The 55858-nt window shown below is 67.7% G+C and carries 56 protein-coding genes and 1 other RNA gene (2 of these 57 only partly in view); 21 read left to right on the top strand and 36 right to left on the bottom strand.

Features of this window, described 5'->3' with window-relative positions:
• Nucleotides 1-109: the 3' end of a phosphoribosylaminoimidazolesuccinocarboxamide synthase gene (locus BSZ36_RS07150; RefSeq protein ID WP_179271248.1), read on the top strand. It extends 830 nt beyond the left edge of the window; the window shows 109 of its 939 coding nt (coding positions 831-939); its start codon lies off the left edge, out of view; it ends in the stop codon at nt 107-109.
• On the opposite strand, the gene BSZ36_RS07145 is transcribed toward BSZ36_RS07150, so the two are convergent.
• The 5 genes from BSZ36_RS07145 to BSZ36_RS07125 all read right to left on the bottom strand — a co-directional run bounded on the left by BSZ36_RS07145 (nt 97) and on the right by BSZ36_RS07125 (nt 4282).
• Complete coding sequence (locus BSZ36_RS07145) at nt 97-909, bottom strand: nitrilase-related carbon-nitrogen hydrolase (protein WP_094547363.1); 813 nt, start codon at nt 907-909, stop codon at nt 97-99. The genes BSZ36_RS07150 and BSZ36_RS07145 overlap by 13 nt on opposite strands.
• 42 nt (nt 910-951) lie before the next feature.
• A complete protein-coding gene (gene pta, locus BSZ36_RS07140) occupies nt 952-1941 on the bottom strand; it encodes a phosphate acetyltransferase (protein WP_094547361.1) in 990 nt (329 codons plus the stop codon).
• A complete protein-coding gene (locus BSZ36_RS07135) occupies nt 1938-2426 on the bottom strand; it encodes a molybdopterin synthase catalytic subunit (RefSeq protein ID WP_094547359.1) in 489 nt (162 codons plus the stop codon). Before BSZ36_RS07135 ends, pta begins: the two co-directional genes overlap by 4 nt.
• A complete protein-coding gene (locus BSZ36_RS07130) occupies nt 2423-2899 on the bottom strand; it encodes a redoxin domain-containing protein (RefSeq protein ID WP_094547357.1) in 477 nt (158 codons plus the stop codon). The genes BSZ36_RS07135 and BSZ36_RS07130 overlap by 4 nt, the downstream gene beginning before the upstream one ends.
• A 105-nt stretch (nt 2900-3004) precedes the next feature.
• Entirely contained in the window at nt 3005-4282 is a 1278-nt protein-coding gene (locus BSZ36_RS07125; RefSeq protein ID WP_094547355.1) for an ABC transporter permease, read from the bottom strand.
• A 209-nt stretch (nt 4283-4491) separates the two neighbouring features.
• On the opposite strand from BSZ36_RS07125, the gene pruA reads away from it, so the two are divergent.
• From pruA to BSZ36_RS18875, 3 genes are read left to right on the top strand one after another with little or no spacing between them, the layout of a single operon-like run.
• Nucleotides 4492-6132 (top strand): L-glutamate gamma-semialdehyde dehydrogenase, encoded by a 1641-nt coding sequence (gene pruA / locus BSZ36_RS07120; protein WP_094547353.1) that lies wholly within the window; start codon nt 4492-4494, stop codon nt 6130-6132.
• Between the two features lie 45 nt (nt 6133-6177).
• Nucleotides 6178-6648, top strand: coding sequence for a hypothetical protein (locus BSZ36_RS07115; RefSeq protein ID WP_143536798.1), 471 nt, complete (start codon nt 6178-6180; stop codon nt 6646-6648).
• Nucleotides 6645-6866: a hypothetical protein gene (locus BSZ36_RS18875; RefSeq protein WP_143536797.1), complete on the top strand. Its 222-nt coding sequence runs from the start codon at nt 6645-6647 to the stop codon at nt 6864-6866. The genes BSZ36_RS07115 and BSZ36_RS18875 overlap by 4 nt, the downstream gene beginning before the upstream one ends.
• Here the strand turns inward: BSZ36_RS18875 and BSZ36_RS07110 are convergent.
• Nucleotides 6863-7678 carry a TatD family hydrolase gene (locus tag BSZ36_RS07110; protein WP_094547348.1) on the bottom strand — a complete coding sequence of 272 codons (816 nt, stop codon included), beginning with the start codon at nt 7676-7678 and terminating at the stop codon, nt 6863-6865. The genes BSZ36_RS18875 and BSZ36_RS07110 overlap by 4 nt on opposite strands.
• A 128-nt stretch (nt 7679-7806) precedes the next feature.
• Between BSZ36_RS07110 and BSZ36_RS07105 the strand changes: the two genes are divergently transcribed.
• From BSZ36_RS07105 to BSZ36_RS07095, 3 genes are all read left to right on the top strand, one after another.
• Entirely contained in the window at nt 7807-10242 is a 2436-nt protein-coding gene (locus BSZ36_RS07105; RefSeq protein ID WP_143536796.1) for a histidine kinase, read from the top strand.
• Complete coding sequence (locus tag BSZ36_RS07100; protein WP_094547344.1) at nt 10242-11039, top strand: LytR/AlgR family response regulator transcription factor; 798 nt, start codon at nt 10242-10244, stop codon at nt 11037-11039. Before BSZ36_RS07105 ends, BSZ36_RS07100 begins: the two co-directional genes overlap by 1 nt.
• A 93-nt stretch (nt 11040-11132) precedes the next feature.
• Nucleotides 11133-12536 carry a SpoIID/LytB domain-containing protein gene (locus BSZ36_RS07095; RefSeq protein ID WP_179271065.1) on the top strand — a complete coding sequence of 468 codons (1404 nt, stop codon included), beginning with the start codon at nt 11133-11135 and terminating at the stop codon, nt 12534-12536.
• A gap of 38 nt (nt 12537-12574) precedes the next feature.
• Here BSZ36_RS07095 and BSZ36_RS07090 read toward each other — a convergent pair whose 3' ends face one another.
• From BSZ36_RS07090 to BSZ36_RS07080, 3 genes are read right to left on the bottom strand one after another with little or no spacing between them, the layout of a single operon-like run.
• Entirely contained in the window at nt 12575-13597 is a 1023-nt protein-coding gene (locus BSZ36_RS07090; protein ID WP_094547340.1) for an isoaspartyl peptidase/L-asparaginase family protein, read from the bottom strand.
• Nucleotides 13597-13977 (bottom strand): YraN family protein, encoded by a 381-nt coding sequence (locus BSZ36_RS07085; protein WP_094547338.1) that lies wholly within the window; start codon nt 13975-13977, stop codon nt 13597-13599. The genes BSZ36_RS07090 and BSZ36_RS07085 overlap by 1 nt, the downstream gene beginning before the upstream one ends.
• Nucleotides 13974-14558 (bottom strand): GbsR/MarR family transcriptional regulator, encoded by a 585-nt coding sequence (locus tag BSZ36_RS07080; RefSeq protein ID WP_094547336.1) that lies wholly within the window; start codon nt 14556-14558, stop codon nt 13974-13976. Before BSZ36_RS07080 ends, BSZ36_RS07085 begins: the two co-directional genes overlap by 4 nt.
• A gap of 75 nt (nt 14559-14633) precedes the next feature.
• Here BSZ36_RS07080 and BSZ36_RS07075 point away from each other — a divergent pair, with 75 nt between their 5' ends.
• Together BSZ36_RS07075 and BSZ36_RS07070 are read left to right on the top strand one after the other, a co-directional pair.
• Nucleotides 14634-15473: an SAM hydrolase/SAM-dependent halogenase family protein gene (locus BSZ36_RS07075; RefSeq protein ID WP_218827598.1), complete on the top strand. Its 840-nt coding sequence runs from the start codon at nt 14634-14636 to the stop codon at nt 15471-15473.
• Nucleotides 15470-16156: a hypothetical protein gene (locus tag BSZ36_RS07070; protein ID WP_094547332.1), complete on the top strand. Its 687-nt coding sequence runs from the start codon at nt 15470-15472 to the stop codon at nt 16154-16156. Before BSZ36_RS07075 ends, BSZ36_RS07070 begins: the two co-directional genes overlap by 4 nt.
• On the opposite strand, the gene BSZ36_RS07065 is transcribed toward BSZ36_RS07070, so the two are convergent.
• The 6 genes from BSZ36_RS07065 to BSZ36_RS07040 all read right to left on the bottom strand — a co-directional run bounded on the left by BSZ36_RS07065 (nt 16153) and on the right by BSZ36_RS07040 (nt 22995).
• Entirely contained in the window at nt 16153-17526 is a 1374-nt protein-coding gene (locus BSZ36_RS07065; RefSeq protein ID WP_094547330.1) for a sensor histidine kinase, read from the bottom strand. The two genes, BSZ36_RS07070 and BSZ36_RS07065, sit on opposite strands and share 4 nt — an antisense overlap.
• 141 nt (nt 17527-17667) lie before the next feature.
• Complete coding sequence (locus tag BSZ36_RS07060; protein WP_094547328.1) at nt 17668-18939, bottom strand: adenylosuccinate synthase; 1272 nt, start codon at nt 18937-18939, stop codon at nt 17668-17670.
• Nucleotides 18940-19049: 110 nt separating this feature from the next.
• Nucleotides 19050-19391, bottom strand: coding sequence for an STAS domain-containing protein (locus BSZ36_RS07055; RefSeq protein WP_094547325.1), 342 nt, complete (start codon nt 19389-19391; stop codon nt 19050-19052).
• Nucleotides 19392-19475: 84 nt separating this feature from the next.
• Nucleotides 19476-20411: a protein translocase subunit SecF gene (gene secF, locus BSZ36_RS07050; RefSeq protein ID WP_094547323.1), complete on the bottom strand. Its 936-nt coding sequence runs from the start codon at nt 20409-20411 to the stop codon at nt 19476-19478.
• Between the two features lie 89 nt (nt 20412-20500).
• The gene (gene secD / locus BSZ36_RS07045; RefSeq protein ID WP_094547321.1) at nt 20501-22411 is read right to left on the bottom strand and encodes a protein translocase subunit SecD; all 1911 of its coding nucleotides are present in this window, start codon (nt 22409-22411) and stop codon (nt 20501-20503) included.
• A 107-nt stretch (nt 22412-22518) separates the two neighbouring features.
• Complete coding sequence (locus BSZ36_RS07040) at nt 22519-22995, bottom strand: hypothetical protein (RefSeq protein WP_245837471.1); 477 nt, start codon at nt 22993-22995, stop codon at nt 22519-22521.
• An 84-nt stretch (nt 22996-23079) separates the two neighbouring features.
• Between BSZ36_RS07040 and glpK the strand changes: the two genes are divergently transcribed.
• A complete protein-coding gene (gene glpK, locus BSZ36_RS07035; RefSeq protein ID WP_245837470.1) occupies nt 23080-24549 on the top strand; it encodes a glycerol kinase GlpK in 1470 nt (489 codons plus the stop codon).
• Nucleotides 24550-24598: 49 nt separating this feature from the next.
• Here the strand turns inward: glpK and BSZ36_RS07030 are convergent, their stop codons facing one another.
• The 4 genes from BSZ36_RS07030 to BSZ36_RS07015 all read right to left on the bottom strand — a co-directional run bounded on the left by BSZ36_RS07030 (nt 24599) and on the right by BSZ36_RS07015 (nt 30082).
• Entirely contained in the window at nt 24599-26590 is a 1992-nt protein-coding gene (locus tag BSZ36_RS07030; protein ID WP_094547315.1) for a transglutaminase-like domain-containing protein, read from the bottom strand.
• Nucleotides 26587-28401, bottom strand: a complete 1815-nt coding sequence (locus tag BSZ36_RS07025) for a transglutaminase-like domain-containing protein (RefSeq protein ID WP_094547313.1) — start codon at nt 28399-28401, stop codon at nt 26587-26589. Before BSZ36_RS07025 ends, BSZ36_RS07030 begins: the two co-directional genes overlap by 4 nt.
• A 109-nt stretch (nt 28402-28510) precedes the next feature.
• Nucleotides 28511-29707 (bottom strand): DNA polymerase III subunit, encoded by a 1197-nt coding sequence (locus tag BSZ36_RS07020; protein WP_094547311.1) that lies wholly within the window; start codon nt 29705-29707, stop codon nt 28511-28513.
• 102 nt (nt 29708-29809) lie between these two features.
• Nucleotides 29810-30082 carry a hypothetical protein gene (locus BSZ36_RS07015; RefSeq protein WP_094547309.1) on the bottom strand — a complete coding sequence of 91 codons (273 nt, stop codon included), beginning with the start codon at nt 30080-30082 and terminating at the stop codon, nt 29810-29812.
• An 87-nt stretch (nt 30083-30169) separates the two neighbouring features.
• Between BSZ36_RS07015 and BSZ36_RS07010 the strand changes: the two genes are divergently transcribed.
• Complete coding sequence (locus BSZ36_RS07010) at nt 30170-30484, top strand: hypothetical protein (RefSeq protein ID WP_143536794.1); 315 nt, start codon at nt 30170-30172, stop codon at nt 30482-30484.
• Nucleotides 30485-30751: 267 nt separating this feature from the next.
• Nucleotides 30752-31393 (top strand): hypothetical protein, encoded by a 642-nt coding sequence (locus BSZ36_RS07005; protein ID WP_094547305.1) that lies wholly within the window; start codon nt 30752-30754, stop codon nt 31391-31393.
• Between the two features lie 112 nt (nt 31394-31505).
• On the opposite strand, the gene BSZ36_RS07000 is transcribed toward BSZ36_RS07005, so the two are convergent.
• On the bottom strand, nt 31506-32126 hold the full coding sequence (locus tag BSZ36_RS07000; RefSeq protein ID WP_094547303.1) for an IMPACT family protein: 621 nt from the start codon (nt 32124-32126) through the stop codon (nt 31506-31508).
• Nucleotides 32127-32263: 137 nt separating this feature from the next.
• Between BSZ36_RS07000 and BSZ36_RS06995 the strand changes: the two genes are divergently transcribed.
• A complete protein-coding gene (locus tag BSZ36_RS06995; RefSeq protein WP_094547301.1) occupies nt 32264-34768 on the top strand; it encodes a DUF5916 domain-containing protein in 2505 nt (834 codons plus the stop codon).
• 99 nt (nt 34769-34867) lie between these two features.
• Here the strand turns inward: BSZ36_RS06995 and BSZ36_RS06990 are convergent, their stop codons facing one another.
• From BSZ36_RS06990 to pssA, 3 genes are read right to left on the bottom strand one after another with little or no spacing between them, the layout of a single operon-like run.
• A complete protein-coding gene (locus tag BSZ36_RS06990) occupies nt 34868-35155 on the bottom strand; it encodes an ATP-dependent Clp protease adaptor ClpS (RefSeq protein ID WP_094547299.1) in 288 nt (95 codons plus the stop codon).
• 2 nt (nt 35156-35157) lie between these two features.
• A complete protein-coding gene (gene purS, locus BSZ36_RS06985; RefSeq protein ID WP_094547297.1) occupies nt 35158-35421 on the bottom strand; it encodes a phosphoribosylformylglycinamidine synthase subunit PurS in 264 nt (87 codons plus the stop codon).
• 28 nt (nt 35422-35449) lie between these two features.
• Nucleotides 35450-36280 (bottom strand): CDP-diacylglycerol--serine O-phosphatidyltransferase, encoded by an 831-nt coding sequence (pssA, locus tag BSZ36_RS06980; protein ID WP_094547295.1) that lies wholly within the window; start codon nt 36278-36280, stop codon nt 35450-35452.
• Between the two features lie 1007 nt (nt 36281-37287).
• On the opposite strand from pssA, the gene BSZ36_RS06975 reads away from it, so the two are divergent.
• Nucleotides 37288-38052: a hypothetical protein gene (locus BSZ36_RS06975; RefSeq protein WP_094547293.1), complete on the top strand. Its 765-nt coding sequence runs from the start codon at nt 37288-37290 to the stop codon at nt 38050-38052.
• Entirely contained in the window at nt 38049-38399 is a 351-nt protein-coding gene (locus BSZ36_RS06970; protein ID WP_094547291.1) for a hypothetical protein, read from the top strand. The genes BSZ36_RS06975 and BSZ36_RS06970 overlap by 4 nt, the downstream gene beginning before the upstream one ends.
• Nucleotides 38400-38440: 41 nt before the next feature.
• Here the strand turns inward: BSZ36_RS06970 and BSZ36_RS06965 are convergent, their stop codons facing one another.
• From BSZ36_RS06965 to pyrE, 8 genes are all read right to left on the bottom strand, one after another.
• The gene (locus BSZ36_RS06965) at nt 38441-39439 is read right to left on the bottom strand and encodes a M28 family peptidase (RefSeq protein ID WP_094547289.1); all 999 of its coding nucleotides are present in this window, start codon (nt 39437-39439) and stop codon (nt 38441-38443) included.
• The gene (locus BSZ36_RS06960) at nt 39436-41136 is read right to left on the bottom strand and encodes an aminotransferase class V-fold PLP-dependent enzyme (protein ID WP_218827597.1); all 1701 of its coding nucleotides are present in this window, start codon (nt 41134-41136) and stop codon (nt 39436-39438) included. The genes BSZ36_RS06965 and BSZ36_RS06960 overlap by 4 nt, the downstream gene beginning before the upstream one ends.
• A gap of 160 nt (nt 41137-41296) precedes the next feature.
• On the bottom strand, nt 41297-41878 hold the full coding sequence (locus BSZ36_RS06955; RefSeq protein ID WP_094551220.1) for a macro domain-containing protein: 582 nt from the start codon (nt 41876-41878) through the stop codon (nt 41297-41299).
• 268 nt (nt 41879-42146) lie between these two features.
• Nucleotides 42147-43385 carry a hypothetical protein gene (locus BSZ36_RS06950; protein WP_094547287.1) on the bottom strand — a complete coding sequence of 413 codons (1239 nt, stop codon included), beginning with the start codon at nt 43383-43385 and terminating at the stop codon, nt 42147-42149.
• A 37-nt stretch (nt 43386-43422) separates the two neighbouring features.
• Nucleotides 43423-44709, bottom strand: a complete 1287-nt coding sequence (locus tag BSZ36_RS06945) for a dihydroorotase (RefSeq protein ID WP_094547285.1) — start codon at nt 44707-44709, stop codon at nt 43423-43425.
• 38 nt (nt 44710-44747) lie between these two features.
• Nucleotides 44748-45101: a hypothetical protein gene (locus BSZ36_RS06940; protein WP_094547283.1), complete on the bottom strand. Its 354-nt coding sequence runs from the start codon at nt 45099-45101 to the stop codon at nt 44748-44750.
• A gap of 2 nt (nt 45102-45103) precedes the next feature.
• Entirely contained in the window at nt 45104-46390 is a 1287-nt protein-coding gene (locus BSZ36_RS06935) for a competence/damage-inducible protein A (protein WP_094547281.1), read from the bottom strand.
• A gap of 62 nt (nt 46391-46452) precedes the next feature.
• Nucleotides 46453-47094 (bottom strand): orotate phosphoribosyltransferase, encoded by a 642-nt coding sequence (gene pyrE, locus BSZ36_RS06930; protein WP_094547279.1) that lies wholly within the window; start codon nt 47092-47094, stop codon nt 46453-46455.
• Nucleotides 47095-47229: 135 nt separating this feature from the next.
• Here pyrE and eno point away from each other — a divergent pair, with 135 nt between their 5' ends.
• Together eno and rnpB are read left to right on the top strand one after the other, a co-directional pair.
• Complete coding sequence (eno, locus tag BSZ36_RS06925; RefSeq protein ID WP_094547277.1) at nt 47230-48525, top strand: phosphopyruvate hydratase; 1296 nt, start codon at nt 47230-47232, stop codon at nt 48523-48525.
• Between the two features lie 170 nt (nt 48526-48695).
• An RNA gene (gene rnpB, locus BSZ36_RS06920) (RNase P RNA component class A) lies at nt 48696-49085 on the top strand.
• Nucleotides 49086-49234: 149 nt separating this feature from the next.
• On the opposite strand, the gene secG is transcribed toward rnpB, so the two are convergent.
• The 3 genes from secG to BSZ36_RS06905 all read right to left on the bottom strand — a co-directional run bounded on the left by secG (nt 49235) and on the right by BSZ36_RS06905 (nt 52134).
• The gene (gene secG / locus BSZ36_RS19685; protein WP_094547275.1) at nt 49235-49657 is read right to left on the bottom strand and encodes a preprotein translocase subunit SecG; all 423 of its coding nucleotides are present in this window, start codon (nt 49655-49657) and stop codon (nt 49235-49237) included.
• Nucleotides 49658-49815: 158 nt separating this feature from the next.
• Complete coding sequence (locus BSZ36_RS06910) at nt 49816-50367, bottom strand: NUDIX domain-containing protein (protein WP_094547273.1); 552 nt, start codon at nt 50365-50367, stop codon at nt 49816-49818.
• A 189-nt stretch (nt 50368-50556) separates the two neighbouring features.
• Nucleotides 50557-52134: a POTRA domain-containing protein gene (locus tag BSZ36_RS06905; RefSeq protein WP_179271064.1), complete on the bottom strand. Its 1578-nt coding sequence runs from the start codon at nt 52132-52134 to the stop codon at nt 50557-50559.
• A gap of 133 nt (nt 52135-52267) precedes the next feature.
• On the opposite strand from BSZ36_RS06905, the gene BSZ36_RS06900 reads away from it, so the two are divergent.
• The 3 genes from BSZ36_RS06900 to BSZ36_RS06890 are packed head-to-tail and all read left to right on the top strand — an operon-like array spanning nt 52268 to nt 54508.
• Nucleotides 52268-52627 (top strand): hypothetical protein, encoded by a 360-nt coding sequence (locus tag BSZ36_RS06900; RefSeq protein WP_094547269.1) that lies wholly within the window; start codon nt 52268-52270, stop codon nt 52625-52627.
• On the top strand, nt 52624-53814 hold the full coding sequence (gene mutY, locus BSZ36_RS06895; protein WP_218827595.1) for an A/G-specific adenine glycosylase: 1191 nt from the start codon (nt 52624-52626) through the stop codon (nt 53812-53814). Before BSZ36_RS06900 ends, mutY begins: the two co-directional genes overlap by 4 nt.
• A 52-nt stretch (nt 53815-53866) precedes the next feature.
• Nucleotides 53867-54508: a hypothetical protein gene (locus BSZ36_RS06890; RefSeq protein WP_094547268.1), complete on the top strand. Its 642-nt coding sequence runs from the start codon at nt 53867-53869 to the stop codon at nt 54506-54508.
• A 51-nt stretch (nt 54509-54559) separates the two neighbouring features.
• On the opposite strand, the gene BSZ36_RS06885 is transcribed toward BSZ36_RS06890, so the two are convergent.
• On the bottom strand, nt 54560-55066 hold the full coding sequence (locus tag BSZ36_RS06885; RefSeq protein WP_094547266.1) for a DUF4199 family protein: 507 nt from the start codon (nt 55064-55066) through the stop codon (nt 54560-54562).
• 2 nt (nt 55067-55068) lie between these two features.
• Entirely contained in the window at nt 55069-55593 is a 525-nt protein-coding gene (locus BSZ36_RS06880; RefSeq protein ID WP_094547263.1) for a DUF2085 domain-containing protein, read from the bottom strand.
• A 222-nt stretch (nt 55594-55815) separates the two neighbouring features.
• Here BSZ36_RS06880 and groES point away from each other — a divergent pair, with 222 nt between their 5' ends.
• Nucleotides 55816-55858, top strand: partial view of a co-chaperone GroES gene (gene groES / locus BSZ36_RS06875; protein ID WP_094547261.1) — the beginning only. The gene runs 248 nt beyond the window's last position; 43 of the gene's 291 nt are visible here — the first part of the coding sequence; it begins with the start codon at nt 55816-55818; the stop codon falls past the right edge of the window.

Below are 55858 nucleotides of genomic sequence, written 5' to 3'. Positions count from 1 at the left end.
GGGCCGATACATCGAGCTGTACGAGACCGTTACAGGTCGTCCGTTCGAGCCGGACACCAGTCCGACGCCAGAGGCCCGCATTGCAGCCGCGGTCTCTCAGCTGGCGTAAAGCTCTGGCCTCCGGTCCACGTGGAGGTCATTGTATGGGTTGATCTGCCTCTGGCGAGCCTGGCGGGGATCGATACGAACAGTAAAGACGCCTTCTTCCTGGCCGCTGGCGGACGCGAGTGTTTCAGCACTGGGAGAGCAGATTAGGCTCTGGCCGATAAACTCCAACGTTTCGCGTCCGTTGGACTCTCGGCCCGTTCGGTTCGCCGTCGCAGTGAACACGTGGTTTTCGAGCGCTCGAATGGGCATTGAGCGCGGGCAGTGCGCGAGTACCAGATTCGAAGGGTGCGCGATCACGTCAGCTCCCTTCAGCGCAAGCGCACGAGCCGATTCTGGGAAGAACCAATCGAAGCATACCATCGCGCCCAATCGGTAGCTCCTGTTGTTCCGATCCGTGACGGTCCACACCTGGAACCCTGTATCACCGGGTGTGAAGTGAAGCGTTTCCTCGTAGAAGAGGTGCGTCTTCCGGTACGTGCCCAGCCACCCGCGTGGCGTCACCACCACAGCGCTGTTGTAGAACAGGTCGCCGTCTCGCTCGGGAAGTCCTCCTACGATCGTGGCGCCAGTCGCAGCAGCCCACTCGCACATGCGTGACACGGTGGGGCCGTCCGTCGCGGACTCCGACAAGTTGTGGGCTTGCTCGGTGGAGTTAAAAAAGTAGCCCGATGCAAACAGCTCTGGAAGCACGACAAGGTCCGCGTTGAGTCCATCGAGCATCTCCCCTACTCGGTCGAGATTAGACTGAACCTCACCCTTCTCAGGGGCGAACTGGAGAACGGCGATTTGAGTTGGGATCATTGCAGCTTTTAGTCTCGGTAATTGACAAATTGCAATAACGGCTTATTGATTGGACTGAGCCTGGAGCGCTGTAATCGCCGCGACGTTGACGATGTCGTCCGCGTCAGCCCCTCTCGACAAGTCGTTCGCTGCCTTCGCGACGCCCTGTAGGATCGGCCCAAAGGCCTCAGCCCCTCCCAACCGTTGCGTGATCTTGTACGCGATGTTGCCTGCGTCAAGGTCGGGAAACACAAACACGTTGGCATCTCCCTGTATCGAGCTGTCGGGCGCCTTCCGTTGTGCCACACTCGGGACGAACGCTGCGTCGAACTGGAACTCCCCGTCCATCGCAATGTCTGGCGCGAGGCCTCTGGCGATAGACACCGCCTCCCTCACCTTGTCCACGTCTGGGTGGTCCGCCGACCCCTTGGTCGAGAACGAGAGGAACGCGACTCTCGGCTCTTGCCCCGTCAGGAAGCGGTGGTTGCGAGCAGCGTCGACGCCGATTCCGGCGAGTTGGGCCGCGTCGGGTTGCGGGACGACGCCACAATCCGCATACGTGAGGGGGCGCCCGTCGGGCAGCACCATCAAAAACAGAGACGACACCAGCGCAGACCCTTCGGCCACTCCGAGCGCCTGAATCGCCGTACGCACTACGTCAGCGGAAGACGTGTCCGCACCTGCAACGCAGCCATCCGCGTCCCCCGCGAGCACCATGAGGTCGCCCCAGAGCAGAGGATCGAGTACGTCCTCGCGCGCTTGCTCGTACGTGAGCCCTTTGTGCTTGCGGCGCTGAAACCACATCTGCGCATACGCTTGCACGTTGGGGCTGTCAGACGGATCGAGCGTCGCGAACGTCGCCAAAGGCACACCCGCCTCTTGCGCAGCGGCTTCGACCTCCCCCCTCTTCCCGAGAACGACAGGACGGCACAGGCCCGTGTTGACCATTTCCGCCGCAGCGCGGATGGTGCGGACATCGTGGCCCTCAGGGAGCGCAATCTTAGTGTTCAGCTTTGCAGCGCGGGCGCGGAGGTCGGCGATAAACGGGATCATGTCTCTAATGGGTTGACCCAAGCGGTCGAGCCGCTGGCGTCGGATTCTTGTTTCCAGATGGGGACGTCCTCCTTGAGCGTGTCGATCAGCCACCGGCAGGCTGCGAATGCGGCGTCGCGGTGAGCGGCGGAGGCCGCGCAGAGAACGCTGGCCTCTGGCGAGGGCACGTCTCCTAAGCGGTGGAGAACGACGACTCGCGCCAAGGCCCACTGGTCCATCGCGCGCAAAGCCAGGCGGTCGAGTTCGCGCGCGGCCATCTCGGTGTACGCCTGATAGCTCAGGAGCGGAGTTTCAACGTTGCCCGTCCACCGACGGGTCGTGCCCAGGAAGAGGCACGTGCCGCCAACCGTTCCGGCTTCTGGCGCCCCGCCCGCAGGGACGAGGAAGTCTAGGGCGCGTTGAACGGGCAACACGCCAGAGGCCAGTCCGTCGGCCTCTGGCGTGATCAGACCCGTCCAGATGGGCGTGTCTGTCGGCGGTGTCATGCAGCGACCTCGCCGACGGTTTTCTTGACCGCGTCGAGGTTGGGCATCTCACCCGCGTTGTCCAAGACCTCGGCGTAGCGGATGTTCTGATCCCGATCGATCACGAACGCGGAGCGCTTGGCGATGCGGTCCAGCTTCATCGGCGTGAAGTCGTTGTCGTACTTCGTGCCGTAGTCCGCCGAGACGCTGCCGTCGTGGTCCGAAAGAAGGCGGAAGGGGAAGTCGTGGACCTTTTTGAACTCCGCGAGCGCGAACGGCGAGTCCGTCGAGACGCCGACCACCTGGGCGCCTGCGTACTCCCCGAGGTCGTTGCCGACCGTGTCGAGTTCGTTGGTGCACACGCTGGTGAACGCTCCGGGGAAGAAGAGCAGCACTACAGGGCCGTCGGAGAGTTCGTCGCTCAGGTTGAACGGCTGGGTGTCGCTGTCGTAGAGCGTGAAGTCGGGGGCGGTATCGCCAGAAGAGAGAGGCATCGGGTTGGGATGGGGATGAGCGCTCGGTACGCCCCGCCCTCGCACGGGTTCGCCCTCGACCACGCGCCGCGCGCTGACCCTCCACCTCTCTCCAGCGCCAGAGGCCTATCCGCCGAACCGGATGGTGCGGATGGGCTCGATGCGCGAGGCCGCGCGCGCCGGGAGGTACGCCGCGAGCGTGCACAGAACGATGGCGGCAACGGTAACCCACACGAAGTCGAACACGCGGAGCTCGATGGGCGCCGCGCTGAGGTAGTAGGCCTCTTGCGGGAGCGGGATGAACTCCCACCGCTTCTCGGCGAGGCCGAACAAGAGCGCCAGTCCGGCGCCTATGAACGCGCCGGAGGCGCCGACAAGCGCGCCTAGGATGAGGAACAGCCGTCGCACGGAGGCTCGGCTGGCGCCCATCGCGAGAACGGTCCCGATCTCCCGCGTCTTCTCCAACACCACCATCAGCAGCGTGCCGATGATGTTGAACGCGGCCACGATCACCAGCGTCGAGATCACTAGCGGCACGATGCTCGCCTGGAGGTCCACCCACGCGAAAAGGCCCCGGTACACGTCGTACACCGAACGGGCATACACGGGTGGGCCGATCTCGGCCGCAATACGGTTCGCCATCTCCGGGCTGCTCTCCAGGTCGTCCAGTGTCACGTCGATCCGCGTGACCTGATCGCGGGTGTACCCCAGGAGGTCCCGTGCGCGGTCGATGTCTGTGTAGACGAACCGCTCGTCGAAGTCCGCCAGGCCCGTCTCGTAGATGCCTGCGACGTAGAAGCTCTTCACCTTGGGGCGCGAGCCGAACGCTCCCGTTTGCCGCGCCGTCCGCGTCGCAAACACCGTCACGCCGTCACCGACCTGGACACCCAGGAGTTCAGAAAGGCGCATCCCGATCACGACCCCCTCACGGCCTCTGGCGTCGAGCGAGAAGTCGAACGCGCCGCGCTCCATCTTGTCCGCGATAAACGGCTGTCCGTCGGGCGGCGTCCCCCACAGTAGTACGCCCTCAATGGCGGGCTTGGTCGTCTGGCCGTCCACTTGTGCCGGCTTGGCGCGAAGCAACGAGAAGTCCAGGACCACCGGCGTGACCCGTTCCACGCCCTCCATCTCGCCCAAACGGGCCTGGAGCGTCTCGGAGTCCTCCAGCGGCTCTCCCAGGTAGCTGTCCACCTGCACGTGCTGCCCGAACCCCACGATCTTGGACTCGATCTCACGCTCGAACCCCCGCACGATCATCATCGCGAGCAGGAGCGCCCCTACGCCAACGGCCACGCCGCCGACCGCCGCGATGGTCACGAAGCGCAAAAACGCGCGCCGCTCGTTGCGGCCTCTGGCGCCACGGAAGTAGCGGAAGGCGAGGGTGCGCTCGAAAGGGCCGATCAATGCAGCGTGGTGTGGGCGAGGGCGCAAGATCGCCCCGCCAGAGGCCCGGCGTGTGAGCGCCGCCCGATCCGGCCCAGGACGGCCTCTGGCGCCAGAGGCGCACGAACAGACTCCGACGAACTCGGGGTCCAGAATCGCGATCGCAGCCGCCGCCAGAGGCGAGCCTGGTATCTTGCCGGAAGCCCTTTCTGAACCTGCACTCCCGCCCGATGAACAACGCCATCGCCAGGCCGCCCGCCCCCGTCAACGAGCCCGTCAAGTCCTACGCGCCCGGCTCTCCCGAGCGCGCGTCGCTCCGCGCCGAGGTGGCGCGCATGGGCGCCGAGCACCGGGAGATCCTGCCGTACATCAACGGCAAAACCGTGGAGACCGGCCGGACCGTCTCGGTCGTGGAGCCGCACGATCACCAGCACGAGCTCGCAACGGTCCACAACGCGCGCAAGGAGGACGTCGAAGCCGCCATCCAGGGCGCTCTGGACGCCCGGCACGATTGGAGCCGAATGGCATGGACCGACCGCGCCGCGGTTTTCCTCAAGGCGGCCGAACTCTTGGCCGGTCCCTTCCGCGACCGCATGAACGCGTCCACGATGCTGGGCCAGTCCAAAAACGTCTTCCAGGCGGAGATCGACGCCGCGGCGGAGATGGTGGACTTTTTCCGCTTCAACGTCCACTTCATGCGTGGGCTCTATGAGGACCAGCCCGTAAGCGACCCCGGAATTTGGAACCGCACCGAGTACCGCGGCCTGGAAGGCTTCGTGTTCGCGGTCTCGCCGTTCAACTTCACCTCCATCGCGGCCAACCTGTGCGCGGCTCCCGCGATGATGGGCAACACGGTCGTGTGGAAGCCCGCGCCGACCCAGATGCTCTCGGCGCAGGTGATCGTCGAGTTGTTCGAAGAGGCCGGGTTGCCGCCAGGCGTGATCCAGATGCTTCCCGGTGAGGGCGCCGACGTGGGCGATCCGGTGATAGCGAGCGAGCACCTCGCGGGGCTCCACTTCACGGGCTCGACGAAGACGTTTCAGCACCTCTGGCACACGGTCGGCTCCAATCTCGATCACTACCGCACGTACCCGCGCATCGTGGGCGAAACCGGCGGCAAGGACTTTATCGTGGCGCACGAGAGCGCGAACGCGGACGCCGTCGCGACGGCCATCGTGCGCGGGTCGTTCGAGTACCAGGGCCAGAAGTGCTCAGCGGCCAGCCGCGTGTACCTGCCGGAAAGCCTGTGGCCGGCCGTCAAGGAGTCGCTGCTGTCGCAATTGGATGAGATCACGGTTGGTGCGCCGCAGGACTTCTCCAACTTCGTCAACGCCGTGATCGACGATCGGGCCTTCGCCAAGATCACCGGTTACATCGACCGCGCCCAGAAGGCCTCTGGCGTCGACGTCATCGCAGGCGGCACGTACAGCGACGAAACGGGCTACTTCGTGGACCCGACCGTTCTTGTGGCCGAGGACCCGCGTTACCAGACGATGGAGGAAGAGATCTTCGGCCCCGTCGCCTCGGTCTACGTCGCTCCCAAGAGCCAGTCCTTTGACGAGGTGCTGGAGCTCGTGGATAGCACGAGCCCGTACGCGCTCACGGGCGCCGTCTTCGCCCAGGATCGCCGCGTGATCGCGCACGCCGCCGACAAGCTCGCAGAAGCCGCCGGCAACTTCTACATCAACGACAAGCCGACCGGCGCGGTCGTGGGCCAGCAGCCGTTTGGTGGCGCCAGAGGCTCCGGCACGAACGACAAGGCCGGAAGCATGTTGAACCTGCTCCGGTGGACCAGCCTGCGCTCGATCAAGGAGAACTTCGTCTCGCCGAAGCACTTTGCCTACCCGTTCCATCAGAACGACGAGGCCTAACCTCTCCGCCTCTGGCGGGGACGACTCGCCAGAGGCGCACCCTACGTGACGTATCGGAGCATCCATCATCCCGGCGACGCGTCACGCGCGCTCGTCGCGGCCCGAGCGCAATCTGGGCCGGTCGCCATCGGATTCCTGATCCTGATGGTGGCGTCGCTCTCGGCTGTTCTGCAGGGCGTGAGCGTGCTGCGCCCGCTGCTCATCATCGTGCCGGTCGTCTACGCGGTGGCTGCGTCGGCCGGGCTGTACACGGTTCAAAAGCGCCCCGCCGAAGCCATCATCGAGGGCGGCCGTGCCGCGCTGCCCTCGGTCTGGGAGGCCTCTGGCGACGGCCCCGTTGTCCTCATGCCGGTGCATTCCGTTCTCCCGCGGCGCGAAGGCCTCGTCGTCGGCATCGGGGACGACGTGACCACGTTGCGCCCGGAGGACTGGCCGGACTTCGAGCACGTCCACCGCGCGCTGGCAGACGCCGCGCGCATCGCCGAGATTGAGGGGCAGACCATCTCCTGGGCATGAACCCACGCTCCCGCCCCGCCGACCTCGCCACGCTCCCGCTGGAGTTTCCCGATCCCACGCCAGAGGCCTCTGGCGCACCGCCCGAGCCCACACCGGCGGCGGGGACAGCGAATCCGTGGGACCACTGTCCCAACTGTGGGGGCACGTTACACAACGAACGCTGCAAACGGCGGTGCTCGCGGTGCCACTACTTCATGTCCTGCTCGGACTTCGACTAGGACTCTGACGCCAGAGGCGCGCCGCTGAGCCCGAACAGTTCGATGGCGTTCTGCGTCGTGATGGCCTCGATCTCCGCAAGAGGCAAACCGCGTAGGTCCGCGAGCTTTTCAGCGACCCAACGCGTCCATGCAGGCTCGTTCCGCTTGCCCCGGTTGGGCGAAGGCGCGAGGTAGGGCGCATCGGTTTCGAGCACGATCCAGTCGAGCGGCACGTCTGCGATGGACTCCGGGACGCCGCCGTTTTTGAACGTGAGCGTTCCGCCCAGACCGATGTGGAAGCCGAGGTCGAGGACCTCTGGCGCCAACCACGCCGGGCCGGAGAAGCAGTGGAACACGCCGCGGAGCGTCCCCTCATTTTCGCCCTTTGCCTGTCGGAGGATGTGGAGCAAGTCTCTGGAGCAGTCGTCCGATCCTTGCTTGTCGCGGTTGTGGAGCACGAGGGGTTTGCCTGTCTCCATCGCGATGAGCGCGTGCTCCCGGAGGCTGGCGTGCTGCGCATCGACGTGATCGCGCGACCAGTAGTAGTCCAGTCCGGTCTCGCCTACGGCAATGATCTCGTCTTCGTGCGCGAGGCTTTGGATAGCCTCGAGATCGCCAGAGGCCATCTCGTGCACGTAGCTCGGGTGGACGCCAGCCATCGCGCGCAACCGGCGGTCGCCTCTGGCGAGTGCCAACGCCTCACGCGAGGATGCCGCATCAACCGCTGGCATCAAGACCAAGCCGACGCCGAGTTTCTCGGCGCGGTCGAGCACGTCGTCACGGTCGGCGTCGAACTGGGACAGGTAGAGGTGAGCGTGGGTATCGATCAGCATAGCCCGAACCTACCGCGCCTCTGGCGCCAGCGGCGAGCACGAGGCAGGCGCAAGTGGTTCTACCTTGGGTGGTGACGCGAAAAGACCCACCCCTTCGGCCGCGATGGCGCGTCCGGCTCCTGGTAGCCGTGGCGTCCGTTCTCGCCCTGCTGCCTCTGGCGCAGCTTGGAGCGTCGTGGTGGGAGTACTCCCGAACGTTGGGCATCCAGCTGGACGAAACGCCGCCGCGTGGCTCGGTAGGCGTGCGGTGGGTGGATACGGAGGAAGGGATCGTCTCGGCTTACGTGTTCCCCTCGGGATCGGCTTACGCAGCGGGGTTGCGCGACGGCGACCGGCTGATCGAACTCGATTTCCAGACCTATTTCCAGGCCGTCGACGTTGAGAGATCGATCGAACGAGCGACAGGAGTTGTACTTGCAATAACGGCACTTCGTGAGAATGAGACGCTCCTCTTGGAGATTCCCGTCGCCAGAGACCCCACGTTCCTCTACGCGCTCAGCCCCGCGCTTTGGAGCGCCACGGGCTGGGGCTTCGCCCTCGCCACCCTTCTCCACGTTCTCGCCCTCCTCAGCGTCCTGCCGCTGGCGAGGCGCGCGCAACGCGCCAGAGGCGCGGCCACGCTGATCAGCGCCGCCATCGTTTGGGTGGGCGGCAACCTCGCGCGGCACCTCTGGGTGACGCTTTTCGGCCCCCCCTCCCTCTCAGGAAGCCTGGCCTCTGGCGCTTTTGACGCGCTCACCCTCCTCGCGCTCGCCGGCTGGATCGCTTTCCCGGCTCTGCTCTTTCGCCGGACGCTCCTCGACGATCGGTTTTCGTCTTTGGCCAGCCGCGGCGTCCGCTGGCTCGTCTGGGTGCCGCCGGCGGTTTTGAGCGCCGGCGTGCTTACCGCCACCCTCGCGGGCCACATCGGTCCTCTTCCTCCAGACGCGTTTGTCGGCCCCATCCTGTTCTACGTGTGCGTGTACGTCGCCACGTCGACCGCGTTTTCTCTGTGGCGGCAGTGGCGCGTGGCCTCAGGCGAGGTGACAACCGCGCCGATGTGGATTCGCGTTGCGACCGCGTTCGTGATGACGCTCGCTCTTGTTGGCGCGCTGCTGGTGTACAACACGCTGCCAGCCTTTCAAGACGAAGTCGCGGTCGGGTGGTTTGTGGTGGCGCTTCAGCTGTTCTCGCTGCTTCCGGTCCTGCTAGTCTCGGCCGGCACACTTCAGTACGGCCGGTTTCGGACTCTCCTCACGCGCAGCGTCACAACCGGCGTGGCGCTCTCTGCTGTGTTCGTGCTGGTCGTGGTCGGCTCGGTCCTCGTGCGCACGCTCGGCCTCGACGTGCGCGGCGCCGGACCGGTCTCTCTCGGGCTCTGGACCGTCGTCCTGCTGCTCCTGGCGGACTGGCTGGCTCCACCGGTCCGCAGGCTGATCGGACGCGTGGTGAGGTCGGAACGACAGCGAGGACGGCTTCTCCTGGACCGGCTCGGCGAACGCGTGCGGCGGCTGCCCGACGTGGAATCGATGGCGACGGCCACGGCTGAAACCGTCGGCCCCGCGCTGCTCGCGCGGTCGGCTGTGGTCTTTCTCCGTGAGACCGATGGCGAGAGGTGGGTGCGTTCGGCGTTCCGGCCTGAGCCGCCCCACTTCACTGTTGTGGAGTTGGACCGCGCGTGGGCGGATTTCCGCGACGCCAGAGGCGTGTGGGCGCGAAACGAGGAGTTGGACGAAACCCAACTCCCGGAGCCTCTGGCGGGACGCCTCCGTCAGATCGGCGTCGCACTTGCGGTGCCGATCGTCGGAAGCGCGGGTGAGCCCGTAGGACTTATCGCGTTGGGGCGCAAGGAGAGACGGTTTTCCGTGTACAACATAGAAGAGGTAGAAGCTCTCAAATCGTTGGGAGCACAGCTCGCGCTAGCATCCGAGCGGTTGGCGCTGTTGGAGCGCGAACGCGCGCTCGTCCGCCGTACGGCCGAAGCCGAGTTGGCGGCCCTCCGCGCGCAGATCAACCCGCACTTTCTCTTCAACGCGCTCAACACCATCGCCGCACTGATCGCTGAATCCCCAGACCAGGCCGAGTCCACCGTCGAGACGCTCGCCGGCTTGTTCCGCGACGTGCTCACCTCTTCGGGCAAACGCTTTGTGCCTCTGGCGACCGAACTGCGGCTCGTTGAGCGGTACCTCTCCATCGAGCAGGCGCGGTTCGGCGACCGGCTGGAGGTTCAGGTCGACATCGACGATGCGACGCTGGACACCCCTGTCCCAGCCTTCGCGGTGCAGACCCTCGTCGAGAACGCGGTCAAGCACGGCATCGAGTCCAAGCGCGGCGGCGGGACGGTACGCTTGCACGCTCGCCAGAGGCAGGGGCAGACCGAGATCACCGTCGCAGATACGGGCGTCGGCATCCCCGCGTTGTTCGGACCCGAGAAAGCAGACCGCGAGCCGTTCTACGGTGTGGGTCTGACCAACGTGGCCGACCGTCTGCTCCAGATCTACGGCACGTCGGATCGCCTTGTCATCCGGAGCGGTCCGGATGGAACCTCGGCCTCGCTGCACCTCCCCTCTTCCCCTCTCGACTAATGCTCCGCGTACTCATCGCCGACGACGAAGCCCCCGCTCGATCCCGCCTCCGTCGCATGCTGGAGCCTCTGGCGGAGAGCGGGCGCATCGGGCCCATCGAAGAGGCCGAGGACGGCGTGGCAGCCCTTGAGACGCTTCAGACCGGCGCGTTCGACCTCGCGTTTCTCGACGTGCGGATGCCGGGCTTGGACGGGTTCGACGTGATCGACCGCCTCACGCCAGAGGCCCGCCCGGCCATCGTGTTCACGACCGCCTACGACGAGTACGCCATCCGAGCGTTCGAGGCCAACGCGATCGACTACCTCCTCAAGCCCATCGGCGCCGAACGCCTCGAAGGCGCCATCGGCCGCGCCGAGCGCGCGACGGACGACGCCGACGAACGGCTCGCGACCCTTCTCGACACGCTCGATGGCGACGCAAGAGGTGCGGCGCCCCTGCCCCCAACGGAGCCCATCCGCCAGCTTTCCGTCCCCGCGCGTGATCGCCTTATCGTGGTCTCGGCCGAGTCCATTCTCGCGGCCGAGGTCAACGACGGGATCACGAACCTCTACGTCCGGGCCTCTGGCGAGACGGTCACCGACCGCCACATCGTGCCGTTCACGTTGGACGCGCTCGAAAGCCGACTGGATCGGCGCCACTTTATGCGCATCCACCGGAGCGCGATCGTGCAGATCGATCGGATCCGGGAGATGATTCCGTGGTTCTCCGGGCGTTACAAATTGGTGCTGGACGGCGGCCAGGAAGTCATCGCCAGCCGGGCCCGGTCGCGCGAACTCAAAGAGCGTCTCGCCCTATAGGGATTTGGGATGTAACATGGGTGCGACAATGTCGGGCACCACCTGTGGGCCTCGCGCGCGATGCCGATGCCGTACGGACTCCCTTCTACCCCGATGACGCGTCTCTGCCTCGCCCTCCTGCTCTTCTCGACCGCCTCGGTGGCGACGGCGCAAGAGGTCCGCGTTCGACTCTTTGAAGGGCGCAACGGCTCCTCGGCTCGCTTTACGGCGGTTGACGCGCCCCTTTCTGTACGGCTAGACGGGCGCGAGATCGCGCAGGCCTATCCCGGCGATGTGGTCCACGTGGAGCGCGACGCCTCTGGCGTGAAGGTGGCAGCCGAAAACATCCGCGAGCGGGGCTCAACGGTCGAACTCGCGTCCTCTGGCGAGACGCGCGTTCGAGCCGGCAGCAACGACCGGACGTACCTGGGCGGCTTTACGGTCACGGCCTCCGGCCAATCGTTACGCATCGTCAACGCGGCCCCGATGGAGCCGTACGTCGCGAGCGTCGTCGCGGTGGAGTACCCGTTCTCTGAGATTGAGGGCGCCAAGGCCCAGGCCGTTTTAGCTCGGACTTACGCCATCCGCCACAAGGGAGACCACGCCGGGTACGACGTCGAAGACAGCCAGCGCTCGCAGGTGTACCGCGGGACCCAATCCGTCACCGACGTCTCGCGCCGCGCGGCCGAGGAGACGGCAGGCCAGATCCTCAAGTACGGTACCGAAGTCGTCGAAGCGGTCTACAGTTCGTCCTCTGGCGGACACACCGCCAACAACGAGGCGGTGTGGAACACCGCCCCCGTCCCCTATCTCCGCGGGCGCCCCGACCCGTACGACGCCGACGCGCCCGACCACCGCTGGACCGCCACCGCCGACGCCTCTCGCGTCCACGGCGCGCTCTCGCGCTACGCCAGAGGCACAACCGGCATCACCGTCGTGGAGCGCTCGCCATCCGGCCGGGCCGTACAGGTGGAGCTTCGCCCCTCCGGCCGCACCATTACGGGCTCGCAGTTCCGCGCCGCGGTAAACGCGTCGCTGGGCTGGAGAACGATCAAGAGCACGCATCTGGACATCCAGCTCTCGGGTGGACGCTACACGTTTACAGGACGCGGCTTCGGGCACGGTGTGGGGATGAGCCAGTACGGCGCCAGAGGCCACTCCCGGGCGGGCGCGAGCTACCAGGACATCCTTGCGTTCTACTTCGTCGGCACGCACCTCGAAACCCAGGAGGGCGCAATCAGCGGGCCTTTGGCGTCGCGCCCGGACGATCTTCGTCGGATGCCGACCCGCCGTGCCGTCGCGTGGGGGCTCGAAACGTCCGAGGCAGAAACCCGCATCGAGCCCCAGCTTCCTCCGGCGCCGACGCCGGTTACGGTTCCGCGCGAGGTCGACACGCGTCCCGCGTGGGTCGTCCGGGACGCGCTACCCAACGGCTCCCGCGTTCGCTCGCGCCCGACGCCTCGCGCCCAGGCCCGTCAGGAGGCATCACCGGACTCCACGGTCCGAACGGGCTGGTAAGCGACGGTCCGACAGAGTCGCGTCGACTCAGGTACCTGCTACTCGCGCTCGACACATGCCCACGCACCGCCTTCGGGCGTCCAGCCGCCGCGAGCCATGCGCGGGGTCGTAAACGCCCACCCGCCCACGCCAGAGGCGCTTAGCGAGATCAGTCCGCCTGTAGCGGGCGACGCGCCAGGCCACCGGATCTGCTCCCGCATCTGAGTGAGGCGCGCGCCAGAGGCCTCCGCCGGTGCAGCGCCGCTTGCGATGGCGTCGGCCGTTCGGGCACACAGTTGGACCGTCGAGATGGCCTCGCCCCAGCCTGTGGCCGACAGCGCAGCCGAGGTGTCGGCCCAGAACCCCGAGCCTACGATGGGGCTGTCTCCCACGCGGCCTGGGCGCGTGTAGGGCGCTCCGCCCGTCGACGTTGCAGCGGCCAACTGGCCTCTAGCGTCGAGCGCAACACAGCCGACCGTTCCGCGCGGTGCGGAATCCACACCACTCGCGCCAGAGGCCGAACGACCGCCCGAAGCGCCCGAAAACGCATCGCTGGTGTGGAAGGAATTGCTCGCGCGGAGCGCTTCGAATCGCTCGCGCTCCCGCGCCACGATGAGTCGCTCAGGCTCGACGTGCGGCATCCCGGCCTCAGCCGCGAACCGCTCGGCGCCTTCGCCCACCATGAACCGCGCCTGGCCGCTGGAGTGGACCAGATGGGAAGCGAGCTGAACCGGGTTTGCGACGGTCCGAACGCCCGCTACGGCGCCCCACGCGAGCGAACTGCCGTCCATTACCCCAGCGTCCAGCTGCGGCCGTCCGTCGCGGTCCAGCACGGCGCCCACCCCCGCATCGAACGCGGGGTGCGATTCCAAGACGGTCACGACACCCACCACCACACGCAATGCCGATTCGCCGCGCTCCAACAACTGACGGCCTCTGGCGAGCGCGCGGTTCAGTCCGTCGAGGTGCGCCGGAATCTCGTCATCGGGAATGGCCCACGCGCCTCCGTGGATGAGGAGAGACGGTCCCGCCAGAGGCGTCGAACCCGAGCAGACCGGAAGGTGCGCGTCGCCCCAGTCCATCAGCCGAAATAACCGAAGGCGTTCTCGAAGTGCTCGACGGTAGGCTCACCCTTGTCGAAGAGCACCGCGATCACGTCGAAGCGGACGGGCGAGGGGAACAGCTTGCGCTCGTGCAGCCACGCCTCGGCCACGCGGCGAATCGCCTTCTGCTTGGCCTCGCCCACAGCATCCTCCGGACGCCCGAAGCCGGTCCCGCGTCGGGCCTTGACCTCGACGAACACGATCTCGCCGCCGTCGTCGGCCGGCGTCGGCTCAAAGCTCACGATGTCGATCTCCTCGCGACCGAACCGGTAGTTCTGGTCCATGATGCGATGGCCTCTAGCGGTGAGGAAGTCCGCGGCGATGCGTTCGCCTTCTCGTCCAAGTTCTGAGGATGTCACGAGTCTTTCGAGCTACGGAGGCGCATGGCGAACTTGATGATCTTCTGGACTTCGTCGGCGCGTCGGCCGCGGAGAAGGGGGAGCAGGGCGCGAGTAAACCCGTCGAACACCTCCATCACGTCCACGAGGCCGTCGATGCGATCAGCAAACGAGGACTCCCCTTCGGAGACCTCGCCAGAGGCCCGGAGGTCGGCGGCGACGTCGGCGAGGGCGCGCTGCACCGGCGCGATTTCGCGCCTCTGGCGCTCCTCGATGATCTTGGTGGTGAACTTCCAGACGTCCTGCTCGGCCTCGTAGTAGTCCTTCCGGCTGCCGGACTTGTGCGTCTTGCGCACCAGCTCCCAATCCAGAAGCGCGCGGAGGTTCATGTTCGCGTTGCCGCGGCTGATGCCGAGGCGCTCCATGATCTCGTCGGTGTCCAGCGGATCGCTGGAGGCGAAGAGAAGCGCGTGGATGAGGGCCATCGTGCGGTTGATTCCCCACTGAGAGGCCATCTCGCCCCAGAGGCGCACGAACTCGTCCACCGCCTCCGCGTGGCGGGAGTCGGTGGGGTTGGCGGCGGTCGTTGGGGTTTCACTCATGGTTGAAACCAAGATACTCCTGCCCGGTCGGCCGATTCCGAGACGTGTATCTTCGCACATCTGACCTCGCATGACGTGATCGTCACCCTTACGACGGATTTCGGCACTCAGGACGGCTACGTGGCTGCAATCAAAGGCGCGATGCTCAGCGTCGCGCCAGAGGTCCGGTTTGTCGACGTGACGCACGAGGTCCCGCCCCAAGATGTGATGGGGGCGGCGTTCGTGATGCGGCAAGCCATCGGGCACTTCCCGGAAGGCACGATCCACCTCGGCGTGGTCGATCCCGGCACGGGAGGCTCCCGGCGGCCTCTGGCGGCGCGCTTCCACCCGCCTGGCTCCGACCGCGAGCACATCTTCGTAGGGCCAGACAACGGTTTGCTCTCGCTGATCACCGACGACCCGCCCGTGCGAACCGTTGTACTGGACCAGCCGAACCGCTGGCGGAGCACGCGAGCGAGCGAGACGTTCCACGGCCGGGACATCTTTGCGCCTGTCGCCTCGCACCTCGCCTCTGGCGTACCGCTCCGCGACGTGGGCACGCCGACGGAGGAAATCGCCACGCTGCGGTGGGCCCTGCCTCGCGCCGACGAGCAAGGCGTCGAGGGGTGGGTAGTGCACGTGGACCGCTACGGCAACTGCATCACGAACATCCCTCGCGAGACGGTGGACGCGCACCGCGCCGGTAGGGACGTGAGCGTCTACGCCGGGAGCACCATCATCCGCGGCATGAACGCGTCCTACGGGGACGTGACCGATACCGAGCCCGTGGCCGTTTTCGGGAGCAGCGGCTCTCTAGAGGTGGGTGTCAACCGCGGCAACGCCTCTACGCTTCTCTCGCTCAACCGAGGCACCGCCGTCCGCCTCGTCTTTGATTCCCAGCCCACGCGCGCTCGCCGCCTCACCGAGATCGGATGAACGTCCCCCCTGCCGACGATACGCCCCCCGTGGACACCGATCCAACACCCGACGAGCCGATTGCACCCCAACCCGTTTCCGCGTTCGACCGGGTTCAGGAGCGGAGCACCGCGCCAGAGGCTTCCGAAGGCGTTTCGTGGTCTTGGCTCGCTGGGCTGGTGTTCCTCATCCTCGGCGTTGTCAGCGTGTGGTTCTGGGTCAACCGCGAGCCCGCCGCCGAGGAGCCGGACCTCTACCGCTTAGCCGTGCAGGTAGCGCCGGAGTTCCGACCCATGGAGATCACGGACGACCCGGACCAGGCGTCGACCTTCCTGCTAGAGCAGTTCGGGTTGTCTCTGTTCCCGCCCGAGCTGGATGGCTTCGACCTAATCGGCGTCGGCCCGGCCGAACTGGGCTCTGGCGTCGAGGTCCCGGCGTTTCGCTACGACGGGGCGAACAACTCAACCGTCGTCGTCTTCATGTACGACTACATCCTGCTGGACGAGGCCGCCGAGCTAGGCGTTCTTCGCCTCGCGCCAGAGGCGTACGCGCGCCTCGCCGAGCCGGAGCCGGTCGATAGCCGGCGCGTGGACGGCTCATACGTCGTGTCGTGGCGCCGCCGCTCCACCATCTTCTCGGCTGTCGCTCCCGGTGAAGCCGCCGTCGAGCAACTGCTGCAGAGCGTCCGTCGCGCCGAGCTTTAACCGCGCAAGGCGGACTCCTCGGCCTGCTCGCCAGAGGCCTCTGGCGAGCGCTGTGTGCCCGTGGGGGCGTTCATCGTGATCCGGAACGTGGTCCCCACGCCCGGACGCGAGGAGGCGACTTCCAGCCGACCTCCGTGGTACGCCTCGACGATCCGACGCGAGAGGCTAAGTCCGAGCCCCCAGCCCCGCCTCTTGGTAGAGAACCCTGGACGGAATACGTGCCGGGCCGTCGCGCGGTCCATGCCTTTGCCTGTGTCGCGCACGTAAACCGCGACAAGAGGCCCCTCGCGCGTCGCCGTCACGACGATCTCACCGCCGCCTTCCATCGCGTCCAGCGCGTTCTTGAGGAGGTTCTCGACAACCCACTCGAACAGCTCCGGGTTGAGCCGCGCCTCTAAGGCTGGATCGACCTCAACGCGCAGGTCGATGGCGGCGCCAGAGCGCGGCAGGCGCCTCCGCATGTAGTCCCCCACGCGGTGCAGAACGGGTCCCAATGCAACGGTATCCAGCGCAGGCATCGAGCCGATTTTCTCGAACCGGTCCGCGACGCGCTTCAGGCGGTCGACGTCCTCTTCCAACTCGTCCGCGATGGTATCGGTCGGCGCGGCATCGCCCAGCCTGAGCAGTTCAATCCAGCCGATCATGCTCGATAGCGGCGTGCCCAGTTGGTGCGCGGCCTCCTTTGCCATGCCCACCCACAGCATGGACTGCTCGCTACGGCGCACGTAGCTGAACCCCAGGTAGCCGACGAGCACGAACAGGCCTACGACCGCGAGTTGAACGGCCGGGAACGCGCGGATCAGCCGCGCGAGGTCGCTTTCCTCGTAGTGGACGAACTGGACCTGGCCGGGCAGGTACTCGAACCGGATGGGTTCGTGGTCCGCGTCCATTTCGCCAACTCGCGCCAGAAGCTCGGCCTGCACCGCCTCGGGACCGCGCGAGGAATCGACCTCCACGTTGCGTGAGAGCGTGGCGACGCCGAGCAACGAGTCGGTGATAATCGCCGGCACGGAGAACCGTCCGGGCTGAATGATCTCGCCGAACACGAAGTCCAGTCCTTCGCCTCCTGGTTGCGCTTCGGCCCACGCCAGCGCCTGCCGCAACGCCTCGGCGCGCTCGGGGTCCACGCGTAGCGCGCCAGAGGCCACGGCGCTGTCCAGCGCGGCAAGCTCCTCCGCGACCGGGTTGCCCTGGAAGGAGATCCGCGCCTGGAACTCGATCGCGCGCGCCCACAGCTCAACCGCTGCCTCGTCCTGCGCCTGCAGCCGATCCGCCAGCCGCCACGTGAACAGCAGCGAGACCGCCGCGATGGCGACCGCCGCCACGATCAGCCCGAGCTTGAGCTTGGTTCCCGTCCGGTACGCCTGCACGTGCACTGAGGTGGAGAAGGCCCAAGGTCGCACCTCTGGCGTCCGGTCGCCGCACCAAGCCTCTGGCGGGATGCCAGCGCCAGAGGCCTACTTCCGCGCGAGACGGCCGGCCGTGATGACGAGCCTCTCGCGCCAGAGGCGTTACACCTCGATCGTCTCCGAGCGCTTCGGGCCCGTGCCGACGGTGGAGATGCGGACGCCGAGGCGGTCCTCGATGAACTGGAGGTAGTCGCGGGCCTCTTGCGGGAGCGCGTCCATGGTCGAGGCCGCGTCAATGGAGCCGAAGCCGGGGAGCGTTTCGTAGACCGGCTCCACCCGGTCGAGGGTGTCAAGGTCGAGCGGGAACCGGTCAGTGATCTTGTCGCCGATCTTGTAGGCGGTGCAGACCTTCAGCTCGTCGATACCGGCCAGCACGTCCAGCTTGGTCACGGCGAGGTCGGTAAAGCCGTTAACGCGCGTGGCGTAGGACAGCGCGACGAGGTCCAGCCAGCCGCAGCGGCGTGGCCGGCCCGTCGTGGCGCCGAACTCCTGGCCTGTGGCCCGGAGCTGCTCGCCGGTCTCGTCTTCCAGCTCCGTCGGAAACGGCCCGTTGCCGACGCGCGTGGAGTACGCCTTCACGATGCCGATCACGCGGTCCACCGACGTCGGCGGAACACCGAGACCGGTGCAGCAGCCGCCAGCGGTCGGGTGGCTGGAGGTGACGAACGGGTACGTCCCGTGGTCTACATCGAGGAGCGAGCCCTGCGCGCCCTCGGCGAGGATGCGCTTGCCGTCTGCGAGCGCGCGGTGCAACAGCGCGGTCGTGTCAGTCACGAACGGGTCGATGCGGCGGTCGAAGTCCACGTACTCGTTGACCATCTCGTCCACGTCGATCCGCTCGGCGCCATACACCTTCGCGAGGAGGTCGTTCTTTTCCTCCAGGGCGGATTCGAGCTTGGCGCGGAGGGTGTCCTTGTCCAAGAGGTCCACGACTCGGATACCGTTGCGCGCGAACTTGTCCACGTACGCCGGGCCGATTCCCCGCCCCGTCGTGCCGATCGCGCCCGCGTCGCGGTACTTCTCCTTAGCCTGGTCCAGACGCTTGTGGTACGGCATGATGACGTGCGCCGTATGGGAGATGTGCAGCCGACCCTCCACCTGGAAGCCGAGAGCTTCCACCTGGCGGATCTCCGCCATCAGCGCGACCGGGTCGATCACGACGCCGTTGCCGATCACACACTCCGTCCCTTCGTGGAAAATGCCGGACGGGATCAGGTGCAGGACGAACGTCTTGTCCTCCCACTTGATGGTGTGTCCCGCATTGGCGCCCCCCTGGTAGCGGGCGACGATGTCCACCTCTGGCGCGATAAGGTCGACGACTTTTCCTTTTCCTTCGTCGCCCCATTGGGCGCCGATCACGATGGTTACGGGCATCTTGAGCAGTGTGGTGTCCGGAGCACGACGACCGCGCCCCAGTGGAGCCTCGGCACAGACGCGCGCCAGAGGCCGTCAGATTCGCGCGCCTCTGGCGAAGCGCGTCAGCGCTAAGCGCTAAAAGCGGCGGCGGCGTCCGCCACGCTGTCGTGGATGGAGAACACGCCGAGCAGTTTGGTCACGGTGAGGAGCTGCGTTACGCGCTCGTGCACGTTCGCGAGCCGGAGGTCTCCCCCGGCGTTGCGCACGATGGTGAGCGCGCCGATCAGCATCCCGAGGCCGGACGAGTTCATCCGCTCGACGCCCTCGAGGTCGACGACGATGTCTTTCTGGCCGCTTGCGCGGAGCGTCCGCAGTTCCTCGTGCAGAACGGACCCGTCCGGGCCGCCCATGGCATCGCCGGCGAGAGAGAGGACGGCGACGCCGTCGTGTTCGGAGGTCTGGATCTGCATGGCGGAGAGAGAGGGGGAAGGCGTCCGAACCTACGGCGCCAGAGGCAACACGGGCCTCTGGCGCCGGAGCCTGACCGCTAGAGGCTAGCGGGCCGAGGCGAGCTTCGGAACGCCCGCGCCGAAGCGCTCGCGGAGGAGCACCACGAGCGGCGTGGCGACGAAGACCGAGGAGTACGTACCCACGAGGATGCCGATGATGAGCGACAGCGAGAAGCCGCGCAGCACCTCACCGCCGAAGATGAACAGCACGAACACCACGAGGATCGTCGTGAAGCTGGTCAGGAACGTGCGGGACAGCGTGCTGCTGATCGCGCGGTTGGCCACCGACTCGAACGGCTCGGTCTTGAACAGGTTGGCGAACTCGCGCACGCGGTCGAACACGACCACAGTATCGTTGATCGAGTAGCCGACGATGGTCAGCAGCGCTGCGATGATGGTCTGGTCGATCATCAGCGTAACCGGCGTGAGGTCGTGCACGAGCGCGAAGAGGCCGAGCACGATGATGACGTCGTGCGCGAGGGCCGCCACGGCGCCCAGCGCGAAGCGCCAGTCGAAGCGGATAAAGATGTACAGGAGGATCACGAAGAGCGACCCGAACACGGCGAGCATCGCGCCGCGCTGAAGGTCCTCCGCGAAGCGGGGACCGACGGCATCCGTACGGATGATGTTGGGCTGGGAGCCCGCGAAGCTGCTCGCGAGGGTGGTCTGGATTGAGTTCGTGATCTCGCTGGCGTCGCCGGTGTCCGTGCTCGTGCGGATCAGGAGCTCGGTGGCGTCGCCGTACTGCTTGACCTCGGTGCCTTCACCCAGGACGGAGTTCAGAGCGGCACGGGCCTCGGTCGGCGGGATCGCGGTCTGGGTCTCGACCACGACCTCCGTTCCGCCCTTGAAGTCGATGCCGGCTTCGAGGCCGGGATAGACGAGCGAGATCAGCGCGATGACGATCAGCGTGCTGGAGATGATGAGGCCGAGGCGACGCTTGCCCCAGAAGTCGTATTGGACGGATTCGAAAATGCGCATGGTTCAGTTGGATTCGGTTGGTCGGTTGCGGTATCGGTCCCGCCAGAGGCCCGGCGAATGGATCGTGGCCTCTGGCGGTGGTCAACCGATCAGCCGAAGGCGACGTTGGCGCCGCGGCTTTGAACGAGGTAGTCGAGGAGCAGGCGGGTCACGACGAGCGCCGTGAAGAGGCTCGTCACGATGCCGGCCATGAGCGTGACCGCGAAGCCCTGGATCGGCCCGAGGCCGAACGAGTACAGGATCACGCCAATCAGGAACGTCGTGATGTTGGCGTCAGCGATGGCCGAGAGCGCTTTTTCGAAGCCGCCTTGGACGGCCGCCTTGAGCGTTTTGCCTGTGGCCATCTCCTCTCGGATGCGTTCAAAGATGAGCACGTTGGCATCGACCGCCATACCGATGGTGAGCACGATGCCCGCCATGCCCGGAAGCGTGAGCGTGGCGCGGAAGCCCGCGAGGATGCCGAAGATGAACAGCACGTTCAGGATCAGCGTCACGCCGGCCACGAGGCCTGCCGTGCGGTAGTAGAAGATCATGAACACGACGACGATCGCGAAGCCGATCATCAGCGACCGCAAGCCCGCGTTCACGGACTCAGCGCCGAGGCTCGGGCCGACGGTCCGCTCTTCTACGATCTGAACCGGCGCGGGCAGCGCACCGCTCTTGAGCACGGTCACGATGTCGTCCGCCTCGGTCTTGGTCACGCCCTCGATGGACGTGCGTCCGCCGGAGATCCGGCTGTTGATACGCGGCCACGTGTAGACGAGGCCGTCCAGAACGATGGCGACCGGCTTGCCGATGTTGGCGCCCGTCAGCTGGCTCCAGCGCGAAGCGCCCTCGCCGTTCATGCTGATCGAGACCAACGGGGCGTTGGTCAGCGGGTCGAAGTCCGGACCGGCGTCCGTCACCACGTCACCTTCCAGCTCGATGCGCTCGTTGACGCCCATGAGCCAGTACTCGTCCTCGCTCTCGCGGCCCTCGATGGGGCGCGCCGAGTAGAACAGGTCGACGCCGGGCGGGATCAACCGCGCGACGTCGGGACGACGCAGGATGGCCGACACTGCCGCCGTATCGCGAGCCTGGACGGCGCCGAAGTACGGGTTGAAGCCGTCGTTCTGCACGAGCGCGACGAGGTCCGACATGAGCCGTTCGCCCGTCTGCGCCTCTGGCGCGGCTGTGCCGGTCATGGACGCGATGTCGAGCTCGGACGAGGCCGAATCCGCTGCGGCGCCGGTCGAATCGGAGGCGGCGCCAGAGGCCGTGGTGTCCGCCGCGGGCGCGGTGCCCTGGTCGACGTAGGCGACGATCTGCTGCGCCGCGTTGGCGACGATGCCGGGATCCGGGAGGAGGCGGAACTCCAGCTTCGCCGTGCCCCGGAGGAGGTCACGGACGCGCTGAGGCTCGTCAACGCCAGGAAGCTCAACCGCGATGCGGTTGGAGCCCTGCTGCTGGATGGACGGCTCCGTCACGCCGAACCGGTCGACGCGCTGACGGATGATCTCGGTCGCGCGCACAATGGCGTCGGCGAGTTCGACCCGGAGGTACTCCGCGACCTCGTCGTTGGAGCTCCGGGCGGTGATGCCGCGCGAGGAGTTGCGGAAGTAGCGGGCCAGGCGAGTGCCCGGACGCTCCTCCTCCACGGCGTCTACAAAGAGGTCGACGTAGTTGTCACGAGACTCGACGGCCGCGGCGTTGGCGGCAGCGAGCGCGGCGGTAAACGTCTCGTCCTCGCGGCCCTCGGCCAGCTCTTTGATGAGCGCGCCTGCGCCCACCTCGAGCGTGACGTGCATGCCGCCCTGGAGGTCGAGCCCCAGGTTCAGCGAGCGCTCGCGCGTGTTCTGGAGGTCGTCGTAGTTGGCCTCGCGGTATTCCACCTGCTGGGTGGAGTCCATCGCCGCGAGTTCGCGGGCGTTGAGCGCTCTCTGGGCCGTGGGCCACAGGTAGAAGAGCGAGAGCAAGATGAAAGCCGCGACGGCGGCAATTTTGAATCCGTTGCCTTGCATGGTTCGGGGCGCCTCTGGCGCAAGCGTAGAGGCGACAATCGTGTCGGGGGGGAGCCGCGCGACCACTCGCGCGGCGGAGATCTAAACGTTGGGAGTCGCCGGGACGGCTACGGGCCGCGCGGCTGCAGCGCCCGGGGCGATGCAACAGTCCGCGCCTCTGGCGCGCTGTCGAAAATCGCAGCGCTCGCGGCGTGCGAATCGCCAGAGGCCGGAGCCTGGAGAACGGCGGAGCCTGCGCCTGCGGCCGGGGAGACCGACGACGTACCGCCGGCGACCATCACCGCCAGTGGCGAGAGCGGTTCGGCGAGAAGCCACAGCGCCTCGCCTCCTAAGCGCGCGAGCACCTCGTCGGCGTCCTGGCCTGTGGCCGCGAAGTATGCGGAGAGGAACGCCTGCTCGGGGTTCGCCGCATGTTGCGACGCCGCCATCGCAATCTCGACCGCCTCGCGATGTCCCAGCGCGTTTGTCAACCGCTCCGTGGCCGCACCGCGCGCCGAGGCGGTAGGCGCCAGCGGCAGCACGAACCCGGCCAAGGCCAGGCACGCGATCAGGCGGCGGAGAAACGGGGATCGGAGGCCGTTCACAGGCGCAAAGGTACCGTAGCCTCTGGCGCGGGAGCCATCACACTCCTCTACCGCCTCCCCTCTTCACTTTGGCTCAACGCTTCCGTGACCTATCTGCTCGCCTTGGACCAAGGCACCACCTCGTGCCGCGCCATCCTGTTCGACGCCAGAGGCCGCGTGGTCCGAACCGCTCAGCAGCCTCTGACGCAGCACTTCCCGCGGCCCGGATGGGTGGAACACGACGCGATGGAAATCCGCGACCGGCAGTTCGCCGTCGCGCGCGAGGCGATGGGAGGCGTTGAGCCCGGCCAGATCGCCGGGCTGGGGATCACCAACCAGCGCGAGACGACGGTGGTGTGGGACCGCGCGACGGGCGAGCCGATCCACCGCGCGATCGTGTGGCAGGACCGGCGGACGGCCGAGATGTGCGCGCGCCTGCGCGACGAAGGGCTCGGTCCCCACGTCCGTCGCGTGACCGGCCTCCGGCTGGACCCGTACTTCTCGGGCACCAAGCTGGCCTGGCTCCTGGAAAACGTCGCCGGTGCCCGGGAACGAGCCGAACGAGGCGATCTCTTGTTCGGGACCGTAGATGCGTGGCTGGTCTGGTGGATGACCGGCGGACCCGACGGTGGGCGTCACCTCACCGATGTCACGAACGCGAGCCGCACCTTGCTGTGGGACCTCCGCCAGAAGCGATGGGACCCGCTGATGCTGGACGCGCTCGGGATACCGGAGGCGATGCTGCCTGACGTGACGCCGTGCGCGGCCGCTGTTGGAACGTGGAACGACATTGCAATAACGGGTATAGCAGGCGACCAGCACGCCGCGCTGTTCGGACAAGGCTGCCTCTCCTCTGGCGACGCCAAGTACACCCTTGGAACGGGCGGCTTCCTGCTGCTCAACACCGGCGAAACCGCCGTCGCATCTGACGCCGGCTTGCTGACCACGACGGCGTGGGACCTCGGCCATGGGCTGCAGTACGCCCTCGAAGGCAGCGTCTTCGTCGCCGGAGCCGCCGTGCAGTGGCTTGGCGAAGGCCTGGGCCTACTCGACGATTCCCGCGAGGTCGGGCCTCTGGCGGCGAGCGTCGAGAGCGCCGGCGGCGTCGTGTTCGTCCCCGCCTTTACCGGGCTCGGCGCGCCGACGTGGGACCCGGACGCCAGAGGCTCGCTGTTCGGCCTCACGCGCGGCACGACGGTGGCGCACATCGCGCGCGCCACGCTGGAGGGCATCGCGCACCAAACGGCCGACGTGCTGGAGTCCATGCAGTCCGACTCCGGACTCCTCCTGGACAGACTCCGCGTCGACGGCGGCGCGGCGTCCAACGACGTGCTCCTCCAGATTCACGCCGACCTGCTGGGCGTCTCCATCGAGCGGCCCGCGAACGTGGAGGCGACCGCCTGGGGCGCCGCCGCGCTCGCGGGCATCGGCGCGGGCGTCCTCTCCCCCGAGTCCATCGTGCCTCCCGCGCCAGAGGCCGTCTTCACGCCCACCCTCTCCGACGACGAGCGCCAGCGGCAACGCGGCCTCTGGCGCCAGGCCGTTGAACGTACGCGCGGGTGGGCAGCGCTCTAAGCGTCACCCACCCGCGGCGGTGTGGAAGCATGGCGACCACGCCAGAGGCTTACCGGTCGATCGTGAACACGAGCGTCGGGACGTACAGCCGGGACTGGCTGCCCGTCAGTTGCAGGAGCGCGCCGTAGGCCGTCGGCGAGGCGCGGCTCTCCTTGAGCACGATCTGCTGCTCGGCCGTGATCTCGCCTTCCCCCATCAGGTAGATGCCGCGGACGGAGCCGAAGCGCGTCTGCTCGGCCGTGTCCTCCAGCTCCGTCGCCAGCGTCCACGACTCCGGGTACGAGATGCGGATCGACTTGTTGGTGATGCGGTCGTAGTAGATCCGAATTGGGAGTTGCCGCTCGGTCACCTTTGTCTCGAACGCGCTCAGTGACGCGGGCGAGAGCAAGCCGCCGGTCCGGAAGATGACCTCCTCTGGCGTCACCGTCACCAGGTCCGGGATCGTGTAGCGCAGCACGAACGCCAGAGGCTGCCCGTAGGCGTCCAGCGCCTGGACCTCGTACTCGAAGTCCTCGATCTGGCCTTCGTTGTAGGTCAGCAGCTCACGGACTTCCTCCTCTTTCTCCTCGTCGGAGAGGTCCTCGAAGGACTTGCGGAGCTCGTACGCCGCGATGCCGCGAAGCGTCTTCGTTTCCTCTACGCGGATGATCCCGTCCTCGTCGATCTCGACCGCGTAATCCTCATCCACGGCGTAGGACTCGGCGTCCTGAGTCGGGACCTGGATGAACTCGGCGCCGCCTTCGGGCCGAATCACGATGGCGTCTGCCCCCTGGTAGAACTCGGGGATGTAGGTGATGGGCAGCCCCTCCACGAACGGGAACACGACGTACTGCCGGTCGGCGCTTTTCACACGCACCGCTGGCGTCGTGAACTGCGTGCCGGAGATAAAGCTTCTATCGAAGTAGCCTTCGTTCGCGGGGTGGATGATGATAAAGTCCGCGTCCAGGCCCACCTCGGCGAGCATGGCCTGGGCGAGAGACGTTTGCAAGAGGCTGTTGCCCTTGCGTTCGCGCATCACGCTTGCAAGGTCGTCGGCGTCCCCGCCGACCTCGATGTTGTTCTGGATCCAGCTCACGATGGACGCCACCTTGGCCGAGTCGGACTCCAGGCCTCTGGCGAGAGACTGTGCCTGCTCTTCCACCTCGCGGAAGCGGCGGCCCCGGTCGAACGCGTATTCCCCGTACCGCTTCGTGAGCTCCTCCCACGACTTCTCGGTCTCGTACAGAGGCTTGTCTCCAGGGAAGTACGGGTTCGCGATCTCCGTCACCTGCATCTCCAGGTACGAGGCGATCTCCTTGAAGAACGGCGAGTACGGCTCGTCTGGGAAGCCGGCGAGATCGCGGCCCTTAAACGTGACGACGGTGCGTCCGTCGTAGCTATTGCGGTCCAGTTCGTAGGGCGGAATCTGGCGCGGCCCAACCTGCTTGATCTTGAGAGCCCAGTTCGTGGGGAAGACGTACTGGAACGCGAAGTTCTTGACCGGCACGTAGAGCTGCAGCGGCGCGTCGATGTAGAGTGGCGGCGTGTAGTCCTTGGCCAGTTCGCGGTTGGTGCGAAACGACTCCTCGATCACCGTCCCGCGCTCGACGGCCGGGTAGGCAAACTTGTACACGACCCGGCCGTCGTCGACTTCGCGAATCAGGTCGTCCTCGCTGTACGTCAGCACCTCGCCAGAGGGCGACGTAGACCGGAGCATGATGCCGTCCAGCCTCTCGCGCGGCGCGAGGTTGACGCGAAACGTCGTAAACGTTTCCTCGTCGGCGTCCAGAATCACGTACTGACGCCGGATGTCCTCGACGTAGATCCAGCGGTCGCTCTCCGGAATGAGGAAAACGTGCTCCAGGGTCTGCTCGAAGTCGAAGTAGTACGCCGGCTCGCCCGGGTACTGTTCGGAGAGCGCATCGACGTCAAAGGACGCGATGGCCGGCATCTCATCGAACGGGCGCTGCGTGAGGTCGGTGCGGAAGGAGGAGAGGTAATCGACGCCCGTGCAGCCGGAGAGGCTGATCAGGAGCGCGAGGGTGAGGAGTCGGCGGATCATTCGTCGGAGGGTGACCGGAAGGTGATGACATCTCTCCGGGCCCCCAGGTAGGCATCGGCGAGTGAGAGGTAGGCGGCGCGGTCCTCCCCGTTGAACCGCTTGGTGCGCTGCCCGAAGCTGTACTCCACGACGGAGCCCTCCGCCAGAGGCTCGGCGCGCGCCTCGAACCACACGGGGCCTCTGGCGTCGCCGAACGTGGTGTCGGTGCTGTCGGGCTGCCACGCGCCGGAGACATCGAGGCGGAGGCGGACGTTGGGGCGGTCCGCGGTGCGGATCTGGAGCGCGTCCTCGCGCCGCTCGGTCACGTCGGGATCGATGGCGCGGAAGGGCGTCAGCGGGAGGTAGCGCTTGGTGGGGGACGCGATGACGAACTGCGAGAGGTCGGCGCGGGAGCGGTACTCGCGGGAGCGCGGCGACTCGGAGACGAACTCCAGGCCGCTCAAGCGGATCTTGGTCAGCAGGTCGCCCGCGACGGCCGAGAGCGCGTTGCGCGCGTCGGTCTCGGTGCTCCGCGCCTCGATCGCACGGACCATTTCGAGCAGCGTGCCCCGGACGGTCAGTTCGGCGCCAGAGGCCTCTGGCGCGTCCAGGTCCACGCTCAGGCGGAGGTCCAGCGTGGGGTCCGTGCTGGGGCTCTCGACGAACAAGCGTTCGGCGCCGTCGGGGCCCATGCGGAGCGCGAGGCCGTCGATGTCGCTCTCGGGCAGGTCCCCGAATGAGAGGTACGGGTTGGTCGGGTCGAAGTAGGTCCGCGTGCCGTCGTCGTGCTCGAAGGAGCAAATGACGTGGTTATACAGCGTGAGGTGCACGTCCTCGAACTCCGGCTCGGGCTCGGTCGAGATCAGGACGGGATCGACCTGGAGGCCGAGCGATTTGGCGAGTGCGGAGATCAGAAACGCGCGGTCCTTGCAGTCGCCGTAGGAGCGCTCCATGACCAGATCCGGCGCGCGGGGCACGAACGCGCCCGCGTCGCGCTCGTCGGCGATGTAGCGGATGGACCGGCGGACGTAGTCGTGGAATGAGGCGACCGTGGCCGAATCGCTCTGGCTTTCCATGCCTTTCGCGACGGGCAGGATCGTAGCCGGGACCGGGTGCTGGGTCAGCGTCGCGTACCACGCCGCGAACTCGTCCGGCGCCGTCGGGGTCAGCGCCAGAGGCCCCTTGCGCACGTCGAGCATGACGAAGGCGTGGACGCCGTTGTGCGCGAAGAGCGGGAGGTCGTCCAGTGGCTTCAGGTCCCGGAACGTGAGGCGGGTGCCTCTGGCGGTGGTCGAGATCTCGTGCGGGACCTCTCCGCGGGGCGCCTCGATGCGGAACTCCACCTGAACCGTGCTCGGGTGCTCCACGTCGATCACGTACTCCGCGAGCCGGTCGATGCTCGGGACGCGAAGGATGGGGACGTAGGCGGCGGAGAGGTACGTGCGCCGGTATGAGTACGCCATCACGTCTCCCGGCTTGGGCGCCTCGGGCAGCGAGATCTGGTGGTACGTGCCGCTGGAGAGGAACACGTCCGCGCTCTCCGGTCGGATCTTCTGGATCGCGTCGCCACGCAGGCGCGAGCCGTTCAGCTCGGCTCGGAGTCCCTGGATGGGGCCGAAGTACTGCTCGAAGGCGCCGAACTCCCTCCAGCCCGTGGATCGAGGCGAGAGGTAGCGCACCTCTACCTCAGCGCGTTCCGTCACGTTCTCTGGACTCTCACCGAACACGAACGTGCGCCGCTCGGTGTACGCGACGTCTTGCGCCGCCAGAGGCCCGGCGAGAAGGAGCGCGGCGATCACAAGGGCGATTTGGCCCAACTCTTTGAAGGTCATGCAAGTAGCAGGACCTATCGGAATGCCTGCGGTACGGGGAGACACTCCAAGGTAGCGAACTGCGCACAGCTCAGCGCGAGGTTACCCCGTCATGTGCCACCAAACTCGCCTACACGGAGACCTGATCCAGGGGGACGACGAGGTGCGGACGGCCACGGCCGTGCATGGCGTCGCGAAGACCGTAGGCGAGCGTGATGGCGACAAGCGCCAGCGGCGCGTTGCCAGTCACGAGCCCTATCGCGTCTTCCACCTGGGAGGCCATCGCGGCGAGGTCCGCGTCAGGCACGTGCGCCACGAACTTGCGGATCGCCTCGGTCTGGTCCACGTTGACGAGCGGCGCGGCGTCGCCAGAGGCGCGGGCGAGGACGAGGTCTCGGATCCAGCTGTGGACGAGTCCCAGCCAGGCTTTCGCGCCCTCGCGCCCCAGCCCGGAAACCTTGTCCACGATGGGCATCAAGCCGCCCGCCCGCCCGAGGTACGACTGCCGCACAAAATCGACGGCGAGCCCGCGGAGCTCGCCCAGTTCCTCGCTGCCGACAAGCTGACGCGCTCGCGTGTAGGACCCGTTGGCCATGCGCGCCGCCACGCCAGAGGCGGACGCGGAGACGCCCTCGCGCGTTTGCAGCGCCCTCTCGATGGCCTCTGGCGCCAGAGGATCAAAGCGCACGCGCTGGCACCGTGAGACGATGGTGGGCAGGACGGTATCCAGCCGCTCGGCGACGAGCACGAGCACGACGCGCGGCGCGGGCTCCTCCAGCAGCTTGAGGATGGAGTTGGCGGCTTCCTTTCGGATGCGGTCCGCGTCGGTGAGGATACCTACGACGTGGCGCCCCTCGACGGGGTGCTTGGTCATGTCGGGCCGGAACACCTGTTCGATGGGCAACCGGCGGTGCTCGACCTGTTTGTTGCTCGGCGCGTCGCCGTCCAGCTTGGCACGGCTGCGGTAGTCGTACGCCCCGTGCGGGTCGGTGCCGACAAGCCGGACGCGCTCGGCGTAGTCGGTCGGGCGGTCGTCCTTGGGAGCTTTGCTGGTGCGCGGGAACGGCAGGTAGAGCCGCACGTCCGGATGGAGCATCCGCGCCACTTTGGTGCAAGGCAGACACGTGCCACAGGCATCACCGACGGGGCCTCCGGGCGTGCCGCGCCGCTCGCACTGGAGCGCCTGCGCGAAGGCCATTGCGGTCGCGAGTTTTCCCGTCCCGGCCGGGCCGTGGAAGAGCACAGCGTGGGGGATCCGCTCACTCGCGAGCGCGCGCTGGAGCGCGTCGGTCGCGCGGTCTTGGTCGATGATCTGGCTCCAGGGCATAGGCTCTCCACCGGAGGAGGCAGGTGGCCTCTGGCGGGGGCGGAAACTACCGCCGGGCTCCGTGACGGGGCCGAACGCGCGGCCGGCCTCTGGCGCCAGAGGCTAGAGCCAACTGGGGAGCGCGCTTCGCCTCTGGCGACGGATCGCGGCGACGGCGGCGCTGCACTCGCGAAGCGCGGGACGGCTCCGCTTCTCGCCACTGAGCACGGCGCGGAGGTCGCGGTGGGAACGATCGTAGCCGGCAGCGCTCAGGGCGAGGACGAGATCGCGGAGGGTGATGCGCGCGTCGTCGCCAGAGGCGCGCATATCGTGTTGAATGCGGTGGCGCACCGCGTCGTATCGTGCGATCTCACCCCGGTTGAACGGCCGTGCCATTGTGAAAGGGTTCGGTGGCAGTTCTGCCCAATACTTGTTATGCCGCTTCACACGACATGCGAGAGAGACGGAGCGCGGTCCGCGTACGTGACGCTTGCTGTCGTCGTGGGTGCCATCAACGTCGTCGGACTCTACGGGCTCGCTGTCGTGAGTCTGTTCACCATATCCCACGCCGAGGGATCTGCGACGTACGAGAGCGTGACAGCCTCTGGCGCGCTGCTCAGCTTCCTGTTCGGACGGCTCCCCTCCGTGCTCGTGTACTCAGCGCTGATCGCGGGAGTCACTCTGCTGCTATCGAACATCAGCACAGCGCCACGCTCCACTGTCCGAAGAATCGCCGCCGTGCAGTTCGGGGCTTGCATCGTGATCTCTGTGGCACTCCGCTTTCTCTCTCTGCTCTGAACTCCGCCTGGCCGCGCCAGCGGCATAACCCGCGCTTGCAGGCCGACAGCACGCCCCGGCCTCGGCGGTCTCGCCAGAGGCCTTTGGCGCGGCGGCCGTACGTTGCGCGTCTTACCACTTGCGCTCGCTGCGTGCTGCGGCTGAAGCGCAACCTGTTCTGCGGCCTCGTTACCTCTGTAGAGAATGGCAAAACGGAAAGTGATTGGGCCGTGCGCTTTGTGTCAGCACGAGCGCAAGCTCTGTCGGTCTCACGTCCTGCCAGAGTTCATGTACGCCAAGTCGTACGACGAGAACGGGACGTTCATCTCGCTTTCGAGCCACCCGCAGCGCAAACCTCGCCCGTTTCAAGTCGGCGCCAGGGAGCACATGTTGTGCTCTGAATGCGAAGGACGGCTCAGCGTTTACGAGGCCTACTCCGCAGACCTGCTCAGATCAATCGACGCAATTCCGTACCAAGGCCAGAAGGGGGCCGAGGTGGAATACGACTATCATCGCTTCAAGCTGTTCGGCCTCTCGCTACTGTGGCGCTCACACGTATCTCGGTTGCACGATTATCAGCGCTTCTCAGTCGGCCCGCTGGCGGAGGACATGCGCCGGATGCTCCTTGCTGACGATCCCGGCTCCGCTAGGATGTGCCCCTTCACTGCCGCCCGCTTTGTCGGCTCGGAGGCCGCTCAGCATACGATCCACGTCCCTGTGAACCTCAAGCTGAATGGGCAGCATGTGGTCTTCTTCCCAGCGTTCGGATATCAGTGGCTCTTCGTCACTTCAAGGCGAAGCCACTCGATCCCTGACTCTTGGCCCCTGGTAGGCTTCACGGACAAGTTGGTCGTTCCGTTCGAGCCGACAACCGACGCGCGGTTCATGGCTTGGCTGAAGAGCAAAATGACTCCAGACCTACTCAACTAGGGTTGTGCACGTGGGCCGCAGAACCCACCGCAGCAGGCCTCAGCGAACAGGGACCGCGCTCGGCTTGCGAGGCCTCACCGCCTTCGCCGCCAGAGGCCTCTGGCGCCAGCGCCTACCGCTCTACCCGCCCCCGCCCGGCCGTCGCCTCGATGAACTGCGCCGCCAGAGGCCCCGCCTCGGAGCGGCGCACCGCGAGGACCAGCGCGCCGCCGCTGGCGGAATAGACCTGGTCCGCGATCTCGGCGTCGAACGCCTGAGCCGTACGCATGGCCGCCGAGGTGTCGTCGAACGCGAAGTGGAGCGTGACCGGCACGCGGATGGTGACTCTGCGGATGAGACGCTCCGCTGCTGCCGTCTCCAGCGCGAGCGCCGCCGCCTCGCCGTAGGCCCGCGCGAGGCCTCCCGCTCCCAGCTTAGTCCCGCCGTAGTAGCGCGTCACCACGACGACCGTATTCGTCAGGCCGCGCCCCTCGATCTCTTGTAGAATCGGACGGCCGCCCGTCCCGTTGGGCTCGCCGTCGTCGTTTGCCCGCCACGTCTCCCCCGCTTCGCCCAGTCGGTATGCCCAACACCAGTGCCGCGCGGCGTGCTCGCGCTTCCGCATCGTCTCCACGGCTGCCAGTGCCTCCTCCTCCGAGGCCGCTGGCGCGGCGTACCCGATAAAGCGCGAGCCCTTGGACTTGGGAGGCTCGGCCTCGGTAGCGGATCGGAGCGTGCGGTACGTGTCGGCCATGGCCTAAGGTCGGCACGCATCAGGGGCGGCGCGAGACCGCCAGAGGCCTCTGGCGCCACGGCGGCGGTTTGCACTCATTCTTTCGCGGAGGATGCGTACTGCGGGTGTTTCTTAGGCCGCCTTCTGCCTCGGCCTCCATGCTGTTCCTGCTTGGTTTTCTCCTTTTTACGGCCTCCCCTTTTAGCCCCGACGTGCCGCGCGTTGCGGCGGCGCCAGCGGCCGACATGTCCGTGGATGGGACGTTGAATGAGGCGGCGTGGGAGGCGGCCGCGCCCGCGACGGGCTTTGTACAGTTCGAGCCAACCGAGGGAGCGCCGGCCTCTCAGCAGACGCGCGTCCGCGTGCTCTACGCAGCCGACGCGCTGTACATCGGGGCTGAGATGCTGGACAGCCGCCCGGACCTCGTGCGCCAGACGCTCAGCCGGCGTGACGACCGCGGCAACGCTGACGCCTTCACGGTCGGCATCGACAGCTACAACGACGGGCGCACGGCGCGGCTGTTCGGCGTGACGGCCGCTGGCGTGCAGTTCGACGCCATCCTGGAAGGCGACGACGAAGACGACTCCTGGGATGCCGTCTGGGCATCCGGCGTGCGCGTCACACCGACCGGGTGGACGGCCGAGCTCCGCATCCCGTACTCGCAGCTTCGCTTCTCGGGCCGCGAGACCTCGTGGGGCATCAACTTCGTCCGCGAAGTCCCGCGTCTGGGCGAGGAGTCCTACTGGTCGCCGTTCAGCCGCGAGCAGGCGGACTCCGGCATCGTGCAGTTCTTCGGGCAACTGGACGGCATCGCGGGCGTCCGGCCGCGGCGGCTCGTGCAGGCCGTGCCGTACACGCTGGCCTCTGGCGCCAGAGGCGAGGACCCCGCCCGCCTGGGCCGCCCGGCCTACGACGCGGGGTTCGACACGGGCGCGGACTTTAAGATCGGCCTGACGCCGAGCGTCATCCTGGACGCGACGATCAACCCGGACTTCGGGCAGGTAGAGGCCGATCCGGCCGAACTCAACCTCTCCACCTTCGAGACCTTCTTTTCCGAGCGCCGCCCGTTTTTCCTGGAGGGCACGCAAATCTTCGACAACGGGTTCTCGCGCGATGGCGCCCTCGTCTACACCCGCCGGATCGGCGGTGCGTCGCCACTTATCGCGGCGACGAAACTCACGGGACGCACCGCCAGAGGCCTCTCATTCGGCGGCCTCGCGGCGGCCACCGGCGAGGACTTCGACCCCACCCGCTTCTACGGCGTCGCCCGTCTGCGCCAGGAGATCGGGGAGCAGAACTACGTCGGGGCCACCGGCTCCGTTTTCGACGCCACGCGCGGCCAGGGCGGCGCTCGAAGCGCGGTCGGCGCCGTGGACTGGCGCTACCGCGTCGGCCGGGACGACGCCTACCAGGCCGAGGGCGTGCTCGCGGGGTCGCTCCGCGACGATGGGGCCTCTGGCGAGAACGGCTTCGCGCTCTACGTCGGCTTCGACCAGGTCAAGGGCTATAGCCGCTTCGGCTCCGGCTTCCGCGTGTACTCGCCGGGCTTCCAGTTGAACGATGTCGGCCGCTTCCGCGAGACGGACCGCGTGGCCGTAAACGGCGCCCTGATCCAGCTCTGGAACGAAGGCAACCCGTTCGGCCCCTTCCAGCGCCTGAACACGTTTCTGTTCTCGTCCGCCGCGTGGACCTACTCGGACGGCGTGTTCCGCGGCGCCGATGCCGGTCTCAGCTCCAGCGGCGAGCTGAAGGGGTTCCGAGACGTCAGCTTCAACCTCAGCCTCGATGGCCTCGGCGGGCTGGACGTGCGCGAGACGCGTGGGCTGGGCCCCATCCAGAACCTCGCGAGCCTCAGCGCCAGCGGCTCCATCTCCACCGACACGCGCCGCAACCTCGTCGCGGAGTTCGGCCTCAGCGGCCGCGTAGATCGTGAAGGCGGGTACACGATCGGCCCCGAGGCCGACATCGACTGGACGGCCAGCGACCGCGTCCAGTTCAGGCTTTCGGCGGAGGTCGGCTCCTCGCAAGGCCTCCGCGCCTGGGCGGCCAATGAAGGGTTCGTGCGCACCGGCGACGGACGCCTGTACATCGGCAATGAGGCCTCGAACCCCTCCGCGTTCACCGCTGCAGACGTGTTCGACACGGGCCTCTCGTCTACAGACGCGACGGCCCTGCTAGACGGCTTTACTCCGATCCCCGGCCTGGCCGGTATTCCCAACGCCGTCGGCTACTACGCGCCCCTGTTCGGCCGCCGGGACTACCGCTCGGGAGATCTGACGCTGCGTACGACCGTCATCTTCAGGCCGACGATCTCGCTCCAACTCTACAGCCAGTTGTTCGCCGCCAGAGGCCAGTACCGGGACTTCCAGCTTCTGGCGGCGGAAGACGAGTTGCGGGACTTCGGGGCGTATCCCAAGCGCCGCGACTTTTCCTTCGCGTCCTTCAATGCCAACGCCGTCTTTCGCTGGGAGTACCGCCCGGGCTCGTCCCTGTTCGTCGTCTGGCAGCGCGGCATGGACGACGACCTCTTCGAAGAGGTCCGGCGCGACGGGTCCGGTCCCTCACCATTCGAGCGCGACGCGCTCGGCCAGGTCGGCGACCTTTTCGGCCGGTTCGCGGACGACATCGTGCTCGTCAAGCTGAGCTACCTCCTCTCGCGCTGAGCCCGTCAGCGCTGAGATCAACGCACTGGGACCATCGAGCGAGGCCTCTGGTGCCAGAGGCCTGGTAAACAGAACGGGAAACGCCAGAGGCCTCTGGCGTCACCCCTGAATCTCGGTCACGAGTTGGATCTCGCGGAGGATGCCCTGCACGCGGAAGCACTCCTCAAAGGAGCCCTCGTAGACCCTACTCTTGCCCTCCGTGTGCACGCGCCATGCGTGCTGCTCGGCCTCTTGCGCGGAGCAGTTCGTCGCGAGCACGAGTTGCACGATGACCTCCTCGAACGTGTGGATGTCGTCATCGAAGAGGATCACACGCCAGGGGTTGTCAAGCCGCGTGTCGACCGCGTCTTCGACGAGGACCTCCGTGTCTGTCGCCAACCGGGGCATTGCTACGCTACCAGTTCGAGTGCGTGGACGCTTTCGACCTCAAAGTCCTCCATTACCGCGTTCGCCAGAAGCGTTTCGCAAGCTTTGGTGGCCGCCTCGCGCGCTTCCTGCTCGGAGTCCGCGTTGATCGTCAGCACGAACCGCTTGCCGGTGCGAACGCTCTCGATAGCGGTCTGCCCCAGCGAGTCCAGCGCGGACTGGATGGCTTTGCCCTGCGGGTCGAGAATGGAAGGCCGAAGCGTGACGTGGACGGTAGCGCGGTACATCGAACTGCGTAAAAGGGTGGGCTGGAAACTACGGTTCGGCCTCGACCGGAACCGCCTCGGCGTCCGGGTCCTGGGTCGCGACGCGGTAGACCCATCCCAACGTTTTGCCCAGCCCAATGGCGAGGTACACGAGCGCTGAGATCAACAGGCCCACCTCCTGAAATACGATGCCCAAGACGAGCGCGAGCCCGAACAGTAAGAACCGTCCTCGATACTCCCTGAGGTTGGACGGCGACGGCTGGGGAAGCGCCGGAAACCGGACCGGCGACACCATCAGCGCAGACAACACCAGCACGAGGGTGATCAACACCGAGATCTGGGGCCTCGCGAGGACGTTGAACCACTGCGCGTCGTAAAAGGTGAGAATGAACACCACTACGGTGCCAGCCTGCGCCGGGATAGGTAGTCCGATGAACTCGGAGGACTTCTCGCCAGAGGACGCGAGGGTGTTGAACTTCGCGAGTCGCACGGCGCCGAACAGCGCGGGCAGGCTCGCCAGGAGCGCGCCCCACATCGGACCGAGTTGGTTCAACCCGAACTCGTAGAGCAGGAAGCTCGGGGCCACGCCAAACGAGACCACGTCCGAGAGGCTGTCCAACTCGACTCCGAACTCGCTCGACACGCCCGCCAATCGGGCCATGATGCCGTCGAAGAGGTCGAAAAAGGCGCCCAGGACCACGAGCCAGGCGGCCGCCTCCAAGTTGCCATTCGACGTCTGGATAATGGAGAAGAACCCCGCGAGGAGGTTCATGAGCGTGAAGAAGCTCGGCACCGCAGCACGCGCGCGTTGCCTCTGGCGTCCGGTTCGGCCCGACCGGCGGGCTCGGATGATGGGGCTGCGTACTCGTTTCTCGCTCATCGTTTCAGCCACGTTGAATCTGGCGCCAGAGGCCCAGTCACGAACAGGGTGACGAACAACATCGCGGCGGATGCGGCAACGTAGGCTACACGGAGGAGTATTCGGAGCACGGCGGAAGTAGAGGTCCTCTTCCATAGACCCCCACCATGCCCCAGCGTTCCATACGCAAACGAGGGGCCCGCACATCTGTGCGAGCCCCTCGGAACTGCCCTTGACGCGAGAACACCGGATCGCCTCGGCGGCTCGCGCCGCAGAGACCAGTGCTCTCTCTCCCGCCCGAAACGTGCAGAGCACGTGCAAGCGGTGACGGAATGACGCAAAATCAACCCGTCGTCAGACGTGCAAACATGCTCGCCTTCTGGGCCGAAGCCCGTCAGGAATGCGTCACGCTCTAGGAGCCGGGCGCGTCTCCATGCGGACGAATCCGCGCAGAGGAATCCCGTCTCGTACTCCAGCGGTGGAACTCCGTGATCGGTCAGAGACCAAGAGGCGGAGCGCCGATAGGTGCTGGTTCAAGTCGTGGCGCACGAGTATGCCCTCATGCTGCCTGGAGAGTCAGTCGCGTCAAGGAACGTGATCCGTTCGGCGGGGCGTCGGGCTGTCTAGGCCACCGGCTGCGTCGCGGTCACATCACCAAGAAACAGCGAACGCGAGATGCAGTCAAGGTGAACTTATCCAGATGTTAACACAGACAGCGCAGTTGCTCAGCCTCCTCCTCTGGCGCAACGTGAGCCAACTCCCCCTAGCCCGTGCGAGACAACGCAACCTCTAGAACGCGGAAGAGCCCGACCGGGGCCGGGCTCTTCGGATCGCGACTGATGCGCACGGGATCGCTCCCTTGTGCGCAGCGGCAGCATGAGGTACGGCCAAGCTAGAAGCCTCTGGCGCCAGAGGCAAGCCGTATAACGGACGTACAGAGCCAGAGACGCCGAAGCATCTCGTACATGGTTGTTGCAATAACGGCACAAGCTGCCGACCGATCTTCCCTCTCCCCTTTCTCCGAACCCATGCGCTCTCTCGCCCTCATTTTGGTACTCGCCCTCGCAGGGTGCACCTCGGGTCCCTCGACCCCTGAGGTGACCACCGCCGCAGACTCCCTCGCGATGGAGCTCATTGACGCTAGCGGCGGGTGGGACGCGTGGAGCGACCTCCCACTGCTCCGATTCGACTGGGCGTTTGAGCGCGACTCGGTCGAGATGTTCAAGGCGCGGCACCTCTGGGACCGACGGGAAGACCGGGCGCGTGTCGAGTGGAGCGTCGGCGAGGACTCGACGGCCGTCGTCATCCTGGACCTTGCCGCGTCCGCAGCAGGCGAGGCCTCTGGCGCTGCGTACGTCAACGGCGAGGTCTCCCCCCCCGCAGACAGCCTGCTCGCGGCCGGCTACACCCGCTTTATCAACGACACGTACTGGCTTCTGGCGCCGCTCAAGGTCATGGACCCCGGCGTGAACCGCTCGCTCGCGCCCGACTCCGCCAGAGGCGACAACCGCGTTCTCGCGCTCTCGTTCGGCGACGTCGGCCTCACGCCGGGCGACCGCTACTGGCTACGCGTCGGCCCCGACGGGGCGATACGCGGATGGACGTACGTGCTCGAAGGCGACACGAACGTGACGACGTGGGACTGGGGCAGCCCGCAGCCTCTGGCGTCGCCCAGCGGAACGTTGACGTTCATGACGCGAAAGAGCAAGGCCGATGGCGCCGCCATCGTGACGACCGCCTTCGAGGACGCGCCAGCCGACGCGTGGACCTCTCCCCTTCCGATCCTCCAATGAGCCGCTCCTGGTTTCTCGCGACCCCTCTGCCCGACTCCCTCTCCGAAGACGGGCGCGAGACCATCCGCGTTCTCCGCAGCTCGGCGCCAGAGGCCGAGAAATCGGACCGGGCCTTCGCGTTTATTCACGCCTCGGTTCAGCACTCGATGGACCACCACTTCAACGGGCCTCTGGCGGACCTCGGCGTCGGCGCGATCACGAGAAAGACGCTCGGCGTCGCGCTGGACCTCGCGGTTAAGGGCATGAAGAGGCCGATGCGCAAGATCCTCGACGGCATGGACGCGGCCCAACTCGCGGGCGTCGCCGACGCGATCGAAGAGCGGCTGTACCCCGATCCCCACGGCTGAACCGGCGCGAGCCTGGGCGCGCTCGCCAGAGGCCTCTGGCGCTACGACGTGGCGCGCTCGGCTTCGATGCCCCAGAGGACTTCAACAAGCGTTCGGCCGACCTGTGCGAGCGACGCAGCGGACAGCCGGTCCATCGTGTCGGACGTGGTGTGCCACGAGTCGGGGAACGGCGTTTGGATGAGGTCGATCATCGGGATGCCGTTCTGCAGAAACGCGATGTGGTCGTCGTAGATCGGCGCTCCCGTTTCCGGCGCGAAGGCGGTGGCGCCGACGCGCGCAGCGGCGCTCCACACCATCTCGACGACAGCGGGCGCGGCCTGCATGGAGTAGCCTTCCTTCGGAATGCGCAGCGACCGATCCCCGATCATGTCCAGCAGAATCCCGTACGCAGGCCGGTAGCCTGGGTGTTGACGCACAAACGCCGCTGAGCCGAGCGCGTAGGCGACCGCCGACGAGTCCTCACCAAAACCGGGCTCGCCCATGTCTTCGAGGTCGAAGAACACAAGGTCCACGCCGACCGGGGCGGGGTTCTCCGACAGAAGCCGCGCCATTTCGAGGAGCACGGCTACGCCAGAGGCGCCGTCGTTGGCACCGAGGACGGGCTCGAAACGTTTCGTGGGGTCCGGGTCGTTGTCGGCGACGGCGCGGGTGTCCCAGTGCGCGGCGAGCAGCACGCGGCGCTGTGCGGTCGTGTCGAACGACGCGAAGATGTTGGTCCCCTCCATCGTGCGGCCTGCCTCTCGGGGGTGCGGGACCGAGACCGGGAGTTCGGCCACGCGGGCGCCTCTGGCGCGCAGCTGCGCGACGATCCAGGCACGTGTGGAGTCGTGCGCGGGCATGCCGGGAATGCGCGGGCCGAAGGCGACCTGCTCGGCGGCGAGCGCGAGCGCGCGGTCCCCATCGAACGAGGGCCGGGCCTCTGGCGCGGGAGGATCAGACCGGGTCAACGCGATCACGAGAACGATGGCGACGACCAGACCGGCGAGACCTGTGATGAGGATCGCGAGTTTGGACGGCCCTTCGGATACCGGGCTGCTCACGAGGCGAGGGCGAAAAACTGGAGGTCTGCAAAGTCGCCCTCGAGCTTGCCCTCGCAGGACGAGGTGCCCAGGTCTTCGGCGAGGGCGCGAGCATAGGCCAGCGCCTCGGCGTAGCGCACGCGCCGGGCCTCTGGCGCGAGAGGCGTGGCGGCCTCCGGACGGGGCGCGAGCAGCGCGCCGATGCCGAACGCCAGAGGCTCGGCGCGGCCATCGCGATGCGTCCAGGCGCCGGAGTCCACGTCGAAGGTGTAGAACGGCAGGAACGACGTGCCGGACTCGGCCAGGAATCGGACGGCCTCGATGAGGTAATCGGCCTCGGCGTCGTCCATTGTGTAGTGGAAGCCGATGCGCGCCCAGCCGGGCTTGAGGCCGTGGACGCCGCTGAGCGTGCAGGCGCGGTAGCGCTCGCTCGTCTCGGAGTCGATGCCGAGCAGCCGGTGGCCGTACGGCCCGGCGCACGAGCACCCGGCGCGGCTCTGGATGCCGAACAGGTCGTCCAGCAGAACTGTCACCAGCCGTGGGTGCAGAAGAGCGCCAGAGGCGTCTGAGACGTTGAACGAGATGATCCCGAGGCGCACGTCCGGGTCGTCTGGGCCGAGGATCTGGATGCCGTCGATCTCGCGCCATGCGTCCAGTGCGCGCTTGGCAAAGGCGTGCTCGCGCGCGTGGATGGCGTCCACGCCCACGGCGTCCTTGACCTCCATCGCGTAGGCGGCACGCAGGGTCTGGAAAAAGCCGGGGGTGCCGGCGGTCTCGCGCGCTTCGATGTCGTCCGTAAAGTCGTGTCCGTGGCCGCTCACGTAGTCCACCGTGCCGCCGCCCCCGACCGTGGGCGCGAGGTCGGAGCGGTACAGCGCCTCGTCAAAGACGAGGATGCCGCAAGAGCCAGGACCTCCGAGGTACTTGTGCGGCGAGAGGAAAACGGCATCCAGGCGCGCGTCATCATCGCCAGAGGCGGACATGTCGATGTCCACGTAGGGCCCGGCGGCGGCGTAGTCGAACAGCGCGAGGGCGTCATTCCGGCGCAGCACGCGCGCGATCTCGTGGACGGGCGCGACGACGCCCGTCACGTTCGAGGCCGCGGAGAACGAGCCGATCTTGCGGCGCCCCTCCCACTTCGGATCGTTGAGGTTGGCTTCGAGGTCGTCCAGGCACACCTGCCCGTCGCAGTCCAGCGCCACCTCCACGACGGTACAGAGCGCCTCGCGCCACGTGACCTCGTTCGAGTGGTGCTCGTACGGCCCGACGAAGACGACCGGGCCTATGGCGCGGAGGTCGCGGATGAGGTCTTTGGCGCCCTCGGGGCCTCTGGCGTCGGCGAGACGCGAGGCAAGATCGTCCAACGTCGCGGGCGGGATGGCGATGCCGAGGATCTGCTGGAGCTTGTGGATGGCGGCTGTGGAGCCGCTGCCGCAGCAGACGACTTTGCCGCCTGGCCCCGCGCCGACGCAGCGCTTGATGGCGTGCTCCGCTTCGTGGAGGAGGTGCGTGGCCGTGCGGCCCGTCGTGCTGTCCTCCGTGTGTGCGTTGGCGTAGAGGACCGCGAGATCGCGCAAGTGGTCCTCGATAAAGCCGAGCTGACGGCCGCTGGCGGTAAAGTCGGCGTAGACCATGAGCCGCTCGCCAAAGGGCGTCTGGATGGGCGCGTCGATGCCGATGGTGTCGGCGCGGAGCGCCTCAGGGGTCAGGGTCTGCATTACCGTGTGGGATCGCCAGAGGCGCAAACTACGGACCGCAGCGTAGGCTCTCGGCCTTCGCCACGTCAGTTCCGGGTGTGAGCATCGGGCTCGACTTTGGGCGCGCGGAGCCTCCGGCGGACCTCCTCGCGGGGGATCTCGTGGGGAGCGAGGTCGAGCATCAGCGGAGGGCGAATCTGGAAAGGGCGGAGCGGAGCAGCTTGACTGTTTTGTCGTCGAACGCGACGAGGAGGATGCGCATGTCTGGGTCGTTGGCGAGCCGCCACGCCTCGCACGTCTGGACGGCCACCTGCGCGGCCTCCCACTGCGGGTAGCCGTAGGCGCCGGTGGAGATGGCCGGGAACGCAATGGACTCGGCGACTACGCCAGCGGCGAGGTCCAGACTCGCGCGGTAGGCCGACGCCAAGAGTTCAGGCTCGCCGTTCTCGCCGCTTCTCCAGACCGGCCCGACGGCGTGCGCCACGTGCGAAGCGGGCAGCTTGAACCCTTGCGTGAGGATGGCCTCGCCCACAGGACACCGGACTGCGGGCCTGATCTCCGGGATCTTCAGCGTCGCAGCGAGAAGCTCCGGGCCGGCGGCCTTCTGGATCGCGCCGTCCACGCCGCCGCCGCCCGCGAGCGCCCGGTTGGCCGCGTTCACGATCACATCCACGTGCAGCGTCGTGATGTCGCCGCGCCAGAGGCCCGTGATGCCGCCTCTGGCGCGGACACGCTCGCGGACGAGGTCCAGAACGGCGTCCATGCGGTGCTCGTTTGGATCGTCCGGGTAGCCGCCGCCGTGGCGGTGCGCGCGCTGCGCGCGGACGAACTCGATGCGGAGCTCGTCGAGGCTGAGCGCGTCCAGGCCCTCATCGTGCACCCGGTGCATGATCTCCAGGATGCGCTCCTGCCCGGCCTCGCTGTAACCGGAGAACCTGAAAAACGGGTGGCCGATCTCGTCACGTGAGGCCGGGATCCGTGAAGGCGTCAGCGCGACGGTCGGGATGGCGGTGTGGCTCATGCGCTAGAGGCTACGAACGCGCGCGGGCCCGGAGCACGCGGACGAGCGGCAAGGCGCAGACGCCGAACAGGAGCAGCGCGAGGCCCGAGACCGGGAGCCTCCACCCTCTCGCCAGAGCCGGCCATGCGCCCGCGGTCTCTGGCGACGCGCCACGCGACCACGCGAGAAAGGCGTCGCCGACGGGCATCGCGCCGAGCGCGTAGATCCGCCGTCCGTTCAACGCCAGAGGCAGGCCGAAGGCCTCGGCGGTCTGGCTCAGGCCTCTGGCGAGATCGTTGTCCCCGTAGGCCCGCGCCGCGCCGATGGCGACGACGGTCCCCGGCAGGCTCACGCCGAGCGGGATCGGCCCGGAGTCCACGTCGGGCGCGCCGCGCACGCCTTCTGGGTACTCCAGCACGACCGGAAGGCCCAGCCGGGAGGTCACGAAGCGCTCGCGGAAGGCGGCGTACATCTCGCGACCGAACGAGGGGTCGATCTCGGCCATCGTGCGCAGCATGAGCGCCTGCGACGAGCCGCGGTGCCCGGCGAGCGGCGCGCCAGAGGCCGGGTCGGCAGCGTGGCCGATCAGGCCGGTCTCGGGGTCGAGCCTCTGGCGCACGGCGTCCAGCCACCGACGGCGCAGCGGACCGTAGCGGTCGCCGAAGCGCCGGTCGTGGACCGCGAGCGCGGCGACGCCCGCGAGGCCGTCGGCGGGCCAGGCGCGGCCGGGGTAACTCTGGAGGTAGGGCGAGCCGCTGGCGTCCAGCGAGCGCGTGAGCGCCGCGGCGAGCGAGTCCGCGCGAGCACGAAATGCGACGAGTTCGCCAGAGGCCTCGGGCGCGGCGGCGAGGCGTTCGGCGTCGAGCCAGAGCGTCCAGCCGGTCCAGAACGCGCCGTGCGGCGGGTCCATCGCGGCCGGGAATGGCGCGCGGCCCTCTGGCGAGCCGAGGTCGCGGCGCGCGAGGCGGGCGGCGTCGAGTGCGTGCGCGCGGACCTCTGGCGTCACGGACGTATCGCCTGCCACGGCGGCCCACGCGAGGCCGTGCAGGACGCGCGTGAACACGTAGCCCTCGGGAAAGAACGACTGCATCCGCGTGGCCTCTCCCCGCTCGGCCTCGGCGTCCAGGTGCCGCAGCGAGGCGATAAGCGCAGGATCGCCGCGCCCCACACTGCCCGGCGGCGTGCGCCAGAGGCCGGTGAGGACGAACGCGGCGACGAGCAGCCCGACGATTGCGAGCGTGCCGGCGGCGAGGAGCTTTACCGCCTTCATCGCGCCAGAGGCTCGGCGTGTGGCCTCTGGCGACGGCTCACGCCTCCGCCGGCACCCAGCGGCCGCGGTTGACGATGCCCCACGCGCGGCCGGTCATCGGCGCACCGACAAACGGCGTGTTCCTGGACTTGCTCTGGATGTGGCGGGCCTCAAACGTCCAGTCGCTGTCGGCGTCGAAGACGGTCAACTCGGCCTGGGCGCCGACTTCGATTTGGGGCACGTCCAGGCCCAGGATCTCGCGCGGGCGGACGGCGAGCTTGCGGACGGCCTCCGCCAGAGGCAAGATGCCGGGGCGCACGAGTTCGCGGCAGGTGAGGCCCCAGCAGGTTTCGAGCCCGAGGATGCCGAACGGCGCTTCGATGTACTCGACCTCTTTCTCGAACGGCGCGTGCGGCGCGTGGTCCGTCGCGATCACGTCGATCGTCCCGTCGGCCAGGCCGTCTTTGATGGCCTGCACGTCCTCGGCCGTGCGGAGCGGCGGGTGCATCTTGGTGTGCGTGTCGTAGCCGCTGGCGTCGACGGCCTCGTCGGTCAGCGTCCAGTGGTGCGGGCAGGCCTCGGCGGTGATGGGCACGCCGCGGGCCTTGGCGCGGCGCACGATGTCGACGGCGCGCGCGGTCGAGATGTGGCACACGTGGACGTGCCCGCCAGTGAACTCCGCGAGCAGCGCGTCGCGCGCGATCATCGCCTCCTCGGCGAGTCCGGGGATGCCCGGCAGACCGAGCCGCGTGGCGACCGTGCCCTCGTTCATATGGCCGTGGTCGGCGTTGAGCGTCAGGTCCTCCTCGTGTCCGAGGATCGGCGCGCCGAGCGTGCGGGCGTACTCCAGCGCGCGGCGCATGAGGCCGCCGTGCTGGACCGGCGAGCCGTCGTCGGAGAACGCGACGGCGCCGCCTTCCTGCATCCCGCCCATTTCGGCCATCTCCTCGCCGCGGCGGCCTTTGGAGACCGTCCCTATGGGGTGGATCGCCACCGCCAGAGGCCTCTGGCGCGCGACGATGAACTCGACCACGTCGCGCGTCGCGATGGGCGGGTCCGTGTTGGGCATGCAGGCCACGGCGGTGAAGCCGCCCCAGGCGGCGGCGCGGGCGCCGGTTTCGAGCGTTTCCTTGTGCTCCTGACCGGGCTCGCGGAAATGGACGTGCATGTCCATCCATCCGGGCGAGATCATCGCGCCGGTGATGTCCACGGTCTCGGCGCCGCTGGCGTAGAGGTCGGTCCCGATCTCGGCGATCACGCCGTCGCGGATGAGAAGGTCGGCGCGGGTCGTGTCGCCAGAGGCGAGGTCGAGGATCTCGCCACCGGCGAGGAAGAGGTCAGCCATGGGTCGGGAGGGTGCTCGGGAAAGCTACCGCCCCGGACTCACGCGATGCCGATGGCCTCGGCGATCGCGAAGGCGTAGACGCATGCCGCCAGCGGCCAGACGGCGCCTCTGGCGAGAGTAGCGCTGCGCCGGGGCGCGAGGCCGAGCGCCGCGCCGAGCGCCGCCAGCCCCGCGCCGAGCGCGAGCACGCCGAACGACACGTCGAACTGCGGGAGCACGAGACACGAGGCTGCCAGAAGCGCCGCCGCCAGCGATGGGACGCCCAGCCCGAGCCATTGGCCTCTGGCGTAGATCGGCCGCTGCGCGCCCAGCGAGGCATGCGCCCACGCGCCGCCAGAGGCCACAAACGCGAACGCGAACGCGCCGAGGAGTAGGCCGAAAGAGAGTTCCATGGTCAGGACTGGATAAAGGTGCTCTCGCCGAACTCCGCCCCGGCCCCGAGCACGCGGCGGCGGACGAGGTCGAGCGCGAGCGTCGTCGTGACGGCGATGTTGAGCTCGCGATCCGGGAAGAGCCGGAGCTGGAGCGCCCGCTCGCCGCTGGCGTCCGCGATGCCCAGCCAGACCGTCCCGACCGGTTTCTCCTCCGTCCCGCCCGTCGGCCCCGCGACGCCGGTCGTGGCGATGCCGATGTCGGCGCCGAGCCTCTTGCGCGCGCCCCGCGCGAGCGCAATCGCGACGGGTTCGCTGACCGCGCCGTGCGTGTCGAGGTCGTCCTGCGGCACATCCAGCAAATCGGTTTTGGCCTCGTTGCTGTACGCCACGACGGCGCCCTGCGCGTAGCGGCTCGCGCCCGGCACGCTCGTGATCCGCGCCATGAGCGCGCCCCCCGTGCAGCTCTCGCCAGAGGCGATGGTGAGGCCTCTGGCGGCGAGGAGTTCGCCCACGACCTCTTCTAGACTGGTCTGGCCTTCGCCGAAAACGAGCGATCCCAACCGCTCTCGCAACGCCTCGGCGGCGCGGTCCACGCGCGCCTGGGCTTCGTCGGCGTCCTCGCCTCTGGCGGTAACGCGGAGGCGGACCGTGCCGAGCGATGGCAAGAACGCGAGCCCGACGCTCGGCCCCAGGAGGGTTTCGAGATCGCCCAGGTCGTCCGCGATGTCGCTTTCACCGCGGCCGGCTGTGAGCAGCGTGCGGTGCTTGACCGCCCCCGGGCGCCGTTCGTGGATGTGCGGCTCCACGCTGTCCTCGAAGATGGCCTTCATCTCGTAGGGCACGCCCGGCATCAACGCGATCATCTGCCGCCGCCCCTCTACCTCTCGCTCGCCCCACAGGCCGGGCGCGGCGCCGCGCGGATTCGCCAGAGGCTCGAAGCCCGCGGGCACGTCGGCCATGCTGCGGCGCGAGGCCGTCAGCGTGCGGCCTCTGGCGGTGTAACGCTGCTCCAAAAGTGCCTCGATCTTGGCGTCGCGGATCAGCTCGGCGCCGAAGTACTCCGCGACGAGTTGCTTGGTGATGTCGTCGTGCGTCGGCCCGAGGCCGCCGGTGACGATGACCAGTTCGCCATCTTCGTAAGCGCGGTCCAGCGCGGTCAGGATCACCTCCCGCTCGTCGCCGACCGTCTCGGAGCGGACCACGTCCACGCCCGCGAGCGCCAGCCGGTCGCCCAGCCACGCCGCGTTGGTGTTGACGATCTGGCCGAGCAAAATCTCGTCGCCGATGGTCAGAAGGACAGCTTTCATGCGCGGGCAACAGGCGGTGGGCGGGACGCGCCAGGGCGGAAGCCTCTGGCGCCAGAGGCCGCCTACGCGCCGCCGCGCGCGCGGCTCCACGCCTCGGGATCGCGCCGCCACTCTTCCAATGCCGCGAGGTCGTCGGCGCTGATCTCGCCTGAGGCCTGAGCCACGTCGAGAAGTGCCGGGAAGTCCGTGAGCGTGCGGAGCGTGAACCCGGCGTCCGAGATGGCGTCGGCCGCGGCGTCCAGGCCGTAGGTGAAGACCGCCAGGACCGTCTGTACGACCGCGCCCTCATCCCGCAGCGCCTCTACGGCGTCAATCACGGAGCCGCCCGTCGAGACCAGGTCCTCGACCACGAGCACGCGCTCACCGGGCTCGATGCGGCCCTCGATCTTGTTGGTCTTGCCGTGGCCCTTCGCGCTGGAGCGCACGTAGCTGAGCGGGAGCCCCAGGCGGTCCGCCAGAAGCGTCGCGTGCGGGATCCCGGCCGTGGCAGTTCCGGAGACGCCAGCGGCTCCTCCCGCGCGGTCGGCGAGCGTCACGAAGCCCTCAACGAGCCTCCGGCGCACGTCGGGGTACGAGAGCGTGAGCCGGTTGTCGGTGTAGATGGGCGAGAGGCGGCCGCTGGCCCAGGTGAACGGGTCAGACGGCTGGAGCGAGACGGCGCCGATGCGGAGCAGGTCTCGGGCAATGTCGGAGGGCGTGTGCATGAGCGTCGGGGGTGCGCCCGAAGGTCACGCCGCGGCGGCGGTGCCCGCAAGCGCTTCCGTCGAAAGACGGCCTCTGGCGCCAGAGGCGTCGGTAGGTTTAGGCCTCTCCCTTCTCGACACCCGCTCCGCGCCGATATGTCCCTGATCGTCAACGTCCACGCCCGCCAGATCCTCGACAGCCGAGGCAACCCCACCGTCGAGGTCGATGTGCTCACCGAGAACGGCGCGCTGGGCCGCGCGGCCGTTCCCTCCGGCGCTTCTACCGGCGAATACGAAGCCGTCGAGCTTCGTGATGGCGGCGACGACTGGATGGGCAAGGGCGTCTCCAAAGCCGTCGCGAACGTCAACGACGAGATCGCGCCCGAGATCGAAGGCTTCAGCGTGATGGACCAGGCCGCGCTCGACGCCGCCCTGATCGCCATCGACGGGACGGAGAACAAGAGCAAGCTGGGCGCGAACGCCCTGCTCGGGGTCTCGCTCGCGGTCGCTCGCGCGGCGGCGCAAGAGGCCGGCCTGCCGCTCTACGCCTACATCGGCGGTGCCGGCGCCCGCCGCCTGCCCGTCCCGATGATGAACATCATCAACGGCGGCTCCCACGCCGACAACTCGGTGGACTTCCAGGAGTTTATGGTGATGGCCGCTGGCGCCACGTCGTTCAGCGAGGGTCTGCGGATGGGCGTCGAGACCTTCCACCACCTCAAAAAGGTGCTCTCTGCCAGAGGCTACAGCACGGCCGTGGGCGACGAGGGCGGCTTCGCGCCCAATCTCAAGAGCAACGAGGAGGCCATCGAGGTCATCCTGGAGGCTATCGACAAGGCAGGCTACACTGCCGGCGAAGACATCTACATCGCGTTGGACCCCGCCGCGAGCGAGTTCTACGACGCCGACGCCAGAGGCGGAAAAGGTGCCTACGTCTTCCACAAGTCCGACGGCCGCGAACTCTCCAGCGAGGAGATGGTCGACTACTGGGCCGCGTGGGCCGAGGAGTACCCCATCATTTCCATCGAGGACGCGATGGACGAGAATGACTGGGACGGCTGGGGCGCGCTGACCGAGCGCTGCGGCGACAGCATCCAACTCGTCGGCGACGACCTCTTCGTGACCAACACAAAGCGCTTGCAGCGCGGCATCGACGAGGACGTGGCGAACGCGCTGCTCGTCAAGCCCAACCAGATCGGCACGCTGACCGAGACGATGGACGCCGTCGAGCTCGCACACCGCTTCGGCTACGCGTCGGTGATGAGCCACCGCTCGGGCGAGACCGAGGACACGACCATCGCCGACCTCGCGGTCGCGCTGGGTTGCGGGCAGATCAAGACCGGCTCGGCCTCGCGCTCGGACCGCATGGCGAAGTACAACCAGCTTCTCCGCATCGAGGAGCTTCTCGGCGCCAGCGCCATCTATCCCGGGATCGACGCATTTCGGTTTTAGAGGATGAGGCCACTGGCGAGCAGCCAGTGGCAGATGAATCCGAGCCTCTGGCGTGAGTTGAGCCCTCGTTCCTCTCGCGCCAGAGGCTTTGTTGTATCTGCTCGGGTGAATCCATCGCGCGGAGGCGCCGGCGGCGCGGCACCGCGCCAGAGGCTCCGTATCCTGCGGGGCGCGTCGGCTGGACCGTCGCTCCAATAGGGCCTCGGCCTCTGGCGGAGAGGAAAGTCCGGACACCGAAGGGCACCCCGCTCCATGAAAATGGAGGCGCCAGAGGCGTAGGCCTCCGGTGACGGCATGTGCAGCAGAAAACAGACCAGCCGATGGCCTTCGGGCACAGGTGATGGGTGAAACGGTGGGGTAAGAGCCCACCAGCGCGTTCGGGCGACCGGCGCGGCTGGGTAAACCCCGGGGGGTGCAAGGCCACGCAGCGTTCCCTCTCTCGCGAGAGGCCAGGCGGCCCGCCTGGAGCGACGCGGGTAGGCCGCGCAGATAGATGACGGTCCACCGCTAGGGCGCGCCTCTGGCGGGGACAGAATCCGGCTTACAGGCCGACGCGCACGAGCGGCGTCCGGGGACTCCCCTGGGCGCCGCTCTTTTGTAGGCCGCCTCTGGCGCTGCAAGCACCCGTGGAACGAACGCTAGAGGCTTACGCGAAACGAGGCCGCCCCCGGCATGGGAGCGGCCTCGTGAGTCGGTCGCGGAGCGGCTGTTACTCGGTCTCCGCAGGCGCGGCGTCTGCTGGCGCAGCGTCGGCCGGTGCAGCGTCAGGGGACGGGGGCGCGCTTGGCGTCTCGCCGGGGACCTCGGGGCCGGGGGCGCCAGGGGTCGTCGGCAGTGGCGTTGCGGCGGGGAGATCGCCGGCCTGATCTGCGGCCTGCTCGAAGGCGGACGGGTCCTGCACCTGCTCGTCGCCGGTGAAGAACGTCGTCGCAAGCGAGAGGAAGAGGAAAAGAGAGCCGAGCGCCCACGTCGCCTTTTCCAGGAGGTCCGGGGCCTGGCGCGCGCCGAGGATCTGCGTGGTCTGCCCACCGCCGATGCCGGAGAGGCCGCCGCCCTTCCCGCTCTGGAGCAACACCACCACCGAAAGCAAGACGGCGATGATCAGAATGAGGATGACGATAAAGATGAACATCGAGAGTGCCGGAGCGGGTAAAGCCCGAAGCTACGAACGCCTCTGGCGAGGGCTTGCCGCAAAGGGGTGTGAAGATGAAGCGCTCCGCAGAAAGGAGACGATGCTGCTTCTGAGGGTGGCGAACCCATGTGGGCGATGCCGCGCTGCGCCTCAGACGCTTACTCCTCGCCTCTGGCGTCCAGGTGCGCCTGGGCGAGCAGGAGAGCCACGCAGGTCTTGCTATCCAAGATGTTGCCCGCGCGCGCCATCTCCACCGCCTCCGCCAGAGGCATCCTCACGGGCGCGACGAACTCGTCGTCGTCGGCTCCAGCGACGCCGTCGCTGAGGCCTTCGGCGAGAAAGAGGTGGATGACCTCGTTGGAGTAGCCGATGCACGGGTAGGTCACGCCGAGCGGTGTAAACGTTTCGGCGCGTATCCCGGCCTCCTCTTCCAACTCACGCGCGGCCAGCGCCTCTGGCGCCTCGCCCGGGCGGTCGAACTTGCCCGCGGGCGCTTCCAAGAACTCACGCCGCGGGGGGTAACGGAACTGCCGAAGCAAGACGGTGTCGCCGTTGGCATACAGCGGGATCACTGCCGAGGCGCCCGGGTGCTCGATCCACTCTCGCCCCGACGTTTCACCATCGGGCAACCGCACTTCGTCGCGCCGGACGTGGAGGAGGACGCCGTCATAGACCGGCTCAGAAGAGATCGTCGTTTCGGTCAGGTTCATCGTGGGGATCGTGGAGCTCGATGTGGAAAGATCGCGGCTGAGCGGGCCTCTGGCGTTTAGGAGATGATGCGTACTGCGCGACGCGCAGAGAAGACCTTCCGTCCCACTACCGACGCCAGAGGCCGACCGGAGGAATGGCGCCCGCTGGAACAAAAACCGCCGCTCCCCTCACGCATTACGCATTACGCATTACAGCCCCACACCCAACCCAATGTGGACCTTGCCTCTGGCGGCGGGGAGATCCGGGTTGAGCGCATAGGTGAGGCGCACGAGTCCAAGTCCAGTGTCGAGTTGGGCGCCGAGACCGTACCCGGGAAGAACCCGCGTCTCGCCGGGCTCGCCCGCCAGAGGCGGACGGCGGACAACGCCGAGGTCCCCGAACGCGAAGGCGAACGCGTCACCGCCCAGCAGGAAGCGGGCCTCTGCAAGAAGCCTCCCCACGGCATCGCCCAAGAGCGCGTCCTCATCGTAGCCGCGCAATGAGGTCGCCCCGCCATACCGGATCAGTTCGCCCTCATCGGCGCCGATCAAGCCGCCGCCAGAGTCCAGGCCTCTGGCGTTGAGAATCAGTTGCGCGTCGGCGCCCGCGGCGCCGACGAGGCGGCCCGCAAGAGGCAGGTAGCCGCGTGCGGACACGTCCAGGCGCTGCTGGCTAAAGCGCGTCGGCGTGGGGGCCTCTGGCGCGGCGCCGCGCGTGCGGACGCCCTGCTCCACGAGCGTCGCGATCTGGAGTCCACGGCGGGGCGCCAGAGGCGCGTCGGTATCGTCATACCGGAGCGCGACGCCGACGAACCCGGCGCTGGAGCGGCGGACGCGGGGCAGGCCGTCCAGACCAATCCTGGCGCCCGCCCGGCCCGGCTGCACCGACTCGCCGGCGAGCGTTAACGCCGCGCGTACGCTCGCGCCGAGCCGCGCGCCCACCTCGCCACGGAGCCTCTGGCGGTTGTAGGTGGAATCGCGCGACTCCCCTTCGAACGCGACGGCCGCCGCCAGAGGCAAACCGAACACGAAGGGATCGCGCGCGGAGGCCGAGAAGCGCGAGGCGAGGCCCGGGTTGCGGTCCAGCGACAGGCTCAGCGCGCGTCCGCCGCCAAACGGCCCGAGAAGTTCCACGCGTCCGCTCCCGACCACTTGGCCCGATTGCCCCGCCGCTGGCGGCAAGTAGCCTAGCACCACGTCGGCACGTCCAGGCGGGCCGCTCTCAACCGGGATCTGCAGCACGAGCGTCCCGTCGGCGTCGCGCGCGAGCGTGGGCTGCCCTACCGCCGCAAACGCGCCAGAGGCCCGGACCGAGCGCCGGACGGCCTCTGGCGTGATCCCGTCCAAGGGCGCACCGAGGCGGACGCCAGAGGCTCGCGCCGCAAACCGGTCCGTGACGCGAGAGCCGCCTGTAATAGCGACGCGCCCGATGGGCTCTCGCCGCCCCTCGCGCACGCGGATCGTGACCTCGTAGCCCGGCGGTGTGCCCGCTACCCCCGCCAGAGGCTCGATCCGCGCGTCGGCGTAGCCGCGCCAGCGCAGCGCCTCGGCGAGCCGTTCGAGATCGGCGGCGAGCGCCTCTGGCGCAAGAGGCGCACCCTCGCGGGTGGCCCATCCAGTCTGCAGTCCATCCGTCGAGATGGAATCCGCGATGAGCGCGAGCGAGCGGACAAGCACGCGCGGGCCCGGCGTAACGTGTATGGCCTCTGGCGTGATGGAGTCGACGCGGGCAAAGGCGTACCCCTGGCGGGCGAGCACGTCTTGCGCATCTGGGGCGTCTACTGCCACGCCGAGGGAGTCGCCAGAGGCCAGGACCGGGAGGGGTTGAGCGTTCGCGCCAGAGGCGGCGCAGGCCGCGAGCGCGAACCACGCGAGGGCACCGAGGACGCTCCGTATCTTGGCGCGTCCCCCCTCTCGTGCCGTGCTTCGCCTCGCTGCTCTCGCTGTCCTCATCGTTTCCGGTGGCCTCGCCGCGCAACATGCGCAGGCCGGAGAACGGCCCGCCGTCGCGGATGGTGCCGAACCTACCGTTGCGGACACGCTGCGGTACACCGTAACAGCCGGCTCGCCTCTGATCGTCGCGCTCCCAGTTCTGCACGAGGGGCGCAGCGCTACCTACCGTCTGCTGGACGCCCCGGCGCTTTCGTGGCTCGTAGACCGCTCCTTCCTCTGGCGCACGACGCCGTCCGAGCGAGGGACGCTGCCGGTGCAGATCGAGCGGACCGTTGAGGGCGCCGGCGTGGACCGGCTCGTGCTGATGGTCGAGATCCGACCATCGTGACCAAACGAGCGGCGAAGCACACGCCTCTGGCGAACGCGCTGCTGGAGCAGGTCACCGACCGCCACCTTGCGGCCTTCCACGATGCCCTCGGCGCGTGGTTCGAGGCGCACCGGCGTCCCATGCCGTGGCGCGAGGCCGACGAGACAGGCGTACGCAACCCCTACCGCGTGTGGGTCTCGGAGGTGATGCTGCAGCAGACCCGCGTCGACACCGCCGTTCCGTACTTCGAGCGCTTTATGGAAGCGTTCCCCACGCCAGAGGCCCTGGCGAGCGCGGATCAGGACGCCGTCCTCAAGCGCTGGGAAGGATTGGGCTATTACTCGCGAGCCCGCAACCTCCACCGCGCGGCGCAGCAGATCGTCGCCGAGCACGGCGGCGCGTTTCCAGCCGACGAAGACGCCGTGCGCGCCCTCCCTGGCGTCGGGCCGTACACCGCCGCCGCGGTCCTCTCACTCGCGTTCGGTCAGCCTCTGGCGGTGCTGGACGGGAACGTGATCCGCGTTCTCGCGCGCGTGTTCGCCGTCGAGCAGGATTCGCGTGCGCCCGTCACCCGCAAAGCGCTTCAAGACCTCGCGACGGGCCTGCTCGACAGAGAGCGCCCTGCCCGCTTTAACGAGTCCGTGATGGAACTGGGCGCAACGGTCTGCACGCCGCGCTCGCCCGCTTGCGCCGTTTGCCCTCTGGCGACCGTGTGCGCCGCGCGCGCTGGAGGAGACCCCGAGGCGTTCCCGGTGGTGAGCAAGCGCAAACCCGTCCCGCACCAGACCGTCGCGGTCGCCCTGATCACCGACGGCGACGGTCGCCTCCTTATCCAGCGACGTCCCGAGGACGCCATGCTGGGCGGGCTCTGGGAGTTCCCCGGCGGCAAGGTGGAGCCCAGCGAAACCGCGCCAGAGGCCTGCGCGCGCGAAGTGGCGGAGGAGCTAAGCCTGAGCGTGGACGTCGGCCCCGAGGTCGCACGCGTGGACCACGCGTACTCGCACTTCACGGTCACGCTCCACGCCTTCCGGTGCACGCTCTCGCCAGAGGCGCCGCCCGCCGGTACCTCTGGCGAGCCTGTTAGCGCCAGCGGCGAGCCCGTCCAGTGGGTGCGGCCCGACCAACTGGACGATTTCGCCTTCCCTCGCGCCAACCGAAAGATTCTGGACGCCATCCAGGCGGCATCGCGGCAACCTTCGCTGTTCTAGCGGCAACTCCGCTCGCCTCTTTTTCGTTCGGCCTCAAACGCCAGCCCGCCCCATGGACTCCTCTCTCCTCGAACTCATCTGGATCCTCGGCGTCGCGGGGTTCTACCTGTGGAACGCGGTGCGCAAGAACAAGGCGAAGGCTCAAAGGCAGAGCACCGCCGAGCCCGTCGCCTCTGGCGAGACGCGTGGCGCGACGCCGTTCCAGGACTTCATGCGCCAGATGGACGAGGCCATGCGCGAGGCCGCTGGCGAGACCGTCGAGACGCGAGAGGTCGAGAAGCCCCTGGAGTCTCCGGACACGCTGGAAGCCAAGCCGGTCCCCTCCTCCACGGTCCCGGCGTCCAGAATTCCCGCGTCGCGCGTCGAGGAATTCCACGCGCAAGGATCGTTTGGCGCCGAGCGCGACTTCTCCAGCGCCGCCCAAACGCCCCACGAGGTCCACGGCTATGGCCTGGACAGCCCGTTCTCGGAAGAACGCTTTGAGCGCCTTCCCCGAGGGCGCGACGTGACCGAGCACCCGCCCGGCCACCTCGATGCCGGCGCGCACGGCCGCGCACGGCCGCTGCCCCGCCGCCTCTCGGTCGCCGGCCAGTGGCGCGAGCGGCTTCGCGATCCAAAGGAAGCGCAGGACGCGCTCGTGCTCTCGGAGATCTTTGGCGGACCGTGGAAAGCGCGGCGCCCGCACAAACGCTAAACGGGCCGCCCGGTCTCCCGAGCGGCCCGCTGCGGCCTCTGGCGCCAGAGGCTACACGTCGAACTCGTCGACCATGCCGCCCTTCTTAAAGACGGACGCGCCGATCGCACCGCCAATCGCGCCAACGAGGGCGCCGATGATGAGGCCCACCACGAGGCCGATCACCGGGTTGCTCATCGTCTGAGCGAATCCTAGCGCCTGCTCGATCTGCGCCGCGTCCATTCCCTGCGCCTCTAGCTGCTCACGGGCAGCCACGATGGGATCGGGGAACACGCCGACGCGGATCAGCAGCTGCTGGATCAGCCCGCCAATCAAGGAGCTGACCGCCCCAACGATGGCGCCAAGCCCAGCGCCTTGCCCGGCTGGGATCGTCAGGTTGTAGGTGTTGGTGTAGTGCCAGACGGCCGCCATTGGCGCGAGAAGCGCGACCAGGCACGCTCCGCACCCGCCGATGATCTGACCGGCCTGACCGCCAGAGGAAGCCAGGAAGGCAAAGATGATCCCGAGGACGACGCCGACGGCGACACCGATGATGATGGACTGATTCTTAGATGGCATAACTACGTGAGGGTGGGTGAGGAAGACATGACCACGGCCCGCTGCTCCAGCAAGCCTCTGGCGACGAGCAGACCCGCGACGAGCCCGAGGAATAGGCCGGTCACTGTTCGAGAGACGGGCGTGTTCATCCACAGGCCGCTGGCGCCGAGCATCCAGTCGACAAGCGTCGGAACGCCAGCGGCGAGCAACACGGCCAGCGCGCGGTGCTTGGGGGACACGCGCGAGAACACGCGCTTCACGCCCTGGACGAACGAGGGGACCGCCAGAGGCCCAACGACGAGCCCGAGCGTGAACCCGGCAAAGATGCCGGTGCACCGGTGGCACAACGCCAGAGGCGCTCCGCCGATGGAGGCCGACCGCTCCGGCAGTTGATGGCACACGAACGAGAACCCGTGCATCAACGCGCCTCTGGCGAAGCCGTCCACGAGCGGAGGCAGGAACGCCAGCCCCAGGAAAAGCACCGCCAGAATTGACCCGATCCCCCATGCGAGGGTCGGGGGCAATCGGATGTCGGCGCGAGGTGTCATGCGAGAAGCTACGGAGAGCCTTCACATTAGATGCATGTCGCGTCGGCGGCCGAGGACTTGCTGGACAGGCAAGAAGCGACGCTCAGGGTTCGGTTGCTCAGCCAAGGCTTAACACACGCTTCGCGGCCCTCGTGGATCGCTAGTCGGGGAAGGCGCGTGTACCTTTAGCACTCAGCACCCGAGAGTGCTAAACCTTCTGACACACCCCATCCCATTCCCATCATGGCCAGCATCAAGCCGCTCGCCGACCGCGTGGTCGTCAAGG

It is taken from the genome of Rubricoccus marinus, from assembly GCF_002257665.1.
Lineage (GTDB): Bacteria > Bacteroidota > Rhodothermia > Rhodothermales > Rubricoccaceae > Rubricoccus > Rubricoccus marinus.
The sequence above is the reverse complement of the archived record's forward strand: the minus strand, read 5'-3'. Positions and strand labels throughout refer to the sequence as shown.

Coding starts and splice junctions, on each gene's coding strand:
- BSZ36_RS07145 (WP_094547363.1), bottom strand. CDS start 909: ATGATCCCAACTCAAATCGCCGTTCTCCAGTTCGCCCCTGAGAAGGGT.
- pta (WP_094547361.1), bottom strand. CDS start 1,941: ATGATCCCGTTTATCGCCGACCTCCGCGCCCGCGCTGCAAAGCTGAAC.
- BSZ36_RS07135 (WP_094547359.1), bottom strand. CDS start 2,426: ATGACACCGCCGACAGACACGCCCATCTGGACGGGTCTGATCACGCCA.
- BSZ36_RS07130 (WP_094547357.1), bottom strand. CDS start 2,899: ATGCCTCTCTCTTCTGGCGATACCGCCCCCGACTTCACGCTCTACGAC.
- pruA (WP_094547353.1), top strand. CDS start 4,492: ATGAACAACGCCATCGCCAGGCCGCCCGCCCCCGTCAACGAGCCCGTC.
- BSZ36_RS18875 (WP_143536797.1), top strand. CDS start 6,645: ATGAACCCACGCTCCCGCCCCGCCGACCTCGCCACGCTCCCGCTGGAG.
- BSZ36_RS07110 (WP_094547348.1), bottom strand. CDS start 7,678: ATGCTGATCGATACCCACGCTCACCTCTACCTGTCCCAGTTCGACGCC.
- BSZ36_RS07100 (WP_094547344.1), top strand. CDS start 10,242: ATGCTCCGCGTACTCATCGCCGACGACGAAGCCCCCGCTCGATCCCGC.
- BSZ36_RS07095 (WP_179271065.1), top strand. CDS start 11,133: ATGACGCGTCTCTGCCTCGCCCTCCTGCTCTTCTCGACCGCCTCGGTG.
- BSZ36_RS07090 (WP_094547340.1), bottom strand. CDS start 13,597: ATGGACTGGGGCGACGCGCACCTTCCGGTCTGCTCGGGTTCGACGCCT.
- BSZ36_RS07080 (WP_094547336.1), bottom strand. CDS start 14,558: ATGAGTGAAACCCCAACGACCGCCGCCAACCCCACCGACTCCCGCCAC.
- BSZ36_RS07070 (WP_094547332.1), top strand. CDS start 15,470: ATGAACGTCCCCCCTGCCGACGATACGCCCCCCGTGGACACCGATCCA.
- BSZ36_RS07060 (WP_094547328.1), bottom strand. CDS start 18,939: ATGCCCGTAACCATCGTGATCGGCGCCCAATGGGGCGACGAAGGAAAA.
- BSZ36_RS07055 (WP_094547325.1), bottom strand. CDS start 19,391: ATGCAGATCCAGACCTCCGAACACGACGGCGTCGCCGTCCTCTCTCTC.
- secF (WP_094547323.1), bottom strand. CDS start 20,411: ATGCGCATTTTCGAATCCGTCCAATACGACTTCTGGGGCAAGCGTCGC.
- secD (WP_094547321.1), bottom strand. CDS start 22,411: ATGCAAGGCAACGGATTCAAAATTGCCGCCGTCGCGGCTTTCATCTTG.
- BSZ36_RS07030 (WP_094547315.1), bottom strand. CDS start 26,590: ATGATCCGCCGACTCCTCACCCTCGCGCTCCTGATCAGCCTCTCCGGC.
- BSZ36_RS07025 (WP_094547313.1), bottom strand. CDS start 28,401: ATGACCTTCAAAGAGTTGGGCCAAATCGCCCTTGTGATCGCCGCGCTC.
- BSZ36_RS07020 (WP_094547311.1), bottom strand. CDS start 29,707: ATGCCCTGGAGCCAGATCATCGACCAAGACCGCGCGACCGACGCGCTC.
- BSZ36_RS07015 (WP_094547309.1), bottom strand. CDS start 30,082: ATGGCACGGCCGTTCAACCGGGGTGAGATCGCACGATACGACGCGGTG.
- BSZ36_RS07005 (WP_094547305.1), top strand. CDS start 30,752: ATGTACGCCAAGTCGTACGACGAGAACGGGACGTTCATCTCGCTTTCG.
- BSZ36_RS07000 (WP_094547303.1), bottom strand. CDS start 32,126: ATGGCCGACACGTACCGCACGCTCCGATCCGCTACCGAGGCCGAGCCT.
- BSZ36_RS06995 (WP_094547301.1), top strand. CDS start 32,264: ATGCTGTTCCTGCTTGGTTTTCTCCTTTTTACGGCCTCCCCTTTTAGC.
- BSZ36_RS06990 (WP_094547299.1), bottom strand. CDS start 35,155: ATGCCCCGGTTGGCGACAGACACGGAGGTCCTCGTCGAAGACGCGGTC.
- purS (WP_094547297.1), bottom strand. CDS start 35,421: ATGTACCGCGCTACCGTCCACGTCACGCTTCGGCCTTCCATTCTCGAC.
- pssA (WP_094547295.1), bottom strand. CDS start 36,280: ATGAGCGAGAAACGAGTACGCAGCCCCATCATCCGAGCCCGCCGGTCG.
- BSZ36_RS06975 (WP_094547293.1), top strand. CDS start 37,288: ATGCGCTCTCTCGCCCTCATTTTGGTACTCGCCCTCGCAGGGTGCACC.
- BSZ36_RS06970 (WP_094547291.1), top strand. CDS start 38,049: ATGAGCCGCTCCTGGTTTCTCGCGACCCCTCTGCCCGACTCCCTCTCC.
- BSZ36_RS06960 (WP_218827597.1), bottom strand. CDS start 41,136: ATGCAGACCCTGACCCCTGAGGCGCTCCGCGCCGACACCATCGGCATC.
- BSZ36_RS06955 (WP_094551220.1), bottom strand. CDS start 41,878: ATGGACGCCGTTCTGGACCTCGTCCGCGAGCGTGTCCGCGCCAGAGGC.
- BSZ36_RS06950 (WP_094547287.1), bottom strand. CDS start 43,385: ATGAAGGCGGTAAAGCTCCTCGCCGCCGGCACGCTCGCAATCGTCGGG.
- BSZ36_RS06945 (WP_094547285.1), bottom strand. CDS start 44,709: ATGGCTGACCTCTTCCTCGCCGGTGGCGAGATCCTCGACCTCGCCTCT.
- BSZ36_RS06940 (WP_094547283.1), bottom strand. CDS start 45,101: ATGGAACTCTCTTTCGGCCTACTCCTCGGCGCGTTCGCGTTCGCGTTT.
- BSZ36_RS06935 (WP_094547281.1), bottom strand. CDS start 46,390: ATGAAAGCTGTCCTTCTGACCATCGGCGACGAGATTTTGCTCGGCCAG.
- pyrE (WP_094547279.1), bottom strand. CDS start 47,094: ATGCACACGCCCTCCGACATTGCCCGAGACCTGCTCCGCATCGGCGCC.
- eno (WP_094547277.1), top strand. CDS start 47,230: ATGTCCCTGATCGTCAACGTCCACGCCCGCCAGATCCTCGACAGCCGA.
- secG (WP_094547275.1), bottom strand. CDS start 49,657: ATGTTCATCTTTATCGTCATCCTCATTCTGATCATCGCCGTCTTGCTT.
- BSZ36_RS06910 (WP_094547273.1), bottom strand. CDS start 50,367: ATGAACCTGACCGAAACGACGATCTCTTCTGAGCCGGTCTATGACGGC.
- BSZ36_RS06890 (WP_094547268.1), top strand. CDS start 53,867: ATGGACTCCTCTCTCCTCGAACTCATCTGGATCCTCGGCGTCGCGGGG.
- BSZ36_RS06885 (WP_094547266.1), bottom strand. CDS start 55,066: ATGCCATCTAAGAATCAGTCCATCATCATCGGTGTCGCCGTCGGCGTC.
- BSZ36_RS06880 (WP_094547263.1), bottom strand. CDS start 55,593: ATGACACCTCGCGCCGACATCCGATTGCCCCCGACCCTCGCATGGGGG.